This is a genomic window from Streptomyces mesophilus, from assembly GCF_011044995.1.
In the GTDB taxonomy this organism is placed as follows: Bacteria; Actinomycetota; Actinomycetes; order Streptomycetales; family Streptomycetaceae; genus Streptomyces; species Streptomyces mesophilus.
Genome location: NZ_JAAKZW010000007.1, coordinates 1 through 57671 on the forward strand (window position 1 = coordinate 1; position 57671 = coordinate 57671).

General features: G+C 70.7%; 53 protein-coding genes and 2 pseudogenes (1 of these 55 running past the window's edge). 44 read left to right on the forward strand and 11 right to left on the reverse strand.

The window, feature by feature from the left end; all coding sequences use genetic code 11:
• Positions 1 to 60: 60 nt before the first annotated feature.
• From G6045_RS04185 to G6045_RS04285, 21 genes and pseudogenes are all read left to right on the forward strand, one after another.
• Positions 61 to 1539: a sugar transferase gene (locus G6045_RS04185; protein ID WP_165330413.1), complete on the forward strand. Its 1479-nt coding sequence runs from the start codon at positions 61 to 63 to the stop codon at positions 1537 to 1539.
• 69 nt (positions 1540 to 1608) lie between these two features.
• The gene (locus G6045_RS04190; RefSeq protein ID WP_165330414.1) at positions 1609 to 2925 is read left to right on the forward strand and encodes a nucleotide sugar dehydrogenase; all 1317 of its coding nucleotides are present in this window, start codon (positions 1609 to 1611) and stop codon (positions 2923 to 2925) included.
• Positions 2915 to 4180 carry a glycosyltransferase family 4 protein gene (locus G6045_RS04195; protein WP_165330415.1) on the forward strand — a complete coding sequence of 422 codons (1266 nt, stop codon included), beginning with the start codon at positions 2915 to 2917 and terminating at the stop codon, positions 4178 to 4180. The genes G6045_RS04190 and G6045_RS04195 overlap by 11 nt, the downstream gene beginning before the upstream one ends.
• Positions 4177 to 5535 (forward strand): Wzz/FepE/Etk N-terminal domain-containing protein, encoded by a 1359-nt coding sequence (locus tag G6045_RS04200; protein WP_165330416.1) that lies wholly within the window; start codon positions 4177 to 4179, stop codon positions 5533 to 5535. Before G6045_RS04195 ends, G6045_RS04200 begins: the two co-directional genes overlap by 4 nt.
• A complete protein-coding gene (locus G6045_RS04205; protein ID WP_165330417.1) occupies positions 5532 to 7064 on the forward strand; it encodes a Wzz/FepE/Etk N-terminal domain-containing protein in 1533 nt (510 codons plus the stop codon). Before G6045_RS04200 ends, G6045_RS04205 begins: the two co-directional genes overlap by 4 nt.
• 3 nt (positions 7065 to 7067) lie before the next feature.
• Complete coding sequence (gene asnB, locus G6045_RS04210; RefSeq protein ID WP_165330418.1) at positions 7068 to 9032, forward strand: asparagine synthase (glutamine-hydrolyzing); 1965 nt, start codon at positions 7068 to 7070, stop codon at positions 9030 to 9032.
• Positions 9029 to 11200: a bi-domain-containing oxidoreductase gene (locus G6045_RS04215; RefSeq protein ID WP_165330419.1), complete on the forward strand. Its 2172-nt coding sequence runs from the start codon at positions 9029 to 9031 to the stop codon at positions 11198 to 11200. Before asnB ends, G6045_RS04215 begins: the two co-directional genes overlap by 4 nt.
• On the forward strand, positions 11197 to 13140 hold the full coding sequence (locus tag G6045_RS04220; RefSeq protein ID WP_165330420.1) for a heparinase II/III family protein: 1944 nt from the start codon (positions 11197 to 11199) through the stop codon (positions 13138 to 13140). The genes G6045_RS04215 and G6045_RS04220 overlap by 4 nt, the downstream gene beginning before the upstream one ends.
• Positions 13141 to 13152: 12 nt before the next feature.
• Positions 13153 to 14706 carry a right-handed parallel beta-helix repeat-containing protein gene (locus G6045_RS04225; protein WP_165330421.1) on the forward strand — a complete coding sequence of 518 codons (1554 nt, stop codon included), beginning with the start codon at positions 13153 to 13155 and terminating at the stop codon, positions 14704 to 14706.
• 1 nt (position 14707) lies between these two features.
• Positions 14708 to 15961, forward strand: coding sequence for an O-antigen ligase domain-containing protein (locus G6045_RS04230; RefSeq protein ID WP_165330422.1), 1254 nt, complete (start codon positions 14708 to 14710; stop codon positions 15959 to 15961).
• Positions 15962 to 15963: 2 nt separating this feature from the next.
• Complete coding sequence (locus tag G6045_RS04235; protein ID WP_165330423.1) at positions 15964 to 17166, forward strand: glycosyltransferase; 1203 nt, start codon at positions 15964 to 15966, stop codon at positions 17164 to 17166.
• 84 nt (positions 17167 to 17250) lie between these two features.
• Positions 17251 to 18486: a class I SAM-dependent methyltransferase gene (locus G6045_RS04240; protein ID WP_165330424.1), complete on the forward strand. Its 1236-nt coding sequence runs from the start codon at positions 17251 to 17253 to the stop codon at positions 18484 to 18486.
• Positions 18483 to 19277, forward strand: coding sequence for a glycosyltransferase family protein (locus G6045_RS41185; protein WP_165330425.1), 795 nt, complete (start codon positions 18483 to 18485; stop codon positions 19275 to 19277). Before G6045_RS04240 ends, G6045_RS41185 begins: the two co-directional genes overlap by 4 nt.
• Positions 19274 to 19921: pseudogene (locus G6045_RS04250) on the forward strand (PIG-L deacetylase family protein); the annotation flags it as partial. The gene G6045_RS41185 and the pseudogene G6045_RS04250, both read left to right, overlap by 4 nt.
• Before the next feature lie 126 nt (positions 19922 to 20047).
• Positions 20048 to 21073 carry an NAD-dependent epimerase/dehydratase family protein gene (locus tag G6045_RS04255; protein WP_165330427.1) on the forward strand — a complete coding sequence of 342 codons (1026 nt, stop codon included), beginning with the start codon at positions 20048 to 20050 and terminating at the stop codon, positions 21071 to 21073.
• 68 nt (positions 21074 to 21141) lie between these two features.
• Positions 21142 to 22422: a DUF4910 domain-containing protein gene (locus G6045_RS04260; protein WP_165330488.1), complete on the forward strand. Its 1281-nt coding sequence runs from the start codon at positions 21142 to 21144 to the stop codon at positions 22420 to 22422.
• Complete coding sequence (locus G6045_RS04265; protein ID WP_165330428.1) at positions 22419 to 23735, forward strand: MATE family efflux transporter; 1317 nt, start codon at positions 22419 to 22421, stop codon at positions 23733 to 23735. Before G6045_RS04260 ends, G6045_RS04265 begins: the two co-directional genes overlap by 4 nt.
• Positions 23732 to 24679 carry a glycosyltransferase family 2 protein gene (locus G6045_RS04270; protein WP_165330429.1) on the forward strand — a complete coding sequence of 316 codons (948 nt, stop codon included), beginning with the start codon at positions 23732 to 23734 and terminating at the stop codon, positions 24677 to 24679. Before G6045_RS04265 ends, G6045_RS04270 begins: the two co-directional genes overlap by 4 nt.
• Positions 24676 to 25887, forward strand: coding sequence for a polysaccharide pyruvyl transferase family protein (locus tag G6045_RS04275; RefSeq protein ID WP_165330430.1), 1212 nt, complete (start codon positions 24676 to 24678; stop codon positions 25885 to 25887). Before G6045_RS04270 ends, G6045_RS04275 begins: the two co-directional genes overlap by 4 nt.
• Positions 25884 to 26435: a dTDP-4-dehydrorhamnose 3,5-epimerase family protein gene (locus G6045_RS04280; protein WP_165330431.1), complete on the forward strand. Its 552-nt coding sequence runs from the start codon at positions 25884 to 25886 to the stop codon at positions 26433 to 26435. Before G6045_RS04275 ends, G6045_RS04280 begins: the two co-directional genes overlap by 4 nt.
• A 7-nt stretch (positions 26436 to 26442) precedes the next feature.
• Positions 26443 to 27774 carry a glutamate-1-semialdehyde 2,1-aminomutase gene (locus G6045_RS04285; RefSeq protein WP_165330432.1) on the forward strand — a complete coding sequence of 444 codons (1332 nt, stop codon included), beginning with the start codon at positions 26443 to 26445 and terminating at the stop codon, positions 27772 to 27774.
• Positions 27775 to 27828: 54 nt separating this feature from the next.
• On the opposite strand, the gene G6045_RS04290 is transcribed toward G6045_RS04285, so the two are convergent.
• From G6045_RS04290 to G6045_RS04310, 5 genes are all read right to left on the reverse strand, one after another.
• On the reverse strand, positions 27829 to 28473 hold the full coding sequence (locus G6045_RS04290) for a phosphatase PAP2 family protein (protein WP_408056294.1): 645 nt from the start codon (positions 28471 to 28473) through the stop codon (positions 27829 to 27831).
• A gap of 257 nt (positions 28474 to 28730) precedes the next feature.
• A complete protein-coding gene (locus tag G6045_RS04295; RefSeq protein ID WP_165330433.1) occupies positions 28731 to 29138 on the reverse strand; it encodes a DUF2795 domain-containing protein in 408 nt (135 codons plus the stop codon).
• A gap of 190 nt (positions 29139 to 29328) precedes the next feature.
• Positions 29329 to 30069: a GNAT family N-acetyltransferase gene (locus tag G6045_RS04300; RefSeq protein WP_165330434.1), complete on the reverse strand. Its 741-nt coding sequence runs from the start codon at positions 30067 to 30069 to the stop codon at positions 29329 to 29331.
• Between the two features lie 165 nt (positions 30070 to 30234).
• The gene (locus tag G6045_RS04305; protein WP_165330435.1) at positions 30235 to 30825 is read right to left on the reverse strand and encodes a DedA family protein; all 591 of its coding nucleotides are present in this window, start codon (positions 30823 to 30825) and stop codon (positions 30235 to 30237) included.
• The gene (locus G6045_RS04310; protein ID WP_165330436.1) at positions 30822 to 31325 is read right to left on the reverse strand and encodes a hypothetical protein; all 504 of its coding nucleotides are present in this window, start codon (positions 31323 to 31325) and stop codon (positions 30822 to 30824) included. Before G6045_RS04310 ends, G6045_RS04305 begins: the two co-directional genes overlap by 4 nt.
• A 273-nt stretch (positions 31326 to 31598) precedes the next feature.
• On the opposite strand from G6045_RS04310, the gene G6045_RS04315 reads away from it, so the two are divergent.
• On the forward strand, positions 31599 to 31934 hold the full coding sequence (locus G6045_RS04315; RefSeq protein WP_165330437.1) for a cupin domain-containing protein: 336 nt from the start codon (positions 31599 to 31601) through the stop codon (positions 31932 to 31934).
• Positions 31935 to 31955: 21 nt separating this feature from the next.
• Here G6045_RS04315 and G6045_RS04320 read toward each other — a convergent pair whose 3' ends face one another.
• The gene (locus tag G6045_RS04320; RefSeq protein ID WP_165330438.1) at positions 31956 to 32510 is read right to left on the reverse strand and encodes a DinB family protein; all 555 of its coding nucleotides are present in this window, start codon (positions 32508 to 32510) and stop codon (positions 31956 to 31958) included.
• Positions 32511 to 32716: 206 nt separating this feature from the next.
• On the opposite strand from G6045_RS04320, the gene G6045_RS04325 reads away from it, so the two are divergent.
• The 5 genes and pseudogenes from G6045_RS04325 (at position 32717) to G6045_RS04345 (ending at position 37446) form a co-directional block, all read left to right on the forward strand.
• Positions 32717 to 33295, forward strand: coding sequence for a PadR family transcriptional regulator (locus G6045_RS04325; protein ID WP_165330439.1), 579 nt, complete (start codon positions 32717 to 32719; stop codon positions 33293 to 33295).
• A 155-nt stretch (positions 33296 to 33450) separates the two neighbouring features.
• On the forward strand, positions 33451 to 35190 hold the full coding sequence (locus G6045_RS04330; RefSeq protein WP_165330440.1) for an acyl-CoA dehydrogenase family protein: 1740 nt from the start codon (positions 33451 to 33453) through the stop codon (positions 35188 to 35190).
• A gap of 74 nt (positions 35191 to 35264) precedes the next feature.
• Positions 35265 to 35516, forward strand: coding sequence for an EF-hand domain-containing protein (locus G6045_RS04335; protein ID WP_165330441.1), 252 nt, complete (start codon positions 35265 to 35267; stop codon positions 35514 to 35516).
• A gap of 154 nt (positions 35517 to 35670) precedes the next feature.
• Positions 35671 to 36500: pseudogene (locus tag G6045_RS04340) on the forward strand (IS5 family transposase).
• A 97-nt stretch (positions 36501 to 36597) separates the two neighbouring features.
• On the forward strand, positions 36598 to 37446 hold the full coding sequence (locus tag G6045_RS04345; RefSeq protein ID WP_165330442.1) for an NAD(P)H-binding protein: 849 nt from the start codon (positions 36598 to 36600) through the stop codon (positions 37444 to 37446).
• Positions 37447 to 37480: 34 nt separating this feature from the next.
• On the opposite strand, the gene G6045_RS04350 is transcribed toward G6045_RS04345, so the two are convergent.
• On the reverse strand, positions 37481 to 38683 hold the full coding sequence (locus G6045_RS04350) for a YihY/virulence factor BrkB family protein (RefSeq protein ID WP_165330443.1): 1203 nt from the start codon (positions 38681 to 38683) through the stop codon (positions 37481 to 37483).
• Between the two features lie 17 nt (positions 38684 to 38700).
• On the opposite strand from G6045_RS04350, the gene G6045_RS04355 reads away from it, so the two are divergent.
• The 16 genes from G6045_RS04355 to G6045_RS04425 all read left to right on the forward strand — a co-directional run bounded on the left by G6045_RS04355 (position 38701) and on the right by G6045_RS04425 (position 53689).
• Positions 38701 to 40335 carry an acyl-CoA dehydrogenase family protein gene (locus tag G6045_RS04355; protein ID WP_165330444.1) on the forward strand — a complete coding sequence of 545 codons (1635 nt, stop codon included), beginning with the start codon at positions 38701 to 38703 and terminating at the stop codon, positions 40333 to 40335.
• A gap of 318 nt (positions 40336 to 40653) precedes the next feature.
• Positions 40654 to 41907, forward strand: coding sequence for a GAF domain-containing protein (locus G6045_RS04360; RefSeq protein WP_165330490.1), 1254 nt, complete (start codon positions 40654 to 40656; stop codon positions 41905 to 41907).
• A gap of 68 nt (positions 41908 to 41975) precedes the next feature.
• Positions 41976 to 42524: a GNAT family N-acetyltransferase gene (locus tag G6045_RS04365; RefSeq protein ID WP_165330445.1), complete on the forward strand. Its 549-nt coding sequence runs from the start codon at positions 41976 to 41978 to the stop codon at positions 42522 to 42524.
• A 140-nt stretch (positions 42525 to 42664) separates the two neighbouring features.
• A complete protein-coding gene (locus G6045_RS42325; protein ID WP_352248988.1) occupies positions 42665 to 42748 on the forward strand; it encodes a putative leader peptide in 84 nt (27 codons plus the stop codon).
• A 143-nt stretch (positions 42749 to 42891) separates the two neighbouring features.
• On the forward strand, positions 42892 to 44586 hold the full coding sequence (locus G6045_RS04370) for a nitrite/sulfite reductase (protein ID WP_165330446.1): 1695 nt from the start codon (positions 42892 to 42894) through the stop codon (positions 44584 to 44586).
• The gene (locus tag G6045_RS04375; RefSeq protein ID WP_165330447.1) at positions 44583 to 44780 is read left to right on the forward strand and encodes a hypothetical protein; all 198 of its coding nucleotides are present in this window, start codon (positions 44583 to 44585) and stop codon (positions 44778 to 44780) included. Before G6045_RS04370 ends, G6045_RS04375 begins: the two co-directional genes overlap by 4 nt.
• On the forward strand, positions 44777 to 45487 hold the full coding sequence (locus G6045_RS04380; RefSeq protein ID WP_165330448.1) for a phosphoadenylyl-sulfate reductase: 711 nt from the start codon (positions 44777 to 44779) through the stop codon (positions 45485 to 45487). Before G6045_RS04375 ends, G6045_RS04380 begins: the two co-directional genes overlap by 4 nt.
• The gene (gene cysC / locus G6045_RS04385) at positions 45469 to 46041 is read left to right on the forward strand and encodes an adenylyl-sulfate kinase (RefSeq protein WP_408056295.1); all 573 of its coding nucleotides are present in this window, start codon (positions 45469 to 45471) and stop codon (positions 46039 to 46041) included. Before G6045_RS04380 ends, cysC begins: the two co-directional genes overlap by 19 nt.
• Positions 46038 to 46973, forward strand: a complete 936-nt coding sequence (cysD, locus tag G6045_RS04390) for a sulfate adenylyltransferase subunit CysD (RefSeq protein ID WP_165330450.1) — start codon at positions 46038 to 46040, stop codon at positions 46971 to 46973. The genes cysC and cysD overlap by 4 nt, the downstream gene beginning before the upstream one ends.
• Complete coding sequence (locus G6045_RS04395) at positions 46974 to 48335, forward strand: sulfate adenylyltransferase subunit 1 (protein WP_165330451.1); 1362 nt, start codon at positions 46974 to 46976, stop codon at positions 48333 to 48335.
• Positions 48336 to 48642: 307 nt separating this feature from the next.
• A complete protein-coding gene (locus G6045_RS04400) occupies positions 48643 to 49701 on the forward strand; it encodes an ABC transporter substrate-binding protein (RefSeq protein WP_165330491.1) in 1059 nt (352 codons plus the stop codon).
• A 67-nt stretch (positions 49702 to 49768) separates the two neighbouring features.
• A complete protein-coding gene (locus G6045_RS04405; protein WP_165330452.1) occupies positions 49769 to 50569 on the forward strand; it encodes an ABC transporter ATP-binding protein in 801 nt (266 codons plus the stop codon).
• Positions 50556 to 51467, forward strand: coding sequence for an ABC transporter permease (locus G6045_RS04410; RefSeq protein ID WP_165330453.1), 912 nt, complete (start codon positions 50556 to 50558; stop codon positions 51465 to 51467). The genes G6045_RS04405 and G6045_RS04410 overlap by 14 nt, the downstream gene beginning before the upstream one ends.
• A 21-nt stretch (positions 51468 to 51488) precedes the next feature.
• Positions 51489 to 52247, forward strand: coding sequence for a sirohydrochlorin chelatase (locus G6045_RS04415; protein WP_165330492.1), 759 nt, complete (start codon positions 51489 to 51491; stop codon positions 52245 to 52247).
• 57 nt (positions 52248 to 52304) lie between these two features.
• Positions 52305 to 52838 carry a GNAT family N-acetyltransferase gene (locus G6045_RS04420; RefSeq protein WP_165330454.1) on the forward strand — a complete coding sequence of 178 codons (534 nt, stop codon included), beginning with the start codon at positions 52305 to 52307 and terminating at the stop codon, positions 52836 to 52838.
• Positions 52835 to 53689 (forward strand): aldo/keto reductase, encoded by an 855-nt coding sequence (locus tag G6045_RS04425; protein WP_165330455.1) that lies wholly within the window; start codon positions 52835 to 52837, stop codon positions 53687 to 53689. The genes G6045_RS04420 and G6045_RS04425 overlap by 4 nt, the downstream gene beginning before the upstream one ends.
• Positions 53690 to 53725: 36 nt before the next feature.
• On the opposite strand, the gene G6045_RS04430 is transcribed toward G6045_RS04425, so the two are convergent.
• The 4 genes from G6045_RS04430 to G6045_RS04445 all read right to left on the reverse strand — a co-directional run bounded on the left by G6045_RS04430 (position 53726) and on the right by G6045_RS04445 (position 57472).
• Entirely contained in the window at positions 53726 to 54097 is a 372-nt protein-coding gene (locus G6045_RS04430; RefSeq protein ID WP_165330456.1) for a nuclear transport factor 2 family protein, read from the reverse strand.
• Entirely contained in the window at positions 54090 to 54638 is a 549-nt protein-coding gene (locus G6045_RS04435; protein WP_165330457.1) for a DUF1697 domain-containing protein, read from the reverse strand. The genes G6045_RS04430 and G6045_RS04435 overlap by 8 nt, the downstream gene beginning before the upstream one ends.
• 76 nt (positions 54639 to 54714) lie before the next feature.
• Entirely contained in the window at positions 54715 to 55911 is a 1197-nt protein-coding gene (mgt, locus tag G6045_RS04440; protein ID WP_165330458.1) for a macrolide-inactivating glycosyltransferase, read from the reverse strand.
• Positions 55912 to 55987: 76 nt separating this feature from the next.
• Positions 55988 to 57472 carry a serine-threonine protein kinase gene (locus tag G6045_RS04445; RefSeq protein WP_165330459.1) on the reverse strand — a complete coding sequence of 495 codons (1485 nt, stop codon included), beginning with the start codon at positions 57470 to 57472 and terminating at the stop codon, positions 55988 to 55990.
• A gap of 180 nt (positions 57473 to 57652) precedes the next feature.
• Between G6045_RS04445 and G6045_RS04450 the strand changes: the two genes are divergently transcribed.
• On the forward strand, positions 57653 to 57671 hold the beginning of the coding sequence (locus G6045_RS04450; protein ID WP_165330460.1) for a hypothetical protein. It continues 350 nt past the right edge of the window; only the first 19 of its 369 coding nucleotides appear in the window; the start codon lies at positions 57653 to 57655; its stop codon lies off the right edge, out of view.

Genomic DNA, 57671 nt, shown 5'->3' on the forward strand with positions numbered 1-57671 from the left:
CCGGGGGGAGGAACCGTGTTGGGTGAACACGTCGAACCCGCTGGCGACCTCGGCGGGACTGTGCGGCAGGAAGAGTTAGTCAGCCCGTTTCCACCGGTGCACGGGCGGTCGGTGGACGGGGCGACAAGTCAGCCCGAAATCGAATGGGAGCAGCGGTACCGCCGTGCCGTGATCACCGGCGACACCGCGGCCACGGCCTTTGTGATCGCCGCGATCGGCGGCTTCTTCGGCGTACGTGACGCGGCCAACTGGCACGAGAAGTGGACCATTCTCGCCTTCGGCACCGAACTGCTCGTCCTGGGCGCCCTGATGGCGAGCCGGGCCTGGGCCCCTCTCGTACTCGGCCAGGGAGCCGAGGAGTTCCGCCGGCTCGGACGCGCCCTGTGCACGGCGGCCGTCGTCCTCTCGCTCGGCGGGATCGCCGTCAGTTCGCGCAACATCAAACTCTGGATCTTCGTCGCCATACCGGCGATCGCCCTCGTCACCGTCACCGAGCGGTATCTGCTGCGGCGGTGGCTGCACCGCAGGCGTACGGAAGGACGATGTCTGCGACCGGTGCTCGCCGCCGGGAGCCCGGACACCGTACGCGACCTGATCTCACGGGCCCGCAAGTTCCCGCACCTCGGCTGGCGGGTGGACGCGGTGTGCACGGCGGACGGGCGCGGGGTCGACGGTGACAAGGTGGACGGCGTCCCGGTCGTGGGCCAGCTGACCGACGTCGCCAAGCATGTGCACGGCGACGGCTACCGGGTCGTGGCGGTCACCCCCGACCCGTACTGGTCGCCGGACCGACTGCAGCGCCTGGCCTGGAACCTCGAAGGCAGCGACGCCGAAATGGTGGTGGCTCCCGTACTGATGGAAGTGGCGGGACCGCGGCTGCATGTCGACGCCGTACTCGGGATACCGCTCCTGCGGGTCAGCATGCCGGCCTTCACCGGTGGCCGCCGGGTTGTCAAAGAGGTCGTCGACCGGCTGGGAGCGGCGGCTTTGCTGCTGCTGTTCGCCCCGTTGATGGTGCTCGTCGGAGTGATCGTCCTGGTGGACAGCCGCGGCGGGGTGGTCTACCGCCAGCGCAGGGTCGGCAAGGGCGGCCGTGAGTTCACCATCTTCAAGTTCCGCACCATGGTGCACGGAGCCCACCGGGCGCGGGCCACGCTGGCCGACGTCGACGAGGGGGCCGGGCTCCTGTTCAAGGTGCGCCGGGATCCGCGGGTGACGCGGGTGGGGGCGGTGCTGCGCCGGTACTCCGTCGATGAACTCCCGCAGCTGTTCAACGTGTTGACGGGTTCGATGTCGCTGGTCGGACCGAGGCCCCCGTTGCCGGAGGAGTCCGCCGAGTACGGCCCGGACATCCGGCGGCGGCTGCTCGTCAAGCCCGGGCTCACCGGCCTGTGGCAGATCAGCGGACGCAGTGATCTGCCGTGGGCGGAGGCGGTCCGCCTCGACCTGCGCTACGTGGAGGACTGGTCGCTCGCCCTGGACGCGGAGATCTTGTGGAAGACGCTGCGTGCGGTGGTCCAGGGGCAGGGGGCCTACTGACGCGCGGGGAGCGCGTCACCTGTGCCACGGACTGCGGGCCCAAGGGCCCGCCAGGGGGAGGAACTCGAGATGAGGGTCAGCGTCTTAGGGCTCGGCTATGTGGGCTGTGTATCGGCCGCGTGCCTGGCCGGCCGAGGCCGCGAGGTCATCGGCGTCGACGTCAACCAGGCGAAGGTCGACCTGGTCAACGCGGGCAAGGCCCCGGTGGTCGAGGAGCGGATCGGCGAGCTCACCGCCGAGGTCGTACGGACCGGTGCCTTGCGCGCCACCGACGACGTCCGCGAGGCGATCATGGGCAGCGAGGTGTCCCTGGTCTGCGTGGGCACACCGTCGGAGCCCAACGGCAGCCTGTGCACGACCTACTTGGAGCGGGTCACCGAGCAGATCGGTGCGGCGCTCGCCGAGAAGGGCGGGCGGCACACGGTCGTGTTCCGCAGCACCATGCTTCCCGGCACGTGTATGAACCTGCTGGTGCCGATCCTCGAGAAGTACGTCGGCGGCACGGCGGGCGTGGACTTCGGGGTCGCGGTCAACCCGGAGTTCCTGCGCGAGGGCACCAGCGTGCGGGACTTCTTCGACCCGCCGAAGACGGTCATCGGCGAACTCGACCCGGCGAGCGGCGAGGTGGTCGCGGCGCTGTACGAGGGTCTGCCGGGCGAGGTGTTCCGGGTCCCCGTACCGACGGCCGAGGCGATCAAGTACGCGGACAACGCGTTCCACGGTCTCAAGATCGGCTTCGCGAACGAACTGGGCGCGATATGCCAGGCACTCGGGGTGGACTCGCACCAGGTGATCGATGTGTTCCTCGCCGACCGCAAGCTGAACATCAGCCCCGCGTATCTGCGCCCCGGCTTCGCCTTCGGCGGCTCCTGCCTGCCCAAGGACCTGCGCAGTCTGGTCCACGCGGCCCGGCGGGCGGATGTCTCGGTGCCGATCCTGTCCCACGTACTGCCCTCCAACTCCGACCATCTGCAGCGCGCGGTGCAGCTGGTCGAGCGCACCGGCAAACGGCGCGCGGGCCTGTTCGGCCTGTCCTTCAAACCCGGCACCGACGATCTGCGCGAGAGCCCGCTCGTCGAACTGGCGGAGCGGCTCATCGGCAAGGGGTACGACCTGAAGATCTACGACGCCAACGTCAACCTCTCCCGGCTGCTCGGCGCGAACCGCGCGTACATCGAAACCCGCCTGCCGCATATCGCGCAGCTCCTGGTGGACTCCGTCGACGAGGTGATGGAGCACGCCGAGGTGTGTCTGGTCGGCACCAAGGACCCGGCGGTGCTCGCGGCGCTGCCCCATGGCGAAGGCCCCGTGCTGATCGACCTCGTCCGCCTACCCGACGCCGAGACGCGCAGGACCGAAACGGGGTACGTGGGCCTTGTCTGGTGAGATATCCGGCGGCGCCGGGCCGGCCCGGCGCGCGCTGATCCTGGTGGAGAACCTGTCGGTGCCGTTCGACCGGCGGGTGTGGCAGGAGTGCACGACGCTGCGCGAGGCCGGCTGGGACGTCCATGTGATCTGCCCCCGGGGCGAGAAGCGGGACACCGAGCCGGAGGCGTTGATCGACGGCGTGCGGATCCACCGCTACCCGTTACGCGCGGCCACCGGAGGACCGGCCGGCTATCTGCGGGAGTACGGCTCCGCCCTGTGGCACACGGTCCGCCTTGCCCGCAAGATCGGGCCGGTCGACGTGGTCCACGCCTGCAATCCACCCGATCTGCTGTTCCTGCCCGCGCTGTGGCTGAAGCGGCAAGGCGCACGGTTCGTGTTCGACCAGCACGACCTCGTACCCGAGCTGTACCTCTCCCGCTTCGACCGCGGCAAGGATCTGCTCTACCGCGGCGTCTGCGCCCTCGAGCGGCGGACCTACCGGGCCGCGGACATCGTGCTCTCCACGAACGAGAGCTACCGCGACGTCGCGCTCAGCCGCGGCGGGCAGCGGCCCGAGGACGTCTTCGTGGTGCGCAGCGCACCCGATGTCGGCCGCTTCCAACCCGTCCCGGCCGAACCGGAGTTGAAGCGCGGCAAGCCGCATCTGCTGTGCTACCTCGGTGTGATGGGCCCGCAGGACGGCGTGGACTACGCCCTGCGCGCCCTTGCGAAGCTGCGCGACGAGCTCGGACGGACCGACTGGCATGCGGTGTTCATCGGCGGCGGCGACACCTTCGACGCGATGGTGCGGCTGTCCCGCCGGCTCGGGCTCGCCGAGCAGGTCCAGTTCACCGGCCGCATCCCGGACGCCGACCTGGCGCGCTACCTGTCCACCGCGGACGTATGCCTGTCTCCCGACCCGCACAATCCGCTCAACGACGTGTCGACCATGAACAAGGTCCTCGAATACATGGTGATGGGACGGCCGATCGTCTCCTTCGACCTGAGGGAAGCGCGCGTCTCCGCCGGTGACGCGGCGGTCTACGCGCCCGCCAATGACGAGGCCGAGTTCGCCAAGGGCATCGCCCTGCTGCTCGACGATCCGGACCTGCGGGCCCGGATGGGCAAGACCGGCCAGGAGCGCATCGGCGGGGAGCTGGCCTGGCGCCACTCGCAGGCCTCGCTGCTCGCCGCGTACGAAGCCGCCTGCCGCGACCACACCCCGGTGGCGGCACGCGGCCCGGCACGAACACGGAGGAGGCCGCTCCGTTGAGCGACGACACGATCCGCCTGGCCACGATCGGGCGAGTGATCCAACGGCGGTGGCGTCTGCTGACCGTCCTCGCCGTGGTGGGCGCGCTCGTCGGCTTCGGTGTCTCGGTGGTCTTCCCGCCCCGCTACACGACCTCGGCGTCGGTGCTGCTTTCCGGTCAGTGGGAGGAGCGCGAGCTGCTCACCCAGGCGGAGATCGCGACCAGTTCGGTCGTGATCGACAAGGTGGCAGCCAAGCTCGGCGACAGCGGGCTGCGGGACCGGGTGAGCGCCAAGGCGACCGAGGGGAACATCATCAGCGTCTCGGGCACGGCCGACACCCCACAAGGCGCGCAGCGGATCGCCGACCAAGTGGCCCAGGAATACGTGGCCTTCGCCGCCCGCCTGTCGGGCGACACCACCGACTCGGACGTGGCGACGCGGCCCGAGGCGCTCAAGAAGCTGGTGGCGCAGACCAGCCGCCGTATCACCGAGCTGGCCAAGGCGGCCGATCCGGGAAAGAGCGTGGAGAGCGTGCAGGGCCGTACCGAACTGGAGAAGCTGCGCACCGCGCTGCAGGAGGCGGTGGAGAAGCTGGACGAGGTCGACCCCTCGCTCAACAAGGCCAACATGGTCGTCATGGGCCCGGCGACCCGGCCGGCCGGCGAAGCCCCACCGTCCCGGCTCCAACTCGTCGTCGGTGGCGCGCTGTTGTTTCTGCTGTGCGCGGTCATCGGGCATCTCGCCGCCGCACGGATGAGCCGGAGGCTGCGCGGCGAACAGGAGATCGCCGCGGCGCTGGGCGCCAGGCACCTCGGTTCCGTGGACGTACCCGGCGAACGGGCCGCGCGGCAGCCCCGGCAGGGCGGCAGCCCGCGGACCCGGATCGTCAGGTTCCTCGGCCTCGACACCCGGTGGGACACACCGGCCCTGCAGGCGTCCGGCGGCGAGAGCAGCAGGCAGATCCGCTACCGGCGGGTGCTGGCCCGCCTCGGCGACCAACTGCCGCTGCCCCGTGCAAAGTTGCTGGTGATCGTCCCGAACGGTGACGACATCGCCCGCCGGGCCGCCGAGCGTCTCGCCGCCGAGGCGGGAAGCGATCCGCAGCTGCGGCTTGCGGAGGTCTCGGCGGCGCGCCCGCTCGTCCCCGATCACGACACCGAGTCCGGCGCTCTGGTCGTGCTCAGTGCGGGCAGCAGGACCGCCGGGGAACTCGCAGGCCTCGCCGAGGCCTGTACGGACGCCGGGCACGAGGTCGTCGGCGTCGTCGTCGCCGGCACGGTCCGGGCCCGTACGACAGGACCGGCCGGCCACACCCCGGGCGGCCCCGTGCCCGCGATGGCCGGCGGCATCGACACGCGGGGAGGTGCGGCGTGACGACGAGTACGACGTCCGCATCGCCGGCCGCCACCCCGCTCCTCGACCTGCAGGCGCTCGTGGTGGCGGTCCGCAGGCGACGGCGCTTCTGGTGCTGCGTGGCGCTCCTCGGCCTGCTGGCCGGAGTGGCGGTGGCGGTCCTCATGCCGCCCCCGCCCACCGCGGTGAGCACGGTCCTTGTCGCGCACGAGGCCGATCAGCCCAACGACCCCGGCACGCTCATCCGTACCGACGCCGCCCTTTTGAAGACCACGCGGATCGCGGGCGAGGCCCTTGAGTCCCTCGACTCCGCCGAACGCCCGGAAGACTTCATGGAGGACTACCAGGGCACCGGGCTGACCAACAACCTGCTGCAGATCACGGTGGCGGGTGACAGTGACGCGGACGCGGTCGCGCGGGCCAGAGCGCTGTCCGAGGCCTTCGTCGCGGACCATGTGCGGCGCCTGAAGGAAGCGGCGGAGGCCGAAGCCAAAGCCCTCCTGGGCCAGCGCGACCAGATGCGCGACGAACTGGACAAGGTCAACGAGGAGATCGGCGACGGGCAGCCCGAGGTCGACCCGGAGACCGACCCCGGGGCGGCCGCGAACCTGGAGTCGCTCTTCGCCCGCCGGGCCGAACTCACCTCCCGTATCGCCGACTTCGACCAGCGCGCCGAAGAGGCCCGGATGGGCGCGCCCCGCCTCGTCGCGGGTACGCAGATCGTGGACGCCGCGCGCGCGGTCGAGCATTCCGTGCCCAAGGCCGCCGCCACCAACGCGGGGATCGGGCTCGTCCTCGGGCTCGTTCTCGGGCTCGCGCTGGCCGCGGTCGGCTCCGTGGTGGCGGACCGTCCGGTGCTGCGCCGGGTGATCGCGGCGAACCTCGGCGCGTCCGTCCTCGCGGAACTGCCCCGCCGCCAGGCCCTGTTGTGGCGCCGGCGCAGGGACCGGGCCGCGCGCGAACGGCTCGCGGCGTCCCTGGCCCGCACAGTACGGGGCTCCACGGAACCGTTCTCCCTGCTGGAACTGGGCTCCGTGCGCAGCACGAGCAGGATCGCCTTCGATCTCGCCGAGGTGCTCGCGGGGGAACGGCCGGTGGTCGTCGTCGACGGCCTGCCGCGTCTGCAACTCGTCAAACGCCGCCCCAAGTCGGGCGCCTTCACCGTGGTCGGCGACGCCGAGGTCCCGGCCGTATCGCCTCAGGAGCTGCGGTTCGGTGTCGGCTCGGTGGCGCCCGGCACCGCATGGACCGACCTCCAGTACCTCGGCACCCGGACCGTGCTCGTGGTGCGCGCCGGGCACGGCAGCGCCGCCTGGCTGCACACCGTGGCGCGACAGCTCGCGGACCAGCGGATCGCCGTGCTCGGTGTGGTCCTGATCGACCCCGACCCGCGCGACCGTACCGACGGCACGCTGTGGGACGGTCCGGCGGCCGCGTTACGCGGCCAGAGCGAGCGCCTCGCCCTGCAGAACGGCACGGGCCGGCTGCGCAAGGAATCGCTGCCGGTGCCGGCCCCGCGGGTCCCCGACAGCGACCAGGAGGTGCGCTAGCTCATGTGCGGCATAGCAGGCACGTACAGATGGCCCGACGGCAAAGCCGTGACCGACCGGCTCACCGAGATCCTCGCGCACCGCGGTCCGGACGGCGCCGGCCGCTACAGCCACCCCGTCGGCGACGGCGAAGTACAGCTGGGCCACCGCCGGTTGGCCATCATCGACCTGTCCGAGACAGGCGCCCAGCCGATGGCCAAGGACGGCCTCGTCCTCACGTACAACGGCGAGTTGTACAACGCGCCCCAGCTGCGCGCCGAGCTGGAGAGCGCGGGAGTGCGCTTTCGCGGCACCTCCGATACCGAGGTGCTCCTGGAGGCCTGGCGGCGCTGGGGTACGGACTGTCTGCCGCGGCTGCGCGGCATGTTCGCCTTCGGGATCTTCGACGAGCGCACAGGTGAACTGACCCTTGCCCGCGACCAGTTGGGCATCAAGCCGCTCTTCCTGCTCCGGCGCGGCGACGGCCTGGTGTTCGCCTCCGAACTCAAGGCGCTCGCCGCGGTCTCCGGCGCCAAGCTGGAGGTGGACCACGCGGCCCTGGTGGCGTCCCTCCTGTACTACTGGGTGCCCGACTCGCGCTGCGCGCTGCGCGAGGCGGAGAAGCTCCCGCCCGGGAGCTGGCTGCGCTGCCGGCCCGACGGCCAGGTGGAGCGCGGCCGTTACTGGAATCTGAAGGACATCGCCGCCGAGGCGCGCCACGGCGAGCAGCCGGACCTCGCCGCCGTCGTCGAGGAGTCGACCCGGCAGCACCTGCTCTCCGACGTCCCCGTCGCGACCTTCCTCTCCGGCGGTCTCGACTCCAGCTATCTGACCGCGCTCGCGGCCCGCCACCAGCCCGGCATCTCCGCGTACACCATCGGCTTCCGCGCCGATGACGCCAAGTTCGAGGCGATGCCCGACGACCTGCGCTACGCCCGGCAGGTGGCCGCGCGGTTCGGCGTCGATCTGCACGAGATCGAGATCGCCCCGAACGTCCTCGACCTTTTGCCGCAGATGACCTACCACCTGGACGAGCCGATCGGCGACCCCGCCGCGATCAACACGTATCTGATCTGCTCGGCGGCCCGCGAGGCCGGGGTCAAGGTGCTGCTCTCGGGGATGGGTGCCGACGAGCTCTTCGCCGGGTACCGCAAGCACCTCGCCAATGTGCTTGCCCTGCGCTACCAGCGCGTCCCGCGGCCGCTGCGGCGCGGTGTGCACGCGGTCGTGGACCGGCTGCCGGTGGCCACGGCCCGCCGCGGCTACCGTTCCGTGCGGTTCGCGAAGCGGTTCCTGTCCTTCGCCGAGCTGCCCGAGGAGACCGCGTTCCGGCGCAGCTACACCATGTACGACCAGGACGAACTGCTCGCCCTGATCGACCCGGACCTGGCCGGCACGGTCGACGACGTGCTCACCGAGCACGCCGACATCTACCAGGACAACGAGCTGGACGACTTCGTCAACCGTATGTGCCTGGGCGACGCCCGGATGTTCCTGCCGGGCCTGAACCTCGCCTACACGGACCGCTCCAGCATGGCCGCGTCGACCGAGGTACGGGTGCCGTACGTGGACGTCGAGGTCGTGAAGGCGGCGTTCGCCTTCCCCGGCAACCGCAAGATCGCGGGCCGGCAGGGGAAGGCCGTCCTCAAGGAGGCGGCTTCCTCGATCCTGCCCAGGGAGATCGTCCACCGGCCCAAGGGGCTGTTCAGCGCTCCGCTGCGGGCCTGGATGAGCCGGGACCTGGCGCCCCTGGTGCGCGAGGTGATCAACGACGGCGAGCTCGTCAACTCCGGTTTCCTGCGCCGTGACGCGCTGCGGCGGATGGTCGCCGAGGACGCCTCGGGGCAGCGGGACTTCTCCAAGCATCTGTGGCACGTACTGACCCTCGAGTACTGGTATCGCGGCGCGACCTCTGGGTCCGGTGAGAGCACTCGGTCAACGGCACAGGACGTCATGGGACTTCAGAGGAATGCAGAGGATCACAAGTGAAGCAGGTAGTGCAGAACTACAAGAGCGGCGAACTGGCGCTGCTCGACGTACCGGCACCGGGATGCAAGCCGGGCGGGGTCCTGGTCAGGACCGCGTACTCGCTGATCTCCACCGGTACCGAGCTCATGAAGGTCTCCGAGGCCGGTATGTCCATGGTGGGCAAGGCGCGTTCGCGCCCGGACCAGGTGGCCAAGGTTCTGCAGAGCGTGGCCACCAACGGGGTGCCCGCCACGTACCGCAAGGTGATGGGCAAGCTCGACTCGTACACGCCGCTGGGCTATTCGCTGTGCGGAGTGGTCGAGCAGGTCGGCGCCGGGATCGACGATGTGGCCGTCGGCGACGTGGTGGCCTGCGCAGGCAACGAGCACGCCCTGCACGCCGAGGTGAACTGGGTACCGAAGAACCTCTACGCCAAGGTGCCGGACCAACTCGCACCCCAGCACGCGGCCTTCGGCACTGTCGGGTCGATCGCGCTGCAGGGTGTGCGCCGCGGCGAGCCGCAACTCGGCGAGGTGGCCCTGGTCATCGGGCTCGGGCTGATCGGACAGCTGGTGGTGCAGCTGCTCACCGCGTCGGGTGTACGGGTCGTCGGCGCCGACCCCGACCCGGTGCGCTGTGCGCTCGCCGAGCAGCTGGGCGCGGTGGCCTGCGGCGATCCCGGATCCGCGGCCGTGGAGAGCGCCGTCGCCGAGCTCACCGAAGGCCACGGCGTGGACCAGGTGTATCTGGCCGCGGGCGGCGCCAGCAATCAACCGGTCGAGCTGGCGGCCCGGTTGAGCCGCGACCGCGGCCGGGTGGTCGACATCGGCAAGTGCAGCCTCGACCTGCCGTGGAACGCGTACTACGAGAAGGAGCTCGACGTCCGCTTCTCGCGCTCGTACGGCCCGGGGCGCTACGACCCCGAGTACGAACTCGAAGGCCGGGACTATCCGATCGGCTATGTCCGCTGGACCGAGCGCCGCAACCTCGCCTGCTTCCTCGATCTCGTCGCCCGAGGCCGGGTCGATGTGGAGCCGCTGGTCTCCCACATCGCCGATTTCGACGAAGCCGTCGAGACGTATCAGAACCTGAAGGACGGCGGTCTGAAGGCCGTGGCCGTCCTGTTCCGCTACCCCGGGCAGAAGAGGGAAGCGGAGACGCCTGCGGTGACCGTGCCCGCGGTCACCGCTCGGCCGCGTCCGGCCCGTGCGGTCAGGACGCCGGTGCGGCTCGCCTTCGTCGGCGCGGGCAACTACGCGACCTCGATGCTCCTTCCGCACCTGGCCGGGCGTGAGGGGGTGGAGCTGGCGACCGTCGTCACCACGACGGCACTGTCCGGGGCCAACGCCCAGAAGAAGTTCGGCTTCGCGCAGGCCAGCACCGATCTCGACGCGGTGCTCGGCGACAAGTCCGTCGACGCCGTGTTCGTGGTCACCCGGCACAGCTCGCACGCCGAACTGACCCGGCAGGCACTCCTGGCCGGCAAGTCCGTGTTCGTGGAGAAGCCCCTGGCCCTCACCGAGGACGACCTGTCGGGCGTGCTCGCGGCGGTGGACGAGTCCGGCAACGACCGGCTCCAGGTGGGCTTCAACCGCCGCTTCGCGCCCCTGCTCCAGGAAGCGAAGAAGCAGTTCGGCGTCCGGACAGGGCCGGCGAACCTGCGCTATCTCATCAACGCGGGCCGCCTCGACCACGGCAGCTGGTACCTGCGGCAAAGCACCGAGGGCACCCGGTTCGCAGGCGAGGGCGGGCACTTCATCGACACCGCGAGCTGGCTGCTCGGCGCCGACCCGGTCTCGGTGTACGCGGTCGGCACCTCGGGCAACGAGGACCTGCAGGTCGTGCTCCGCTACCCGGACGGGTCCACCGCCACCCTCAGCTACGTCACCACCGGCGCGTCCGGCTACCCCAAGGAAACCCTCGACCTGGTCGCGGACGGCAAGGTGCTGCGGCTCGACGACTTCGTGCGCGCCTCGGTCCACAGCCGCAAGCGGTGGGTGAGTTCCCGCTTGCCCAAGGCCCGTGACAAGGGCCAGAACGCCCAACTGGCGGCGTTCATCAGGGCCGTACGGACCGGCGGGCCGATGCCCGTACCGCTGGAGTCCCTGGTCGCGACCACGGCGGCCACCCTCGCCGTGCAGACCGCCGTGGCGGCCGGTGCGCCCGTGACGCTGGCGGGTGCGCGATGAGCATGGGCCCGGGCTGGTACCTGCGGCGCCTGTCCCGGATGGCGCCGCGGGAGATCGGCGGCCGGATCGGCGACACGGTCCGCAGACGGCGCTGGCGCTCGACACCGCCCGACTGTCCGGACGTCGCCGGCGCCCGGTTCACCGCGGTGCTGCCCGAGGGCGCGCTCGCCGCGGTCCCGCCGGACGCCGCCAAACGCCTCGTCGCGGAGGCGGACCGGCTGATGGCCGGGCATATCGAGTACTTCGGAGTGGTACGCGACGACCTGACCGATCCGGACTGGTGGTACGACCCGAAGACCGGCCGCCGGGCGCCGTGGGGCTATGCGTTCGGGCTGCCGTACCGCAACGAGGACGCGGTCGGCGACATCAAGCAGATCTGGGAGCTGTCCCGGCACCAGTACCTCACCGTCCTCGCCGCCGCCTACGCGCTCACCGGGGACGAGCGGTACGCCGAGCGCGTCGCCACGCACCTGCGGTCCTGGTGGGCGGCGAACGCGCCGTTGCGCGGAGTGCACTGGATCAGCGGGATCGAGCTGGGGATCCGGCTCCTGTCCTGGGTGTGGATCCGCCGGCTGCTCGACGGCTGGCCGGGCGCGGCCGGGCTGTTCGAGGACAACCCGGTGGCACGGCACCAGATCTGGCACCACCAGCGCTGGCTCGCCGCGTTCCCGAGCCGCGGATCCTCGGCGAACAACCACATCATCGCCGAGACCGCCGGGCAGTTCGCCGCGTCCTGCGCGTTCGACTGGTTCCCGCACTCGGCGCGCTGGAGAGCCGACTCCTTACGGTCCCTCGACCGGCACCTGCGCGCCAACACCTTCCTCTCCGGTCTCAACCGCGAACTGGCCAGCGAGTACCACGGCCTGGTCCTCGAACTCGGCCTGGCCGCCCTGGCCGAGGCGGACCGCGCCCGTGTCCCGGTCCCCGCTACGGTGCGCCTGGTGCTGCTGCGGATGACCGACGCGCTCGCGGCCGTCGTGGACAACCGGCTGCGGCCACCGCGCCAGGGCGACGCGGACGACGGACACGGCCTGATCGTCGACGGCACGGGCACCGACCGCTGGGGCTCGCTGCTCGCCACCGGGGAGGCCGTGTTCGGACGGCTCGACTGGTGGCCCCGGGTGACCGGCACCGATGTACGCACGCCGCTGCTCGCCGCGCTGATCGAGCCCACCGCACCGTCCGTGCCCCGGCCGGACGAGCGGCCCGCGCACTTCGCCGACGCCGGGCTCACCATCCTGCGCGGTCCCGGGGAGATCTGGTGCCGCTGCGACGGGGGTCCGCACGGGTTCCTGTCCATCGCCGCGCACGCCCACGCGGACGCGCTCTCCGTCGAGGTGCGGCAGGACGGCGTCGACATCCTCGCGGACCCGGGGACGTACTGCTATCACGGGCAGCCCGAGTGGCGCGCGTACTTCCGCTCGACCCTCGCCCACAACACCTTGCGCCTTGACGGCGCCGACCAGTCCGTCTCCGGCGGCCCGTTCCTGTGGACCCGGCACGCGACGAGCCGCGTCCTGGCCGTGGACACGGCGGACGGGGATGTGGCCCGCTGGTCCGCCGAACACGACGGCTACCAGCCCTCCGTGCACCGCCGCCGGGTCGAACTTGCCGCAGCCGGCCGTGAGTTGACGATGGTCGACGAGGTCGACGGCTCACGACGTGACGTGCACCTGGCATTCCACCTCGGCCCGGAGGTCTCCGCGCGGCTGACGGGCAGCCGGGCCGAGCTCACCTGGACCCGTGACGGCGAGCAGCGCTCCGCCGTGCTCGACCTGCCCGCCCGGCTGTCCTGGCAGGCGCACCGAGGCGAGAGCAACCCGCCGCTCGGCTGGTACTCCGCCGGCTTCGGCCGCAAGGAACCCGCCACCACGCTCGTCGGCACAGGAGCCGCCGACGGCGAGGCGGAGTTCGTCACCGTACTCAGGTTCCAGGGCTAGGGGGGAGGGCGCGTGGGGATCAAGTGGCGGCTTCGGACGTACGCGACGGCGGCACCGCTCGCGCTGGCTCTGCTGGCCGTGACCGGATGCACGGGCAGCCCGGACGCACCGGCGAAACCGGGCGACCGGGCACCGTCGACGGCAGGGTCGGGGAAGCCGTCCCCGGCCGTCGCGCGGGTGTGCGCGAAGCCCGCGGAAGGACCGGCGAAGGCGCCGAAGGGTGCGGTCACCGTCGACCCCGCGGTGGTGAACGACCTCGCCGCGAAGACCAAGAACAGCCCGCCGAACACCACCTTCTGGCTGCGGCCGGGCACCCACACGCTCGAGGCGGACCGCTACGCCCAGGTGCTGCCCAAGAAGGGGAACACCTACCTCGGTGCGCCGGGCGCGGTACTCGACGGCAGCGGGACCAACCAGTACGCGTTCAGCGGCAGCGCGCCCGACGTCACGCTGCGCCATCTGACCGTGCAGGGCTTCGTGGCGCCGCACGACCAGGGCGTGGTCAACCACGACTCGGCCGACGGCTGGGTGATCGAGCACAACACCGTCAAGGAGAACTCCGGCGCCGCTCTGATGGCCGGAGCACGCCAGAAAGTACGCGCCAACTGCCTGCGCGACAACGGCCAGTACGGCCTCAACGCCTACAAGGCCGGCGACTCCATCACCGGCCTCGTCGTCGAGGGCAACGAGATCACCGGCAACAACACCGGCGACTGGGAGCGCAAGAAGCCGGGCTGCGGCTGCACCGGAGGCATCAAGTTCTGGGCCGTCAACGGCGCCGACATCCGCGGCAACTGGGTGCACGACAATCGCGGAACCGGTCTGTGGGCGGACACCAACAACAACGACTTCCGTATCGAAGGCAATGTGATCGAAGCCAACGACGGCGCCGCGCTGATCTACGAGACCAGCTACAACGCGGTGATCACGAACAACACGATCCGGCGCAACAACTGGATCGAGGGGCGCAGAGGCGCCGACCGGGGCGACAGCTTCCCGTTCGCGACCGTCTACGTGTCCGAGTCCGGCGGCGAACCACGGGTCAAGGCCCGTACGGACAAGATCGAGATCTCCCGCAACGTCATGGAGAACAACTGGTCGGGGATCACCCTGTGGGAGAACGCCGACCGGTTCTGCAACAGCCCGGCCAACACCTCGACCGGCAGCTGCACCTTGCTGGTGCGCGACGCCGACCGCTGTGCACAGCCGGCGATCGCCAAGCCGCCGCTCCACGCAGACTGCCGCTGGAAGACCCAGCGGGTGGACATCCACGACAACGAGTTCGTCCTCGACCTGGCGGTCGTCAAGTGCAAGAAGGCGGAATGCGGCCGCATGGCGGTCCTCGCCAACTACGGAACGTACCCCGACTGGTCGCCGTACAAGGGCGACAAGGTGGCCGAAGCGGTCACGCGCGCACAGGACAACCGCTGGTACGACAACGTCTACCGCGGCCCCTGGAGCTTCGTCGCGCACGATCCGAGCGGGACGCTCGACGTCAAGCAGTGGCAGGGCGCCAAGTACGGGCAGGACGCGGGCAGCACGTTCCGGCCACGGGCAGGTGGTTGAGATGCCTGCCGAGACGGCCGGGGAGCACACACCGAAGCTCGTGGGGGTGGCCTGGGGGCTGCTGATCCTCAACACCCTCGGCTCCGCCGGGGCGCAGACCATCATTCCGCTGCCCCGCTCCCTCATCCAGATGGTGACCATGGGCTCGCTGGTCGCGGCGTTCGTGGTGGCCGTCGCGGTCAATCCCCGGCTGCGCTTGAGGCCCAGCGCGCTGCTGCTTCTGCTGACGCTGCTCCTGGTGCCGAGCGTGATCGCCAGCGCGAACCTGGAGGCCGGGTTCGGTGCGCTGTTCCGCTGCGGGCGCTTCGCTCTCTTCGTCGCCACGCTGTGGCTGCTCAGCCGCTGGTGGAACGGGGACCTGACGTTCGTCCGCAGCCATATCCGGATGTACTTCGCGGTGCTCGGGTCGGTGGCCGCCGGACTGCTCCTCTCGCCGGGCGCCGCCATGCCGGACCTCTACGGCGGTCGGCTCGTCGGCGCGCTGTGGCCGCTCACCCCGCCGCAGATCGGCCAGTACGCCGCGGTGATCATCGGGCTCACGGTGCTGCTCCTCCTGGGCCGCCGCACCGACCGGGCGAGCGCGGCGGTGATCATCGTGCCGTCCCTGTTCCTGCTCGCGCTGACCCACACACGGACCGCGACACTCGGTCTGCTCATCGGCCTGCTCGTGGCGATCGGTTCGCTGGTCATGACCAGCGCGGCGGCCCGCCGGTTCTTCGCCTGGGCGGTCCTGGTGGCCGCGGTGGCCGCGGTGGCGTTCGGCTCCCTGCTCCAGGCGTGGTTCCTGCGCGGCCAGACCCAGGAGTACTTCACCAGCCTCACCGGCCGGGCCAAGGTCTGGGACGCCCTGCTCGCGGCGCCGCGGACGGCCTCGGAGCAGCTGTTCGGCGTGGGGCTCGGCGACAAGTCGTACGGCGGCCTCCCGATCGACAACAGCTGGCTGGCCGTCTACCACGAGCAGGGACTGACCGGCATCGTCCTCGTCTCGGCGTTCATCGCCGTCCTCGGCGGCGTCGCGCTCCTTCGGCAACCGTCCCTGTCCAGGGCGTGCGCGCTCTTCCTGATCAGCTACTGCGCGATCGCGTCGTACACCGAGGCGGGGCTCGGCGACGCCTCGCCCTATCTGCTCCATCTGGCGCTGGCCGCCTCGCTGTTGGCGGCACCCGCCGTGCCGGCGCCCGCCGCGCCGTCCCCCCTGCCGTACGCCCCTCGACGGCGCGTACCGCGCTGGGCCCGTGGATCGGAGGTGAGCTGAGCATGCATGTCCTCGTGGTGCACAACCGCTACGCGTCGGCGCAGCCGAGTGGCGAGAACAAGGTCGTCGACCAGGAGATGGCGCTGCTGCGGGAGGCAGGCCACCGGGTCGAGCTGTTCGAGCGCCGCAGCGACGACATCGCCGCCCGGTCGCTGCTCGGGAAGGTCGCCGTGCCGCTCCAGGTGCCCTGGAACCCGGCGGTCCGACGGGAGTTGACCGCACGGCTCCGCAGCGACCGGCCGGACGTCGTCCATATCCACAACGTCTTTCCGCTCCTGTCGCCCGCGGTCCTCGCCGCCTGCGCCGACGCCGGTGTGCCGGCTGTCGCGACGCTGCACAACTACACGCAGGTCTGCGCGCCCGGCACGCTGCAGCGGGACGGCCGACCGTGCACCGAGTGCGTCGGCTCCTCGCCGCTGCCCGCCGTCCGGCACGGCTGCTACCGCGGCTCCCGGCTCGCGACGGTGCCGCTCGCGGTCGGCATGTCGGCCAACCGGCGCAGGTGGTGGTCCGGCGTGGTGCGCTTCCTGTGCATCTCCGAGGCGCAGCGCGACGTTCTCGTACGGGCCGGTCTGCCCTCCGAACTCGCTTCGGTGAAGCACAACTTCGTGCCCGACCCCGGGGTCGTCCGCACCGGCGACGGTGAGCATCTGCTCTATCTCGGGCGGCTCGCCGAGGCCAAGGGCGTACGGCTGCTCATGGCGGCCTGGGACGAGGTCGCGGAGGTCGGCGGGGTGGGCGTGCCGCTGGTGATCGCGGGCACGGGACCGCTGGAGCGCGAGGTGACCGCATGGGCGGCCGGCCGGGACGACGTGCGTTACGTCGGCCTGTACGACACGGACCAGTGCCGCCAGGCCCTCGCCCGGGCGGTCGCCGTGGTCGCGCCGTCGACCTGGCTCGAGGCGTTCGGCCTGGTGGTGGTGGAGGCGATGGCGGCGGGGGTGCCGGCCGTCGCCGCCGGACACGGGGCCTTCGCCGAACTCGTCGAGGACGGCGTGACCGGGCTGCTGCACCGGCCTGGCGATCCCGCCTCGCTCGCCTCCTGCCTGCGCCGGATCACGGCCGACCCGGCGCGGAACGGGGAGATGGGCCAAGCGGCCCGGCACCGCTACGAGAAGGACTTCAGCCCGGCCGTCGGGCTCGAACGCCTGGTGGACGAGTACCGCACCGCGGCAGACGGAAGAGGACCGCACGGCGACAACTGAACAGGTGGCGCACGGCACCAACTGGACAAGTGCGCACCGCAACAAGTGAACAAGTACCGCACTGTCATAAATGGGGGGCAGTAGATGACACGATGCCGACTCTGCGGCTCGGCGGCGCTGGCGAGCGTCGTCGATCTGGGGGCTACTCCGCCGTGCGAGAGCTTTCTCGCAGCGGACCGACTCGACCTGCCGGAGCCCGCGTTCCCGCTGCACCTGCGGGTCTGCACGGACTGCTGGCTGGCACAGATCCCACCGCTGATCACACCCGAGGAGACGTTCAAGGAGTACGCGTACTTCTCCTCGTACTCGACCTCATGGGTGGAGCACGCGCGCACCTTCGTCACCGACGCCGCCGGACGGGCGGGGCTCCGGCAGGACGCGTTCGTCGTCGAAGTCGCCAGCAACGACGGGTACTTGCTGCGTCACGTGGTGGACCGGGGGATCCGCTGCCTCGGCATCGAACCCTCCGTCAACGTCGGCGCGGCGGCGCGCGAGGCGGGGGTGCCGACCCTCACGGAGTTCCTGAGCCCGGCCGTGGGCTCCGCCGTCCGCGCCGAGCACGGACCGGCCGACCTGGTCGTGGCCAACAACGTGTACGCGCACATCCCGGACGTCGTCGGGTTCACCGAGGGGCTGCGCGCCTTGGTCGCGGACGACGGCTGGGTCTCCATCGAGGTGCAGCATCTGCTGACCCTGATCGAGGAGAACCAGTACGACACGATCTACCACGAGCACTTCCAGTACTACACGGTCGCCTCCGCGATCCGGGCCCTCGCGAGCGGCGGACTCGCCCTCGTGGACGTCGAGTTGCTGCCCACGCACGGCGGCTCCATCCGGCTGTGGGCCAGGCCGGCCGGGGCGGCCGGTGAACCGAGCGCGCGCGTGGCCGACGTACTGGCCCGCGAAAAAGCCGCGGGGCTACAGGAGTTGTCCGGGTACGCGGAGTTCTCCGCCCGGGTCGCGAAGGTCCGCCGTGACCTCCTCAAGTTCCTCATCGAGGCGGCCGAACGCGGCGAGACCGTCGTCGGCTACGGCGCCCCCGGCAAGGGCAACACCCTGCTCAACCACTGCGGCATCCGGCCCGACCTGCTCGCGTACACGGTCGACCGCAACCCGTACAAACACGGCAAGTTCACACCCGGCACGCGGATCCCGATCCTGCCGCCCGAGCAGATCGCCGCCGACCGGCCCGACTACGTCCTCGTCCTGCCGTGGAACCTGCGGGCCGAGCTCATCGAGCAGCTGTCCTTCGTCCATGAATGGGGCGGCCGCCTTGTCTTTCCCATCCCGGAACTGAGCATTGTCGAGGTCACGCCATGAAGGTCGTCCTGTTCTGCGGCGGTTACGGGATGCGGATGCGCAGCGGAGCCGCCGACGACATCCCCAAGCCCATGGCGATGGTCGGCCCCCGGCCGCTGATCTGGCACGTCATGCGCTACTACGCGCACTTCGGCCACACGGAGTTCATCCTCTGCCTCGGCTACGGAGCGCACCACATCAAGGACTTCTTCCTGCACTACGAGGAGACCACGTCCAACGACTTCGTGCTGCGCGGCGGACGGACCGAGCTCCTGTCCACCGACATCGCCGACTGGACCATCACGTTCGCGCAGACCGGCGTGGAGTCACCGATCGGGGAGCGGCTGCGGCGGGTGCGTCACCACCTGGACGGCGACGACATGTTCCTGGCCAACTACGCCGACGTCCTCACCGACGCCCCGCTGCCGCGGATGATCGACTCCTTCACCCGGCGCGACGCCGGCGCCTCCATGATGGTCGTGCCGCCGCAGTCCTCCTTCCACTGCGTCGATCTGGGCGAGGACGGACTGGTGGGCGGCATCACCGCGGTCAGCGAACTGCCGCTGTGGGAGAACGGCGGCTACTTCGTGCTCCGCCAGGAGGTCTTCGACCACATACCCGAAGGCGGCGACCTCGTCGCCGACGGATGCGCCCAACTGGCCAAGCGCGGACGCCTCGTGGCGCACCAGCACCGCGGGTTCTGGAAGCCGACCGATACGGTGAAGGAACGCGCCGCGCTCGACGCCGCCTACGCGCGCGGCGAGCGGCCGTGGGCGCTGTGGGAACGCGAAGACGCCGGGGTGGGCGCGTGATCCGGCTCGGCGTGGGGCGGCGCCTCGACCGTATCGTCGCCGTGGGCGCGCACTGCGACGACATCGCCATCGGAGCCGGCGGCACGCTCCTGACGCTGTGCAGCGCGCGGCCCGGCCTGCGCATCGACGCGCTGGTCCTCTCCGGCGGTGGCAGCGACCGCGAACAGGAGGAGCGGGCCGCGCTCTTGGCGTTCTGCCCGGGCGCCGAACTGCGCCTGACCGTGCTCAAGTTGCCGGACGGCCGGGTGCCCGCGCACTGGGAGGAGGCCAAGGCCGCGGTCGAGGAGCTGCGCGAGCAGACCGAGCCAGACGTGGTCCTCGCCCCGCGCACCGACGACGCGCACCAGGACCACCGCGGCCTGGCGCAGCTCGTCACCACCGCATTCCGCGACCACCTCGTCCTCGGCTACGAGATCGCCAAATGGGACGGCGACCTCGGCCGTCCCGTGGCGTACCAGCCGCTGGCGCCTGAACTCGCCGAGGAGAAGGTGCGGCTCCTCCACGAGCACTACCCCTCGCAGCGGCACCGGTCCTGGTTCGACCGCGAGGCGTTCCTCGGGCTCGCCCGCATCCGCGGCATCGAATGCCATACGCGCTACGCCGAGGCGTACGCCGTCACCAAACTCACGCTCGACCTGGGCGCCTTCACGCCGAGCGCTCCCACTCCGAGCGTTTCGGCACCGAGCGTTTCGCCACCGAGCGTTTCGGCACCGGACGCATTCGCACCGATCGATCTCACTCCGAGCGCACTCACCCTGGGGGACTGAACCTTGCGCGTACTCCTGACCGGACACCAGGGATACCTGGGCACCGTGATGGCCCCGGTGCTCACCGCCGCCGGACACCACGTCACCGGCCTCGACGCCGGCCTGTTCGCCGACTGCGTCCTCGGCCCGCCGCCCGCCGACCCGCAGGGGCACCGGGTGGACCTGCGCGACGTCACGGCCGAGCACCTGGCCGGGGTGGACGCCGTGATCCACCTGGCCGCGCTCTCCAACGACCCCCTGGGATCGCTCGCGCCCGAACTCACCTACGACATCAACCATCACGCGTCCGTACGCCTGGCCCGCCTCGCCCGCGACGCCGGAGTGCGGCGCTTCCTGTACGCGTCGACCTGCTCCGTCTACGGCGCCGCCGGCGGCGAGGACCTCGTGGGAGAGGACGCCCCGCTGCGCCCGGTGACCCCGTACGCGGAATCCAAGGTGCGCGTCGAGGACGACCTGCACGCCTTGGCCGACGCCGACTTCAGCCCGGTCTGCCTGCGCAACGCCACCGCCTTCGGCTACTCGCCTCGGCTGCGCGCGGACATCGTGCTCAACAACCTCGTGGGCCACGCCTTCCTCTCCGGCGAGGTGCTTGTGCTCTCCGACGGCACCCCCTGGCGCCCGCTGGTGCACGCCGCCGACATCGCACGCGCCTTCACCGCCGCGCTGACCGCACCACGGGAAGCGGTGCACGACCGGGCGTTCAACATCGGCAGCGAGATCAACAACGTCACGGTCGCCGAGATCGCCGAGCAGGTCGCCGCCGCGGTGGCCGGCTCCAAGGTGGTGATCACGGGTGAGAACGGCGCCGATCCGCGCTCCTACCGCGTGGACTTCTCCCGCTTCCGCACCGCGATCCCCGGCTTCGACTGCGAGTGGACCGTCAAGCAGGGCGCACTCGAACTCGCCGACGCCTACCGGCAGTTCGGCCTGACCCGCGAGGACTTCGACCGGCGCTTCACCCGCCTGGCCGTACTGAGCGCGGCCTCCGACGCCGGAACCGTCGACGACACCCTGCGGTGGCGCCGATGACCGAAGCCGGCGCACCGTCGATGACCAGGACCGGCGCACCGTCGACGACCGCGGCCGGCGGTCCGTCCATGACCCCGGCCGGCCCCGGCCGGCAGATGTACGCCCTGGTGGAGCGGCTGTACCCGCTCTGCCGGAGCATCACCGGGGACGGCGTGCGCGCCACCCTGGACATCGTCGGCGAGTACCTCCCGCTCCAGATCCACGAAGTGCCGACCGGGACGCAGGTGCTCGACTGGACGGTGCCGCAGGAGTGGAACATCCGCGACGCGTACATCGCCGACAGCACAGGCCGCCGGGTCGTCGACTTCGCCGCGTCCAGCCTGCACGTGCTCGGCTACAGCGTGCCCGTCTCGGCCACCATGCCCCTGGCCGAGCTCCGCCCACACCTGTACACCCTGCCCGACCAGCCCGACTTGGTTCCGTACCGCACCAGTTACTACAAACCGGACTGGGGATTCTGCCTGGCCCAGAACACCCTCGACGCCCTGCCGGACGGCGACTACGAGGTACGCATCGACTCCACCCTCGCCGACGGCCACCTCACATACGCCGAGCACGTGATCCCCGGCCAGGTACCCGACGAGGTGATCATCTCCTGCCACGTCTGCCACCCGTCCCTGGCCAACGACAACCTCGCCGGCATCGCGGTGGCCACCTACCTCGCCCGGGCCCTCGCCGAGCAGACGCCGTACTACACCTACCGGTTCATCTACGCCCCCGGCACCATCGGCGCGATCACCTGGCTCGCCCGCAACGCCGAACGCATCGAGCAGGTCGCGCACGGGCTGGTCCTGGCCTGCGCCGGCGACACAGGCCGGCTCACGTACAAACAGAGCCGGCGCGGCGACGCGGAGATCGACCAGGTGATGCGCCACGTCCTGGCCGCATCCGAACGCCCACATGAGATCACCGAGTTCACCCCGTACGGCTACGACGAGCGCCAGTACTGCTCACCCGGATTCAACCTCGGCGTGGGTTCGCTCAGCCGGACCCCGTACGCCGGATACCCCGAGTACCACACCTCGGCCGACAACCTGGACTTCGTCTCACCCGAGGCCATGGCCGACACCCTCGCCGCCTGCCGCGAGGCCTTCACCCTGCTCGACCGCAACCGGAGCTACCTCAACCTCAGCCCCTACGGAGAACCGCAGTTGGGCCGGCGCGGCCTGTACGACGCGCTCGGCGGCCGCAGCGACACCAAGCAGGCCCAGATGGCCATGCTCTGGGTGCTCAGCCTCTCCGACGGCGACCACAGTCTCCTCGACGTCGCCGAACGGGCAGGTCTGCCCTTCGACACCGTCGCCGCCGCTGCCGACGCCCTGCGCGGCGCCGGACTGATCAAGGCATGACGCCGATGACCACCGAGGGGGAGAAGGCGACGACCTCGGTGGTCCGGGCCCGGCACGCCCGGCCCACCGCCATGCGGGCCGTCGTCGGCAGGCTGTCCTGGGGCCTGGCCGACCAGGCGGCCTCCAGCCTGACCAACTTCGCGGTGGGCATCTATGTGGCCCGTTCGCTCGGGCTCGTCGCCTTCGGCGTGTTCGGCCTGGCCTGGGTGACGTACGGCGTCGTCCTCAACGTCTCCCGCGGACTCGCCACCGACCCGCTCGTGGTCCGCTTCAGCGGCGTCACGGACGCGTCCTGGCGCGGGGCCGTCGCCCGGTCCTCGGGTACGGCGCTCTGCGTCGGCGGTGCGATCGGCGCGCTGTGTCTGACCGTCGGGCTGTGCGTCGGCGGCCGGGTCGGACCCCCGTTCGCCTGCCTCGGCGTCATGCTGCCGGCGCTGCTGCTCCAGGACGCCTGGCGCTACTCGTTCTTCGCCGCGGGCAAGGGACGCAAGGCGTTCGTCAACGACCTCGTATGGGGCCTCGCCCTCATCCCGGGCATGGTGGTGGCGGCCCGCGTCGGCAGCGTCGCCGCGTTCGTGCTCGCCTGGGGCGCGTCCGCCGCCGTGGCCGCGGTCTACGGCTGCTTCCAGTCCGGCATCCTGCCCCGCCTGACCGGCGCACGCGGCTGGCTGCGCGAACAGCGCGACCTCGGCTACCGGTTCCTGGTCGAGAACGTCTCCCTCAGCGGCGCCGTCCAACTGCGGGCGTACGGACTCGGTGTGATCGTCGGGGTCGGCGCGGTGGGCGTGATCCGGGGCGCGGAGCTGCTCCTCGGCCCGTTCCTCGCCCTGCTGATGGGACTCTCCCTGGTCACCGTGGCGGAAGCGGCCCGGGTGCTGCGGGAGGCCTCCCACCGCCTCGCCAAATTCTGTCTGCTGCTCAGCGTCGGACAGGCCGCCGCCGCGCTGCTCTGGGGCGGTGCGCTGCTCCTGGTGCCCGACCGGCTCGGCGAGCTCGTGCTCGGTGACGTCTGGGCCGCCGCCTCGCAGCTCATCGTGCCGGTCACGCTCGGCGTCGTGGGCTCCGGTCTCGGCACCGGAGCCGCGGCCGGCCTGCGCGCGCTCGGCGCGGCCCGGCGCAGCCTGCGCTGCCAACTGTTCGCCTCCGCCTGCTACATCGGCGCCGGCCTCGGCGGAGCGGCCGTCGGCGGCACGGCCGGCTCGGCCTGGGGCGTCGCCGCCGCGACCGTCGGCAGCTCGGCCGTCTGGTGGCTCCAACTTCGTTCCGCTCTGAACGAGTACCACCAACCCCCCAATGAAGTGAGGACACCATGAACGACCATCCCCGGCTCAGCATCGGGCTGCCCGTGTACAACGGAGAGCAGTACCTTCCCGAGGCGCTCGACGCCCTGCTCGGCCAGACCTACGAGGACTTCGAGCTCGTCATCTCCGACAACGCCTCGAGCGACCGGACCCAGGAGATCTGCCACAAGTACGCCGCGCGCGACTCCCGTATCCGCTACATCCGGCTGCCTCGGAACATAGGTGCCGCGCCGAACCACAACTACGTGTTCACCGAGTGCCGCGGCGAGCTGTTCAAGTGGGCCTCGCACGACGACCTTTACGCCCGTGACCTGCTACAGCGCTGTGTGGAGGCCCTCGACGAGCGGCCCGACGTGGTCCTCGCCCACTCCGGCCAGGCGGTCATCGACGGCGACGGCAAGGTGACGGTTCCGTACGAGTACACGCTCGCCACCGACTCGCCGCACACGCCCGAACGCTTCCGCAGCATGCTGTTCGAGGCCGGTGGCGACGACTTCTACGGAGTGATGCGGGCCGATGTGCTGCGCCGGGTGAAGCCGCACGACAGCTACCACCACGCGGACCGCACCTTCGTCGCCGAGATCACCCTGCGCGGTGCCTTCCACCAGGTGCCGGAGCTGCTCTACTTCCGCCGTGACCACCCCACCCGCGCCGAACGCGCCAACCCCTCCAAGCGCTCCCGCTGCGTCAACCTCGACCCGCGCCGCGCCGGACCGCTGCACCCGACGCCCCGGCTGCTCGCCGAGTACGTGTGGGGCTTCGCCTCGGCGATCCGGCGGGCGCCGCTGTCGTCGGCCGAACGGCGCGCCTGCTACCGGCACTTGGTGACCTGGCTGGCCAGCAGGGCCAAGCCGGGAGCCGGTGAGCGGGTCGAGGACCGTACCCCGGTGGACCCGGCCCTGCTCACCGTTTCCGTCGACGACCTGGTCGCCGGCCGTGAGGGCAGGCAGGCGTGAGTGCCGTCCGCGTCGGGGTGTTCGGGCTGCTCGGCTCGGGGAACCTCGGCAACGACGGATCGCTCGAGGCCGTGCTCGGCTATCTGCGCACCGAGCATCCGGACGCCGTCGTGGACGCACTGTGCGGCGGTCCCGAGGTCGTCAAGGCCCGCTACGGGATCGAGGCGACGCGACTGCACTGGTACGGGGGTGAGTATCGCACCGCGTCCCGCGCGGGCGCGATCGCGGGCAAGGGCCTGGGCAAACTCGTCGACATCGTGCGCACCGCCTCCTGGGTGCGCCGCCACGACGTGGTGATCGTGCCGGGCATGGGCGTTCTGGAGGCCACGCTGCCGCTGCGGCCCTGGGGTTTCCCGTACGCGCTGTTCCTGCTCTGCGCGACCGGCCGGCTCTTCCGCACCCGGGTCGCGCTGGTCGGCGTCGGCGCGGACGCGATCAGGGAGCGGCCCACCCGGGCCCTGGTGCGCCGGTCGGCGCGGCTCGCCGCGTACCGCTCGTACCGCGACACCCTCTCCCGCGACGCCATGCGCGCGATGGGTGTGGACACCGCGCGGGACCGGGTCTATCCGGACCTCGCGTTCGCCCTGCCGACGCCCGCGGAAGGCGAGCGTCCGGCCTCGACCGGCCTGGTCTGCGTAGGCGTCATGGACTTCCATGGCGGCAACGACGACCGCGCCCGGGCCGAGGAGATCCACCGGCGGTATCTCGACGGCATGACCCGTTTCGTCCGCGCTCTCGTGGCGGACGGCCGCCCGGTCCGGCTGCTCACCGGCGACTCCTGCGACTCGCCGGTCGTGGCCGCGATCCTCGACGCGGTGGACTCACCGCTGGTCACCGCCGCCGAAGCGAGCTCCCTGGCCGACCTGACGAAGGAGATGGCGGGCGCCGACGCCGTGGTGGCGACCCGCTATCACAACCTCGTCTGCGCGTTGAAGGCCGGCACGCCGACCCTGGCCCTCAGCTACGCGGCCAAGAGTGACGCGCTCATGGAGCGGATGGGCCTGGGCGCCTACTGCCACCCGGCCCGCGAGGTCGACGTGGACCGGCTGCTCGAACAGTTCCGGGAGCTGGAGAAGCGGGCGGGGGAGCTGCGGCAGACGTTGGCCGAGCAGAACCTGATCGTCACCGGTCAACTCGACGAGCAGTTCCGCGAGTTGAACAGCGCCCTCTTCCCGGCAGCCGGCCGCGCCCACCAGGAGACCCGATGAAGGTGACCGAAGTACCGGCGATCGCGGGCGCGTTCCTCTTCGAACCCACGCCGCACGCCGACGAGCGCGGCTTCTTCAGCCGTACGTTCGACGCCGACGCGATCCGCTCGGCGGGCCTCGACCCGCACGCGTTCGTCCAGGACAGCCTGTCCCGCTCGGTCCGTGGCGTGCTGCGCGGTCTGCATCTGCGCTCCGGCGCCGGCGAGGCCAAGCTGGTGCGCTGCTCGTACGGCAGCATCTTCGACGTCGTCGTGGACCTGCGGCCGGACTCGCCCACGTATCTGGGCCAGGGTTTCTTCGAGCTGTCCGACGACGCGCAGACGACGCTGTACGTCCCGGCGGGGTGCGCGCACGGTTTCCAGGCGCTGACCGGGATCGCCGACGTCTCGTACCGGATCGACCGCGCGCACGATCCGGCCGAGGACGTGACGATCGCGTTCGACGATCCGGACCTCGCCATCCCCTGGCCGCTGCCGGTCACATCGATGTCCCCGCGGGACCGGCAGGCGCCGAGCCTGGCCGACGTCCTGAAGCACAAGGAGAGTTGAGGCCGTCGTGGACCACTCAGGCGAAGAGATCCGGCTGCCCCGATCGCGGCAGGCCAACGAACGGCTGCACGCCCTGATCCCCGGCGGCGCCCACACCTATGCCAAGGGCGACGACCAGTACCCCGAGGACCTGGCGCCGGTGATCAGCCACGGCCGCGGCGCCCATGTGTGGGACGTCGACGGCAACCGGTACATCGAGTACGGCTCCGGTCTGCGCTCGGTCAGCCTCGGTCACGCCCACCCGCGCGTGACCGAGGCGGCGCGGCGGGAACTGGACCGCGGCAGCAACTTCGTGCGGCCCTCCCTCCTGGAGGCCGAGGCCGCGGAGCGTTTCCTGGCCACCGTGCCGACCGCGGAGATGGTGAAGTTCGCGAAGAACGGCTCCGATGTCACCACCGCCGCCGTACGCCTCGCCCGCGCCGCCACCGGGCGTCCGCGGGTGGCCCTGTGCGGGGACCACCCCTTCTTCTCCGTCGACGACTGGTTCATCGGCACCACACCGATGTCGGCCGGTATTCCGGCGGCCATCACCGAGCTGACCGTGTCCTTCCCGTACGGCGATCTGGCGGCCACGGAGGAACTGCTGCTGCGGTACGAGGGCGAGATCGCCTGCCTGATCCTCGAACCCGCCGGCCACGCCGAACCCCCGCCCGGCTACCTTCATGCCCTGCGTGAACTGGCCGACCGGCACGGCTGCGTACTGATCTTCGATGAGATGATCACCGGCTTCCGCTGGTCCGAGGCGGGCGCCCAGGGCCTGTACGGCGTGGTGCCCGACCTGTCCACGTTCGGCAAGGCACTGGGCAACGGGTTCGCCGTGTCCGCGCTCGCCGGGCGCCGTGAGCTGATGGAGCGGGGCGGACTGCGGCACTCCGGTGACCGGGTGTTCCTGCTGTCCACCACGCACGGCGCGGAGACGCACTCCCTGGCCGCCGCGATGGCCGTACAGACCACGTACGTCGAGGAGGGCATCACCGAGCGACTGCACGCTCTGGGGGAGCGGTTGGCCGCCGGGGTGCGCGCGGCCGCGGACGGCATGGGTGTCGGCGAACACGTGGTCGTACGGGGCCGCGCCAGCAACCTCGTCTTCGCCACCCTGGACGAGAACGGACGGCCGTCACAGGAGTACCGCACCCTTTTCCTGCGCCGTCTCCTCGCGGGCGGGGTGCTGGCCCCGTCGTTCGTGGTCAGCAGCGCGCTCGGCGAGGACGACATCGACCGGACCGTGGACGTGGTGGCCCAGGCATGTGCCGTCTACCGCAAGGCACTTGACGCCGCCGACCCCACGCCCTGGATGGGCGGGCGGGCGGTGAAGCCGGTCTTCCGCCGCCTGGTGTGAAGCCGGTCTTCCCAGTGTGTGGCGCCGGCGTGTGCGGGTGAGACGGCTCGCGGGTCAGCGGCGGTCCGGGCGGCCGCCGCCGGCCTGCCGCCGCGCCACCCGGTCGATCACCCACGCGGTCGACAGGACCACCGCCAGCGCGGTGCACCAGCCGCCGAGGACATCGGTCGGATAGTGCGCCCCGAGGCCCACCTGCGCCCAGCCCATGGTGGCCCCGACCACCAGCGCGACGGTCAGGACGAGCGCGCTGCCGGCCGCCCGGCCGAGTCCGGTCCGCTCGGCCGCGACCAGCGCCATGACGAGCGCGACCGCGGTCACGTAGGCGGTGTGCCCACTCGGGTAGGACAGGAACTCGCCGTGAATGGTGCGCCCCACCACGGACTTGAGCACCGTCGTCGCCCCCACCGCGAGGGCGGCTCCGGCCACCACGAGCAGCGCGGCGCGAGGGCGCCGCAGCAGCAGACAGCCCGCGACGGCGGCCACGCCCAGGAGCGCCGCTCCGGCGGGCTCACCCCAGAAGTCGATGATCAGCGCGAGCCCGCGCCAGGGCGCCCGCACGCTGTCATCCGTCGGGTCGACGAACCACCGGTCCACCCGGCCCGGCTCACTGTGACCCGCGTACATGATCCCGACGGCGAACACCGTCAGCGCGGCGAGGACCGCGAGCAGCCCGAGGGCCGGGCGCAGCGGTGGGGGCAACAGTGCGGGCGCCGATCGGCGCCCGCCTTCCGTGCAGGGTCGACCTGCGGTGTCCAACACGAGCCCCCCGTCGCCCTGGAACGGCAGCCCCGAACGTGCCTGCGGCCGGGGCGAGTCGGCCAAGGGCGTCGGGTCGGTTCCCGACTTGTCACCCTAACCAATCCCGCGCGGCTTGAGGGGCGTTCCGTCCCCTCGGGCGGCCGGCTGTGCGTCGGGTCCGCGCATCGCCGTACGTCAGGTCTGAGCCCCTCCGTACGTCAGGTCTGAGCCCCGCCGCGGCCGAGGGCCTGGAGGATGTCGCGCACATTGCCGAACTCCCGCCCGGCGGGCAGGTCCGCCGTCACGTCGATGAGCCGGTCCGGCGCATGCGTCTCACGCAGTACGTCCAGGACCCTCCCGCGGTCCGCGGGAAAGAGGCTGCGTCCCAGGTGCTGGGCGAGTTCGGTGCGCAGTTCCACATCCGCGGGCGTCATGCCGGGCGGGGTGGAACCCCGGGTGTCCGTACTGGGTGTGCGGTCCGCGCGGGGCTGGTCCTCGCCGGACGGCTGCAGATCGAAATCCTCCTGCGCCCGCGTGGCGTGCCCTCCCTTCAGCTCACCCTGCATCCGCTTCTTGATCGCGTCGTCGCGCAGCGGTCCTGTCTTGTCACGTCCGTGCTGGGCCATGGTCCACCTCGGGAATCGGGAGTCGTTGGGGGCACCCGACGTACCCGGCAGGGCTTTCCGGACGTACGGCACGTCCGCTCTGCCTGCCCGGCCTTCGGGTCCGGCTCGGGTGCCCGGCGCCGACGCACCCGAAACAGCGTGCCCACCCGAAACAGCCGGCCCCCTGAAACCGGTGGCCCACCCAGCCGCGTCAGCCGGCGGCAGGCTCCGACCCGGTCTCCCGCAGGGCCTCGCGCAGCTCGTGCAGGGAACGCTTCTGCTTGCCGTCCTCGTGGAAGTTCTCCGGGGCGAGCCAGGCGCGGAACGCCGCACGGACCAGGGGCCATTCACCGTCGACGATCGCGTACCAGGCGGTGTCGCGGTTGCGGCCCTTGTAGACCAGGGCCTGGCGGAACACACCCTCGAACGTGAACCCGAGGCGCTCGGCCGCCTTGCGGGACGGTGCGTTGAGGGCGTCGCACTTCCACTCGTAGCGCCGGTAGCCGAGCTGGTCGAAGGCGTACGTCATGAGCAGGTACTGCGCCTCCGTCGAGATGGGAGTGCGCTGCAACAGCGGGGAGAACACCACGTAACCCACCTCGACGACACCGTTCTCCGGGTCGTGCCGCATCAGCGACAAGGTGCCGACCGCTCTGCCGGTCGCGCGGTCGATCACCGTGTAGTGCAGCGGATCGGCGCTGCGGGCGGCGGCTGTGGCCCAGCGGCGGTAGGCGTCGGCGCTCTCGAAGGGCTCGTCGGGTAGATAGGTCCAGTTCCGGCCGTCGGGCGCGCTCGCGTACGCGGCGTACAGCTCGTCCGCGTGACGCTCGGGGTCAAGCGGTTCGAGGCGGCAGTACAGGCCGTCCAGAGCGACCCTCGCGGGCGCGGGACGGGGCGTCCAGCCGGGGACCGGTTCGCCGACGGGCTGGCTGTATGCGTTCAGATCGACCACGTCATCCACCTGTGCCGGGTGCCTCTCGATGTGCGCTCGTCGTCCGCGGGGCCGGCAGCAACGGAACCACGGGCCGGCAGCTACGGAACATTGGGGCCGGCAGCTGCGGAAACGACGAGCAGTGCTTTCGCGTAAATCTACGCAGCAGCTCCCCGGCACGCCTGGTCAGCCCCTGGCTGCCTTTCTGCGCCGGTACGCCGAGACACCGGCCGTCAGGACGAGCAGCGCGCCCAGCGCCACCACAAGAGCTTCGCCGCCGGGCAGGACCGCGCCGAGGAAGTACCCGCCCAGCGTCAGCGCGGCAGCCCAGACAAGGCCGGCGGCCGACTGTGCCACAGTGAAGACCACCGCCGGAACCCCGAGCGCCCCGGCGACCCGGCCGGACAGCGTCCGCACGACCGGCACGAAGCGTGCCACGACCACCGCCACCACGGGGCCGTGCCGGTCGAGGAGCTCACGGGCGCCGGCCACCGCGGAGACGAGCCGGGGCCCCTTCAGCCGGGCGATCAGCGCGGGCCCGGTCCGGCGCCCGATCCAGTAGCTCGTCTCCATGCCCAGGACGGTGCCGCCCGCACCGGACAGGAGCACCCACACCGGGTTGAGGCCGTGTTCGCCGGCCGCACAGAGGACCCCGGCCGTGAACAGCACACCACCGCCCGGCAGCACCACCCCGAGGAGCGTGCCCGCCTCGAGGAAGAGCACGGCGAACACACCGAGCGTGCCGAACGTGGCGAGCAGCGCATGCGCGTCGATCAACGGGGACCACCCCCGGGCTCCTCGGGCGTGCGGTCGCGCGGGGTGACGATGCCGATCGGTCCGCGGTCGCGGCGGCGCGGGCCCGACCACAGGGCGGGAACGGCGTCGATCCGGCAGGCGAGCGCGTAGGCCACCGACTCGTAGTTGACCCGCCAGCCGCGAAAGTGCGGCCATGCCTGCTCGGGACTCCGCTCCATCGGCACACCCCGCTCACGCAGCCGTGCGACGGCCGCCACGAACTCCTCGTACGTCAGATGGATCGGGTCGTCGGGCATCGGGTCCGGGTCGTACGGGATCTTCTCCTCGTCGGCCAGCACGCGCAGGCAGGTGAAGCCGGCCCTCAGGGTGAGGCGCATCTGCGACTGGGGCACGGAGGGGTTCAGGGCGAGGTGGAGGGCGGCGGCGTCCAGGATGGCGAGCAGGCTGATCAGCCAGTTGCGGTCCCAGCTCGGGGAACGGAAGGAGATCAGGACCGGGTAGTTGGAGTGGCTCTCGCTCACGCACCAGCCGCCGTACCGCGCGGGGCAGTTGGGTGCGCATCGCACGTGGGGTGACCAGGGTCTGGGTGACCGACACGAAGGTCAGAAGCACCACGACGAGCCCTGCGACCCCGCTCAGCACGCGCACCGGCGACCTTCCCGCCAACCTCCCGTTTCCGATCAAGGAACGCACAGATCGACGGGCGCCGCCACCGGTCCCCGGACGGGCAGCGGTGGGACCCATGCCCCGGGCCGCACGTGCAACCGCCGCCCCGTACACCTACGGTGAAAGGCATGGACATCGTCTCCCTGGGCCCACTCGCCGACCAGCTCCTGGCCGCAGCGCCCGAGGCAACGGGCGACCGCAGCGCCAGAACCGTCTACGGAGGCCACGGACGCGCGCTCGGCCAGACCCTGATCGCCCTCCGTGCGGGATCGGCCCTCGCCGAGCACCAGAACCCCGGCGACGCGACGGTCCTCGTCGTCCGCGGCCGGATCCGCCTGACGGCGGGGGACCGGTCGTGGGAGGGCAGCCCGTACGACCTGCTGCCCGTCCCGGACGCGGTGCACGGCCTGGAAGCCATGGAGGACTCGGTCATCCTGCTCACGGTGGCGCGCCAGCTCGGCTGACCGCTGCGCGGAAAGGGCGCGTCAGCGGCCCGTCGCGCCGTCGATCAGTTCGCGGACGATGTCCGCGTGCCCGGCATGGCGGCCGGTCTCCTCGATCATGTGGGTCAGCGCCCAACGCGCACTGGGAGCAGACCTGTTCGGCTCGGGACGCGGCACCGGCGCGGCGAGGTCGGCGCACTCGTCCAGTACCGCGTCCGCCTCCGCCACCGCGGCCCGGTAGCGCGCCACCACCTCGGCGACGCTGTCCGCCGAGGGCGCGTGGAATGTGGCCGGCCAGTCGGCGACCTTGACTCCGAGGAACGTCGCCCGCTCGACATGCGTGAGGTGGTGGAGCAGGCCGAGCAGGTTCGTGCCCGAGGGCACGGCGGCGGTGCGCACCTCCGGTTCGGGGGCGCCCTCCACCTTCGCGGCGACCGAGTGGCGCAGATAGTCGAGGAATCCGCGCAGCACCTCGGTCTCGCTGTTCCCGGTCCGCGGCGGCGGGGCGTCACGCCGGCGCCGGCGGCGTGCCGGGGAGGCCGTTGCCTTCCGTGCCGTTCCCGCCTGGTCCCGTCCCACCGCGTCCGCGCTGCTCATCAGGGGGCTCCTTCTGTCGGGTCTGCGTCCGAGTGTCACCCCCGGTCACCGTGAAGGGCGCGGCTTGTTGCCGTTCCGGCAAAGCGCCGAGTGGACGGTGGTGACCGGCGCGGGACGATGTCCGGGCCCCGTGGCCGAGGTGAGCCGTGTCTCACCGAGGCGTACCGGGGTTGCTATGCAACGAGGTGCATAGCAGGATCGAGGACATGGCGCTCGACCACGCGATCCTCGTGTCCCTGCTCGAGAAGCCCGGGTCCGGCTATGAACTGGCCCGGCGCTTCGAGCGGTCCATCGGATACTTCTGGACGGCCACCCACCAGCAGATCTACCGCGTACTCAAGCGCATGGAGGGCGACGGCTGGGTCGACGTCCGCGACGTGCCGCAGCACGGGCGCCCGGACAAGAAGGAGTACTCCGTGGCCGACGCGGGGCGGGCCGCGCTCTCCGCGTGGCTGGCCGCGCCGATCGAGCCCGAGAGCGTACGGCACGATCTCGCCGTGAAGATCCGGGGCGCCGCGTTCGACGATCCCGCGGCCCTGGTCGGCGAGGTCGAGCGGCACCGGCAGGTGCACACGGACCGCCTGGCCCACTATCTCGCCGGCGAGGCCCGCGACTTCGGCGAGCCGCCGGCCGAGGGCGGGCCCTCGGCAGCAGACGGGCCGCTCGACGCCGAACGGGAGCTCCAGCACGTCGTGCTGCGGGGCGGCATCGCGTACGAGCGGATGATGATCGTCTGGCTCGACGACGTCCTCGCCACCCTCGGCCGGTTCGAGACCGCGCGCTGAATCCGCGCGCTGAACTCGGCCGCACCACCGACCACTTGCTCCTGGCGCAGGCCGATCGCTCCCTCCTGCCCCGGCACCGATCTCGCCCTCCTGCCCCACCACCGATCTCTTCCTCCTGCCCCACCACCCCCATCCGATCCGGAAAGGCGGACGTCATGGCCGACGCGCTGCTGTTCAACCCGCACACCTACGACCCCGCGCACTTCGACCCGGAGACGCGCCGGCTGCTGCGCGCCACCGTCGACTGGTTCGAGGCGCGCGGCAAGCGCAGGCTCATCGAGGACTACCGCAGCCGGGCCTGGCTCGGCGACTTCCTCGCCTTCGCCGCAGAGGAGGGTCTCTTCGCGACCTTCCTCACCCCGACCTCCGCCGCCGAGGCCGAAGGCACGGGCGAAGGCGTGGGCGACAAGCGCTGGGACACGGCCCGCATCGCCGCCCTCAACGAGATCCTCGGCTTCTACGGCCTCGACTACTGGTACGCCTGGCAGGTCACCATCCTCGGCCTGGGCCCGGTCTGGCAGAGCGAGAACCCCGACGCCCGCGCCCGCGCCGCCGAACTCCTCGCCCAGGGCGAGGTGTTCGCCTTCGGCCTCTCCGAGAAGGCGCACGGCGCCGACATCTACTCCACCGACATGCTCCTGGAGCCGGACGGCCAGGGCGGCTTCCGCGCCACGGGCTCCAAGTACTACATCGGCAACGGCAACGCCGCCGGACTCGTCTCCGTCTTCGGCCGCCGCACCGACGTCGAGGGCCCCGACGGCTACGTCTTCTTCGCCGCCGACAGCAGCCACGCGAACTACCACCTGGTCAAGAACGTCGTCGACTCCTCCAAGTACGTCAGCGAGTTCCGGCTCGAGGACTATCCGGTGACCGCGCAGGACGTGCTGCACACCGGCCGCGCCGCCTTCGACGCCGCCCTGAACACCGTCAACGTCGGCAAGTTCAACCTGTGCACCGCCTCCATCGGCATCTGCGAGCACGCGATGTACGAGGCCGTCACCCACGCGCAGAACCGCATCCTGTACGGCCGGCCCGTCACCGCCTTCCCGCACGTGCGGCGCGAGTTGGCCGACGCGTACGTGCGGCTCGTCGGCATGAAACTCTTCAGCGACCGCGCCGTCGACTACTTCCGCACCGCGGGCCCCGACGACCGCCGCTACCTCCTCTTCAACCCGATGACGAAGATGAAGGTGACCACGGAGGGCGAGAAGGTCATCGACCTGATGTGGGACGTCATCGCCGCCAAGGGCTTCGAGAAGGACAACTACTTCGCCCAGGCCGCCGTGGAGATCCGCGGACTGCCCAAGCTGGAGGGCACGGTCCACGTCAACCTGGCCCTGATCCTCAAGTTCATGCGCAACCACCTCCTCGACCCGGTCGCGTACGAGCCCGTCCCGACCCGCCTCGACGCGGCCGACGACACGTTCCTCTTCGCGCAGGGACCGGCCCGCGGCCTCGGCTCGGTGCGCTTCCACGACTGGCGGCCCGCCTACGACGCGTACACCCACCTGCCCAACGTCGCCCGCTTCCGCGAACAGGCCGACGCCCTCTGCGAGTTCGTGCGCACCGCCGCCCCCGACGAACGGCAGAGCCGCGACCTCGACCTGCTGCTCGCCGTCGGCCAGCTCTTCGCGCTCGTCGTGCACGGACAGCTGGTCCTCGAACAGGCCGCCCTCACCGGCCTCGACGAGGACGTCCTCGACGAGCTGTTCGCCGTCCTCGTCCGCGACTTCTCCGCGCACGCCGTCGAACTCCACGGCAAGGACTCCGCCACCGAGCAGCAGCAGCGCTGGGCGCTCGGCGCGGTCCGCCGCCCGGTGGTCGACGAGGCACGTTCGGGGCGCGTCTGGCAGCGCGTCGAGGCGCTCTCGGGCACGTACGAGATGAAGCCCTGACTCCTTACGGCCGCCCCACGGGGCCGCACATAGGATGCGAGGCCGAAGTGTCACGACGTAACGGGGACTGTGTGATGAGCGAGAAGGCTCGCAAACTCTTTGACGCACTCGACCTCAACGGCGACGGTCAGCTGACCCGGCTCGAGGTGATCACCGCGCTCCGGGACAAGGGCCCCACCCTCGCCGCCCGCGGGGATCTGCCGTTCTGGGGAGTCCAGGACGCCGAGGCGTCCTCGGCGCTCTTCGACGCCGCGGACAAGAACGGTGACGCGGTGCTGTCCTTCGAGGAGTTCGCCGACGAGGTGAACCGGAAGTTCGGCTGGTAGCAACCACCACGAAGGGCGCCTGCCGGACCGATGTCCGGCGGGCGCCCTTCGCGTGCTCCTAGTGCTGCTCCTAGTGCTGCTCCTCGTGCTGCTCCTCGTGCGCAGAGGCGCTAGGCCGTGTCCGCAAAGTGGTTGGCGCGTTGGTTTGTTCGTGGTGCGTCGTCATGAGTTGACTGATCAGGCGTGGGTGGTCATCGAGCCGTTGCTGGCTCCGTCGCGGATGGGCCGTCCTGTTCGCGATCGGCGGCAGGTGCTGAACGGGATCCTGTGGAAGTTGTCCACCGGGGCCGCCTGGCGGGACCTGCCCGAACGCTATGGGCCGTAGAAGACGGTCTATGAACGCTTTCGCCGCTGGTCAGCCGACGGCACCTGGGACCGCCTGCTGGCCCACGTCCAGCAGCACTCGGATGCCATCGGCGCGGTCGACTGGACGGTGGTGTCGGTCGACTCCACAACCGTGCGGGCCCACCAGCATGCTGCCGGGGCGCGAAAAGGGGGCTCTGGCCGGGCGAGGCAATCGGCCGCTCCCGCGGCGGACTGACCACCAAGATCCACCTTGCCTGCGACGGCGCAGGCAGATCCCTGGCCTTCACCCTGACCGCTGGAAACGTCAACGACTGCACCCAGTTCGAGGCGGTGATGGCCCGCATCCGCATCCAACGATGCGGGCCCGGCCGACCCCGCAGCCGCCCCGACCTGGTCGCCGCGGACAAGGGGTACTCGTCCGCCAAGATCCGCACCTACCTGCGCAGGCGAGGCATCAAAGCCGCCATCCCGGAACGGATCGACCAGATCAACGGCCGTATCCGACGCGGCGAGAGCCTCTGCCGGCTCGACCGGGCGGCCTACCGGCGCCGCAACACCGTCGAGCGCTGCTTCAACAAGCTCAAGCACAACAAAGCCCTGGCCACCCGCTACGACAAACGCGCCCGCCACTACCAAGCCATGATCACCATCGCCTGCCTACAACTCTGGCTCCCCTGACTTTGCGGACACGACCTAGGCGAGTTGAGACTCCTGCTTATGGTGCTGAGGCTTTCGGCGATGGCCGGGCACCCCCTCGCGGCCGTTCACTTGAGTCATGACAGAGACGAAGAAGAACCTCAGTAACCAGACCGTTTTGGTGACCCAGGCGACCGGCAGGACCGGACGCGTCGTGGCGGAGGCCGCCGAGCAGGCGGGCCTGAAGGTACGGCGCGGATCGCGGTCGGCGCCGACTCCGTTCGACTGGGCGGACCGTTCGACCTGGGACGCGGCGCTCGACGGCGTGGACGCCGTCTACCTCGCGCACTACGTCGACATCGGCGCACCGGGTACGGCCGAGGACATCGCGGCCATCACGAACAAGGCACTCGAGAAGGGGGTACGACGGATCGTCCTGCTCTCCGCACGCGGCGAGCCGCAGGCCGAGCCGGCCGAGCGGGCGCTGCGGGAGTCGGCGGCGGACTGGACGATCGTGCAGGCCGCGTGGTTCATGCAGATGTTCAGTGAGGGGGATCTGTACGAGGGCATGCAGGCGACCGGGGAGCTGGCCTTCCCGGCGGGCGAGACGCTCGAACCGTTCATCGACGTACGGGACATCGCCGATGTGGTGGTGGCCGCCCTGACCGACGACGTGCACATCGGCAAGGCGTACGACGTCACCGGGCCGCGGCTGCACTCGTTCCGTACGGCCGTGGCGGAGATCAACGCGGCGACGGGACGGGAGATCCCGTACATCCCGGTGCCGGGACGCGCCTTCGGCGAGATCCTCGTCGAGATGGGGCTGCCCGAACCGGAGGTGGCGTTCCTGGTGGAGCTCTTCGACACCATGCTCGACGGGCACAACGCGGGGACCAACGACGGGATCCGGCAGGTGCTCGGACGCGAGCCGCGCACCTTCGAGGACTTCGTACGGGAGCACGCGGCGGCCGGGACGTGGAAGGCCTGACCACGGCAGAACTCAGGCCTGACCGCAGCAGTGCTCAGGGCCGGCCGCGCTCCCCCGGCGGCTGCTTCGTGGAGGAATCCTTCGCGGGCGGCTGCTTGGGGGAGCGCTGCTCGTTGTGCCGTTTGGCGTGGGTGCGCAGCCGCGAGGAGAGATCGTCCGGCGGCAGGAACTGGGCCCAGCGCTCGGGGAATTCCGAGGGCATATCGGGATCGTCCGGATCGTCGTCCTCCTGAGCGGCCCGCGCGGCGGCCGCCCGCGCCACCATCTCGGCGGCCTTGGCCTCCCTTATGCGCTCATTGGCCTCGCGGGCCGCGGCGGTCGCGATGGACGGCCAGACGCGGTCGATCGCCGCGTTGACGGCGGCGCCGACGAGGACCGCGAACGCGGACACACCGATCCACAGGAGCACCGCGACGGGGGCCGCGAGCGAGCCGTAGATCGTGGGCCCCTCCACGGTGTTGGTGAGGTAGATCCGCAGCAGGAAGCTGCCGAGCACCCACATCCCGAGGGCCACCAGGGCGCCGGGCACGTCCTCGATCCAGGGCGAACGCACCGGCACCGACACGTGGTAGAGCGTGGTCAGGAAGACGATGCCGAGCACGATGACCACGGGCCAGTACAGGACCTGCACCACGGTGTCGCGCATCGGCAGGATCTGCAGGATGGCGTCGGGGCCCGCCACCATCAACGGCAGCGCCACCGAACCGATCACCAGGGCCACGACGAACAGCAGGAACGCGAGCAGCCGTGTCTTCACGATCCCGCGCACACCGTCCAGGCCGTACATCACGGTGATGGTGTCGATGAACACGGTCACCGCCCGCGAGCCCGACCACAGCGCGAAGATGAAGCCGAGCGAGATCACATCGGGCCGGCCGCCGTGCAGCACATCGTCGAGGATCGGCTCGGCGATGTCGGTGACGCCCTTGTCGGAGAGCACGGTGCGGGCGGCTTCGAGAATGTTGTCGCGGACCGACTGGATGGTCTCGGCGCCGGTCCAGGCGTCCACGTAACCGAGCAGACCGACGAGGCTGAGCAGCAGCGGCGGCACGGAGAGCAGCGTGAAGAACGCGGCCTCGGCGGCCAGGCCCAGAATGCGGTACTCGATACAGGAGTTGACCGTGTCCTTCAGGAGCAGCCAGGCGGTCCTGCGCTTGGACACGTTCCGGTACACGGCGCGGGCCCGGTGGAGGAGCCGCCCCGACGGCCGCTCAGGTGTTTCTTTTGCCTGGTGCACGTCCTTACCGTATCCGCATGAACGCACCCATCCACACCGTCACCAACCAGGCCGAGCCGCTGGTCGGATACGACGTGTTCGCCGCCGACCGCGCTCTGGCGGAGGGGGTCGAACGGCACCTCCCCGAGGGGCTCCGCACATCCGTACGGGAGGAGCTGAGCGAGCTCGGCCGTGCGGCCGGTTCGACGCAGGCCCAGGAGTGGGGCGTTCAGGCCGACCGGAACCCGCCGCGACTGCATACGCACGACCGCTACGGGTACCGGATCGACGAGGTGGAGTTCCATCCGGCCTGGCACCGGCTGCTGGCGAAAGGGGTCGGGGCCGGTCTGACCGAGGCCTGGGCGCGTGAGCACGGTCACGTGCGGCGGGCCGCCGGTTTCCTGGTGTGGACGCAGGTCGAACCGGGGCACGGGTGTCCGCTGTCGATGACGCACGCGGCCGTTCCGGCGCTGCGCACCGACCCCGCGCTCGCGGCCGAGTGGGAGCCGAAGCTCACCTCGCTCGTGTACGACCAGGGGCTCAGGCCCGTGGCGCAGAAGGCCGGTGCGCTCGTCGGGATGGGCATGACGGAGAAGCAGGGCGGCAGCGACGTACGCGCCAACACGACCCGGGCAAAGGCGCTCGCGGAGGACGGGACGTATGCGCTGACCGGGCACAAGTGGTTCTGCTCGGCGCCGATGTCGGACGCTTTTCTGGTCCTTGCCCAGGCTCCCGGGGGGCTCACGTGCTTTCTGGTGCCCCGGGTGCTCGAGGACGGCACGCGCAATCCGTTCGCGATCCAGCGGCTCAAGGACAAGCTGGGCAATCGGGCCAATGCGTCCGCCGAGGTCGAATTCGCCGGGACGTGGGCGCGCAGGGTCGGTGAGGAGGGGCGCGGGGTGCGGACCATCATCGGGATGGTCGCGGCGACCCGGCTCGACTGTGTGACCGGCTCGGCGGCGCTGATGCGGCAGGCCGTGGCGCAGGCGGTGCAGCACACCTCGTATCGCAGCGCGTTCGGCGGGGTGCTGATCGAGAAGCCGTTGATGCGCAATGTCCTCGCCGATCTCGCGGTCGAGTCGGAGGCGGCGACCACGCTCGCGCTGCGGCTCGCCGCGGCCTATGACGACGGCGGCGAGCGGGAGCGGGCCTTTCTGCGGATCGCGGTGCCCGTCGCCAAGTACTGGGTGACCAAGCGGTGTACGCCCCTGGTGGCCGAGGCGCTGGAGTGTCTGGGCGGCAACGGGTACGTCGAGGAGTCCGGAATGCCCCGGCTGCTGCGGGAATCGCCGCTCAACTCGATCTGGGAGGGCGCCGGCAATGTCCAGGCGCTCGACGTGCTGCGGGTGTTGCAGCGTGAACCGGCGGCGTTCGACGCGTTCCTGCGCGAGGTCGGCCTTGCGCGCGGGGCCGATCACCGGCTCGACGCGGCGATCAAGGCGCTGCTCACCGAACTCGCCGATCTGAGCGGGATGGAGGCACGGGCACGCCGGCTCGTGGAACGGATGGCCGTCGTGCTCCAGGGTTCGCTGCTCGTCCGGTTCGCGCCGTCGTACGTGGAGGAGGCGTTCTGCGCGTCGCGGCTCGGCGGTGACTGGGGATCGACGTTCGGGACCTTGCCGCACACGCTGGATCTGCGGGCGGTCGTCGAGCGGGCGCGGCCTGTCGCCTAGGACCGGCCCGGGCCCCTGACCTGGTACGGGTCGTTCAGTTGACGGGGGTGGTGCTGCGCCGACACGGCACCACCCCCGCCCTCATAGCCCCGTAAGTCAGGAGGGCCTGAACGCCGCAGAAGCGGCGGCCAGTTCATTTTCGGTCAACCGCGCGCTTGCTCGCGAGAGTTGCAAGGGGTTGCATCGTCCCGGTAGCCCTCCTTCTGTTCCCCTCGTTCGGGGGGAACAGGAGGACGATGGGTCCAGGCACGATGCGCACTGGCGTTGTGGGAGGCTCCGGTGACGAAGGCAACGATCGACCTGGTCGGACTGGCGGCGATGGATTCCGTCAAGGCGGCGCGGGTGCTCAAGGGAGTACGTGACGCCGCGCTCACGGGGCAGCGGCCCGCGGTCGGGCCGCGGCCGGTGATCGAGGCGTCCTGGGGCCGGGTGCTGCGCCGTGGTCTGGATCCGGACCGCGATGTGCGCGCGAGGCTGCTGACCCTGGAGGAGCTGGAGGAGCGGCGCCGCTCCTCCGCGCTCGCCGAGGTGCTGCCGGAGCTGCGGCGCGCTCTGGTGTCCATCGCGGACGCGGCGCAGCACATCATGGTGGTCGCGGACACGGAGGGCCGGATCCTGTGGCGCGAGGGCGCGTCGGCCGTGCTGCGCATGGCGGACGGCCATGGCTTCGAACTGGGTGCGGACTGGCGGGAGTCCACCGTCGGCACCAACGGCGTCGGTACGCCGCTGGTCGCGCGCCGTCCTGTCCAGGTCTTCTCGGCCGAGCATTTCGTCCGTACCCACCACAGCTGGACCTGCGCGGGCTCCCCGGTGACCGACCCCCGGGACGGGCGTCTCATCGGCGTGGTCGATGTCAGCGGACCGCTCGACACCATGCACCCGGCGACGCTCGCCCTGGTCCACTCGGTGACCCGGCTCGCCGAGGCCGAGCTGCGCACGCGGCACCTGAGCACGCTCGACCGGCTGCGCACCACCGCCCTGCCGCTGCTCGCCGGGATCAAGGGGCAGGCCGTCGTCGTGGACCCCAACGGCTGGACCGCCGCCGTCACGGGCATGGCCCCGACGGACCGCCTCGCCCTGCCCAAGTCGTTCGGGCCCGGCCGCGCCTGGCTGCCGTCGCTGGGCGAGTGCCGGGTCGAGCCGCTGCCGGGCGGCTGGCTGCTGCGGCCGGACGACTCCGGCGGGACGGCCTTCGAAGCGTCCGCCGTCGTGGTGCTCGACCTGAGCAGTCCGCGCCGCTGGACGGTCTCCGTGACCGGTGAGACAGGTGGCTGGACCCATGAACTGACCCCGCGCCACGCCGAGTTGCTCTATCTGCTCGCCGCGGCGCCGCAGGGGCGCACGGCGTCCGCCCTTGCCGGGGAACTGTTCGGCGACCCGGGCCGCGCGGTGACCGTGCGCGCCGAGCTGTCACGGGTGCGGCGCTATCTGGCGGGGCTGCTGGAAGGGCGGCCGTATCGTTTCCGCGAAGGCACCGACGTACGCGTGATCCTGCCGCAGGACCCCGCGGATCTGCTGCCGCAGTCGACGGCGAAGTCCGTGGTGCGGGCGCGCCGGGGAGAAGGGGACTGAGTGTCCGCCTGGCGGACCGGGCGTCCTCCTTTTGGGACGGCGACCCGGCCCATGATTCGCTGTGCGCCATGAGCATCACTGTGACCACCTGGTCCCTGGAACAGACCTCCCCGGCCGATCTGCGCCCGGCGCACGAGCCCGAGGGCGATGTGCGGATCGTGCGCGCCGAGGTGCCGTCCGCCGAGTTCAGCCGGTTCCTCTACTCCTCGGTCGGCGGCGACATCGCATGGACCGACCGCCTGCGGCTCGACCGCGCCGAGTGGCAGCGGTATCTGGAGCGGCCGGCGGTCGAGACCTGGGTCGTGTACGAGAAGGGGACGCCGGCCGGTTACGTGGAACTCGACCCGCAGGACGAGGGGGTCGTGGAGATCGTCTACTTCGGTCTGCTCCCGGCCTTCCGCGGCCGGCGCATCGGCGGCCATCTGCTGTCGTACGGGACCGCGCGTGCCTGGGACCTGGCGGACCGCTGGCCGGAGCGCACCCCCACGAAGCGGGTGTGGCTGCACACCTGCAGCCTGGACGGCGAGCACGCCATGGACAACTACACGCGACGCGGCTTCCGCCTGTTCGACACGAAGGTCGCCGAGGAGGCCGAGCGCCCGTCGCAAGAGTGGTGATCTGCGCCGATGTGGCCCGGGTGACCTGCGCAGATGCCCTGCGCGTGACCCGGGCCACACTGTCTCACCATCCAGGACAACCATGTCCATATAGCGGACGATGCTGGACTGGGTCCAAAGTCCCGTGCCACGCTTCCGTCATGTCTCGAGCTGGAATTGCCTTGGTGAGTCGGCGTCACGTCGACCTCGGCCGCGTGTCCAGCGCCATCTGTCCGGCGCGCTGACGCTCTCAGCACGACGCCGCGATTCCCCACGCTCCACCTCTTCTTGATGACCTGGCGCAATGACGCGCGCGTACTTCCGTACGCCTGAAAGCCCGCGATTGCGCAGGTCAGAGCCGCTCACCCTGTACTGAAGGACGACACCCATGGCCGCCACCCCCGAGAAGCCCGCACCAGCACCTCGCCGCCGGCCGGGACGCCACCGCGGCGAGGGACAGTGGGCCGTCGGTCACTTCACACCGCTCAACGGGAACGAGCAGTTCAAGAAGGACGACGACGGTCTCAATGTGCGGACACGTATTGAGACGATCTACTCCAAGACCGGTTTCGACTCGATCGACCCCAACGACCTGCGCGGCCGGATGCGCTGGTGGGGCCTGTACACCCAGCGCAAGCCCGGGATCGATGGCGGAAAGACGGCCATCCTCGAACCGGAGGAGCTGGACGACAAGTACTTCATGCTGCGCGTCCGGATCGACGGCGGCCGGCTGACCACCGAGCAGCTGCGGGTGATCGGTGAGATCTCGCAGGAGTTCGCGCGCGGCACCGCCGACATCACGGACCGGCAGAACATCCAGTACCACTGGATCCGGATCGAGGACGTGCCCGAGATCTGGCGCCGGCTCGAAGAGGTCGGTCTGTCCACCACCGAGGCCTGCGGTGACACCCCGCGTGTGATCCTCGGTTCGCCCGTCGCGGGGATCGCCGCCGACGAGATCATCGACGGCACGCCGGCCATCGACGAGATCCAGCGCCGCTTCATCGGCAACCCGGACTTCTCCAACCTGCCGCGCAAGTTCAAGTCCGCGGTCTCCGGCTCGCCCCAGCTCGATGTCGCGCACGAGATCAACGACATCGCCTTCGTCGGCGTGAACCACCCCGAGCACGGACCCGGCTTCGACCTCTGGGTCGGCGGCGGTCTGTCCACCAACCCCAAGTTGGGCCAGCGCCTTGGCGCTTGGGTGCCGCTCGACGAGGTGCCGGATGTGTACGGCGGTGTCATCGGGATCTTCCGTGACTACGGCTACCGGCGCCTGCGCACCCGTGCCCGCCTGAAGTTCCTGCTCGCCGACTGGGGTCCGGAGAAGTTCCGCCAGATCCTGGAAAACGAGTACCTGCAGCGGAAGCTGATCGACGGGCCCGCCCCTGAGCAGCCCTCCGGCACCTGGCGTGACCACCTCGGTGTGCACAAGCAGAAGGACGGCCGCTTCTACGTGGGGTTCGCACCGCGCGTCGGACGTGTGGACGGCACCACCCTGACGAAGATCGCCGAGGTCGCCGCGGCCCATGGCTCGGGGCGTCTGCGGACCACCGCCGAGCAGAAGATGATCGTGCTCGACATCGAGGAGCCGCAGGTCGCGTCGCTGGTGTCGGCCCTGGAGGCGCTCGATCTGAAGGTCAACGCCTCGCCGTTCCGGCGCGGCACGATGGCCTGCACCGGAATCGAGTTCTGCAAGCTGGCGATCGTCGAGACCAAGGCGCGCGGCGCCTCCCTGATCGATGAACTCGAGCGCCGCATCCCTGAGTTCGACGAGCCGATCACCATCAACATCAACGGCTGCCCCAACGCCTGCGCCCGTATCCAGGTCGCGGACATCGGTCTCAAGGGCCAGCTGGTCCTCGACGACCAGGGCGAGCAGGTCGAGGGCTACCAGGTGCACCTCGGTGGCGCGCTGGGCCTGGAGGCCGGCTTCGGCCGCAAGGTCCGTGGCCTGAAGGTCACTTCGCAGGAGCTGCCGGACTACGTGGAGCGCGTGCTGACCCGTTTCCAGGAGCAGCGCGAGGACGGCGAGCGGTTCGCCACCTGGGCGGGCCGTGCCTCGGAAGCGGACCTCTCATGAGCGAGCGAGCGGCGCCCTTCCACTGCCCGTACTGCGGCGACGAGGACCTGCGTCCCAACGAGACCGGCCACGGTGCTTGGGAATGCGCGTCCTGCAACCGCGCCTTTCAGCTGAAGTTCCTCGGGCTGCTCGCCCGAGGAGTTCGGCGACCCGCCGACCAGGCAGTCAACTCCGGTGGAGGGGACGAGATATGACCACGGCTCAGAAGGAACGGACGACCGACGAGCTCAAGGAGCTCGCCGAGCAGGCGGGGCGCGACCTGGAGGACGCGACCCCGCTGGAGATCCTCAAGTGGGCGGCCGGCACCTTCGGTTCGCGCTTCTGCGTCACCTCGTCCATGGAGGACGCGGTGGTCGCGCACCTCGCGTCCCGCGCCATGCCCGGTGTGGACGTGGTGTTCCTGGACACCGGCTACCACTTCCCCGAGACCCTCGGCACCGCGGACGCGGTGGGCGCGGTGATGGACGTCAACCTCATCACGCTCACCCCGGTACAGACCGTGGCCGAGCAGGACGCCGAGCACGGGCCGAAGCTGCACGACCGCAACCCCGACCTGTGCTGCGCGCTGCGCAAGGTCAAGCCCCTCGAACAGGGCCTGACCTCGTACCAGGCCTGGGCGACCGGACTGCGCCGCGACGAGTCCCCGACCCGGGCGAACACCCCGGTCGTCGGCTGGGACGCCAAGCGGCAGAAGGTCAAGATCTCGCCGATCGCCCGGTGGACCCAGGCCGATGTGGACGCGTACATCGCCGAGCACGGCGTACTGACCAATCCGCTTCTGATGGACGGCTATCCGTCGATCGGCTGCGCCCCCTGCACCTTCCGGGTCGCCGAGGGCGAAGACGCGCGCTCGGGCCGCTGGGCCGGCCGGAACAAGACGGAATGCGGGCTGCACGGATGACGACTTCAGAGGTGAACGACGTGACAGGGGCCACCGTTTGGCTCACCGGTCTGCCGAGCGCCGGCAAGACCACGCTCGCCTACGAGCTGGCCGGGCTGCTGCGCCCTGAGGGCCACCGGGTCGAGGTGCTCGACGGGGACGAGATCCGCGAGTTCCTCTCCGCGGGCCTCGGCTTCAGCCGCGAGGACCGCGACACCAATGTGCAGCGGATCGGCTTCGTGGCCGAACTGCTTGCCTCGCAGGGCGTGTTGGTGCTCGTCCCGGTGATCGCCCCGTACGCGGAGAGCCGTGACGCGGTGCGCCGGCGCCACCAGAAGGAGGGCACGGCGTATCTCGAGGTGCATGTCGCCACGCCCGTCGAGGTGTGCTCGGAGCGCGATGTGAAGGGGCTCTACGCCAAGCAGGCGGCCGGTGAGATCGCCGGTCTGACCGGCGTCGACGACCCGTACGAGGAGCCGGAGTCGCCCGATCTGCGGATCGAGGCGCATGAGCAGTCGGTGGCGGAGTCGGCGGCGGCCCTTTTGGGGCTGCTGCGGGAAAGGGGCCTGGCGTGACGACAGTTGCTTCCGTGAGCGAGGAGACCGACAGCCCGTACGCGCTGTCGCATCTGGACGCGCTCGAGTCCGAGGCGGTGCACATCTTCCGTGAGGTGGCGGGTGAGTTCGAGCGGCCGGTGATCCTGTTCTCCGGCGGCAAGGACTCGATCGTCATGCTGCATCTGGCGCTGAAGGCCTTCGCGCCGGCCGCGGTGCCGTTCTCGCTGCTCCACGTGGACACGGGGCACAACTTCCCCGAGGTCATCGAGTACCGCGACCGCGTGGTGGCCGAGCATGGGCTGCGGCTGCATGTCGCCTCCGTGCAGGAGTACATCGACGCGGGCAAGCTGCGCGAACGCCCCGACGGGACGCGTAATCCGCTCCAGACCGTGCCGCTCACGGAGAAGATCCAGGCGGAGAAGTTCGACGCGGTCTTCGGCGGCGGGCGCCGCGACGAGGAGAAGGCGCGCGCGAAGGAGCGGGTGTTCTCGCTGCGCGACGAGTTCTCGCAGTGGGACCCGCGCCGCCAGCGCCCCGAGCTGTGGAACCTGTACAACGGCCGGCACGCGGCCGGCGAACACGTGCGCGTCTTCCCGCTGTCCAACTGGACCGAGCTGGACGTGTGGCAGTACATCGCCCGCGAGGGCATCGAGCTGCCGGAGATCTACTTCGCGCACGAGCGTGAGGTGTTCTCCCGCTCCGGCATGTGGCTGACCGCCGGCGAGTGGGGCGGCCCGAGGGACACCGAGCCGGTCGTCACGCGCCTCGTGCGCTACCGCACCGTCGGCGACATGTCCTGCACCGGCGCCGTCGACTCGGACGCCACCACGCTCGAAGCCGTGATCACCGAGATCGCCGCGTCGAGGCTCACCGAACGAGGGGCGACCCGCGCCGACGACAAGCTGTCCGAGGCCGCGATGGAAGACCGTAAGCGCGAGGGGTACTTCTAAATGTCCAGCACTACCGAGCAGTTGACGGATATCGAAGGTCTCTCGGCCACGACCCTGCTGCGGTTCGCCACGGCGGGGAGCGTCGACGACGGCAAGTCCACCCTCGTGGGGCGCCTCCTGCACGACTCCAAGTCGATCCTCACCGACCAGCTGGAGGCCGTCGAGCGGGTCTCCGCGAGCCGTGGCCAGGACGCTCCCGACCTGGCGCTGCTCACCGACGGGCTGCGCGCGGAGCGCGAGCAGGGCATCACCATCGATGTCGCCTACCGCTACTTCGCCACCGCACAGCGCCGTTTCATCCTCGCGGACACTCCCGGGCACGTGCAGTACACCCGGAACATGGTCACCGGCGCCTCGACCGCCGAGCTGACGGTGATCCTGGTCGACGCCCGCAACGGGGTCGTCGAGCAGACCCGCCGCCATGCCGCGATCGCCGCGCTCCTTCGTGTGCCGCACGTGGTGCTCGCGGTGAACAAGATGGACCTCGTCGGCTACGAGGAGTCCGTCTTCGCCGCGATCGCCACCGAGTTCACCACGTACGCAAAGGAGTTGGGCGTTCCGGAGATCACCGCGATCCCGATCTCCGCGCTCGCCGGCGACAACGTGGTGGAGCCGTCCGCGCACATGGACTGGTACCCGGGCCCCACGTTCCTGGAGCACCTGGAGACCGTCCCGGTCAGCCACGACCTCGCCACCTGCCACGCCCGCTTCCCGGTCCAGGTCGTCATCCGGCCGCAGACCGCCGAGCACCCCGACTACCGCGGGTACGCGGGACAGATCGCCGCCGGTACGTTCCGGGTCGGCGAGGAGGTCAAGGTCCTGCCCTCCGGGCGGAGTTCGAAGATCTCCGGGATCGACCTGCTCGGCAAGAGTGTGGATGTGGCCTGGACGCCGCAGTCGGTGACGCTGCTGCTCGAGGACGACATCGACATCTCGCGCGGCGACCTGATCGTGCCCGCCCATGACGCCCCGGCCACCAGCCAGGACATCGAGGCCACGGTCTGCCACGTGGCCGACCGGCCGCTGACCGTCGGCCAGCGCGTGCTGCTCAAGCACACCACCCGTACGGTCAAGGCGATCGTCAAGGAGATCCCGTCGCGCCTCACGCTCGACGACCTCTCCCAGCACCCGGAGCCCGGGCAGCTGGTCGCCAACGACATCGGCCGTGTGAAGGTCCGCACCGCCGAACCTCTCGCTCTCGACTCGTACGCCGATTCGCGGCGCACCGGGTCCTTCCTCCTGATCGACCCGGCGGACGGGACGACGCTCGCGGCCGGCATGTCCGGCGAGGCGTTCGCACAGCCCGACGAGCCCGGCTCCGAGACCAAGTCCGCCCCTGACGAAGAGGGTTGGGATTTCTGATGGCCATCGACGTGTACGCGACCTTCGCGAAGGAGGGCGGCCGAGTCGGCAGCGGCGCCCTGGGCTCCGGTACCGGGGGTGTCGCGCGATGTGTGCGCTGACCCGCACGAGCGCCCTGCGCGCCGACGCCCTCGCCGTAAGACGACATCGAAGACCTGCCGAACTCCCGGCCGCGTACCCGCACTTCAGGGGGACGTAAGAACCGGGCCTCCGAGAGGAAACACCTCCCGTGCCTGCCATCAGTTCATCCCGTTCCACCCGTAACACCGCACGCCAGCGCCTCGCCGTCGCGGCGATCACGCTGCCGATGCTCGCCCTCACCGCCTGCGGATACGGCTCCAACGCCGAGGACAAGGGCGGCGACAAGGCCTCCCCCGTCGCCCAGGGGAAGGCGATCGACGGCCTCTCCGAAGTCAAGATCGGCTACTTCGCCAACGTCACCCACGGCACCGCCCTGGTCGGCCTCGGCGAGAACGGCCTGATCCAGAAGGAGCTGGGCGGCACCAAGGTCAAGTCCCAGGTCTTCAACGCGGGCCCCGCCGAGATCGAGGCGCTGAACTCCGGCGCCATCGACATCGGGTGGATCGGCCCCTCGCCGGCCATCAACGGCTACACCAAGTCCCAGGGCAAGAGCCTGCGCATCGTCTCGGGCTCCGCGTCCGGCGGTGTCTCGCTCGTGGTGAACCCGAAGAAGATCAAGTCGCTCGACGACCTCAAGGGCAAGACGATCGCGACCCCGCAGCTGGGCAACACCCAGGACGTCGCGCTCCTCAACTACCTGGCCGAGAAGGGCCACAAGGTCGACGCGACCAGCGGCAAGGGCGACGTCAACATCGCCCGTACGGACAACAAGGTCACGCCGATCGCCTTCAAGAGCGGCGACATCGACGGCGCCTGGGTGCCCGAGCCGACCGCGTCCAAGCTGGTCGCCGAAGGCGGCAAGGTGCTGCTCGACGAGAAGGAGCTGTGGGACGACGGAAAGTTCGTGATCACGAACATCATCGTCCGCCAGGAGTTCCTGGAGAAGCACCCGAAGGTCGTCGAGGCCGTCCTGCGCGGCTCGGTGAACACCAACGTGTGGATCAGCAAGAACCCGGACGAGGCCAAGAAGGCTATCAACGCGGTGCTCAAGGAGGAGACCGGCAAGCCGTTGCCGGCCGACATCCTCGACCCGGCGTTCAAGAACGTCGAGTTCCTCGACGACCCGCTGGCCTCGACCCTGCGTGACGAGGCCCAGCACGCGGTGAAGGCCGGACTGCTCAAGGACCCGCTGCTCGACGGCATCTACGACCTGCGTCCGCTCAACAAGGTCCTGAGCGCCGCGGGCAAGCCCTCGGTCGACGACGCCGGTCTCGGCGCCAAGTAAGCCCAGTCCCTGTAGCCCCAGTCCTTGTAAGCCAGTCCCTTTCACGAGACCCCAGGAGGTGACGGTCATGGCAGCCACGCTCACCGAGGCCGCAGTGGACAAGTCGACGTCTGTTGACGGCTCGTACGCCGCTCGGCTCTCGCACGTCTCCAAGTCCTTCGGCCGGCCGGGCGCCCAGCAGTTGGTGCTCGACGACATCACCCTCGATGTCGCGCCGGGCGAGTTCGTCACGCTCCTGGGGGCCTCGGGCTGCGGTAAGTCCACGCTGCTCAACCTGGTCGCGGGCCTCGACAAGCCGAGCGCCGGCGAGATCGACGTGCCGGGCGGACGTCCGGCCCTGATGTTCCAGGAGCACGCCCTTTTCCCGTGGCTCACCGCGGGCAAGAACATCGAACTCGCCCTGAAGATGCGCGGTCTCGCCAAGACCGAGCGGCGCGACGAGGCCGAGCGGCTGCTCGAGATCGTTCGCCTCAAGGGCGCCTACGGCAAGCGGGTGCACGAGCTGTCCGGCGGTATGCGCCAGCGGGTCGCGCTGGCCCGTGCCATCGCGCAGGACAGCCAACTGCTCCTGATGGACGAGCCGTTCGCCGCGCTCGACGCCATCACGCGTGATGTGCTGCACGACGAGCTGACCCGCATCTGGCGCGAGACGCAGCTCTCCGTCCTGTTCGTCACGCACAACGTGCGCGAGGCGGTGCGGCTCGCCGAGCGCGTCGTGCTGCTCTCCTCGCGCCCCGGGCGCATCGCCCGTGAGTGGGAGGTCGGGATCCCGCAGCCGCGCCGGATCGAGGACAGCGCGGTCGCCGACCTCTCCATCGAGATCACCGAACAACTGCGGGGGGAGATCCGCCGACATGGCCAGCACTGAGACCACTTCCGATACGCCGGATACGAAGAGCGGCAAGGACTCCTCCGACCTCGCCGGTCTGGAGGCGGGCCTCGACGCCCTGGAGACGCAGACCGCCCAGCGCACCGCGTGGGGCCGCAAGTTCCTCTCCAAGGCACTGCCTCCGCTGGTGGCCATCGGGCTCGTCCTCGCCCTGTGGCAGCTCGCGTACCACTTCAAGGTCAAGGAGCACTATCTGCTCCCGAGCCCCGCGGACGTGGGCCGCACACTTCAGGAGAAGTGGCTCGAAGGCACCCTGCTCGACTACGTGTGGACCTCGCTGTCGCGTGGTGCGCTCGGCTTCCTGATCTCGGTCGCGATCGGTACGCCGCTGGGTCTGATCGTGGCCCGCGTCAAGGTCGTACGGGCCGCGATCGGGCCGATCCTGTCCGGTCTGCAGTCGCTGCCGTCGGTGGCGTGGGTGCCGGCCGCGATCATCTGGTTCGGCCTGAGCGACGCCACCATCTACGCGGTGGTGCTGCTCGGCGCGGTCCCGTCGATCGCCAACGGCCTGGTGGCCGGTGTCGACCAGGTGCCGCCGCTGTATCTGCGGGCGGGCCGGGTGATCGGCGCGACGGGGCTCAACGGCGTACGCCATGTCCTGCTTCCCGCCGCGCTGCCCGGCTACATCGCGGGCCTCAAGCAGGGCTGGGCCTTCTCCTGGCGCTCCCTGATGGCGGCCGAACTGATCGTGAACGCCGCCGATCTGGGCGTCGGGCTCGGCCAGCTCCTCGAACAGGGCCGTGAACTGCAGGACATGTCCTGGGTGCTCAGCGCGATCCTGCTGATCCTGATCGTGGGCATCGGCATCGAGCTGCTGCTCTTCGCCCCCATCGAGCGCCGCGTCCTGCGCAGCCGCGGCCTGCTGACCAAGAGCTGATCCGCCATGCGCCCGACGGCCATTTCAGGCCCCACCCTCCTCGTCATCGCCCACGGCAGCCGCGACCCGCGCCATGCCCGCACCGTGCACGCCCTGGTGCGGCGGGTGCGGGCGCAGCGGCCCGGGCTGCGGGTGGAGACGGGGTTCCTGGACTTCAACGCCCCTGCTGTTCCCCGGGTGTTGGAGCGCCTGGCCGCCGAGGGCGCACGGGAGGTCGTGGCGCTTCCGCTGCTGCTCACGCACGCGTTCCACGCGAAGGCGGACATACCCGCCGTGCTGCACGAGGCGGCCGTCAGGCTGCCGGGGCTCCGGGTGCGGCAGGCGCCGGTGCTCGGCCCGTCGCCGCTGCTGATCAACGCTCTTGAGCGGCGGTTGTACGAAGCCGGGGTGCGCCCCGGTGAACGCGGCTCGACCGGGGTCGTCCTGGCCTCGGCGGGCTCTTCGGACCCGGAGGCGATCGCAGTGATCGCAGAAATCGCGCGGGAGTGGCGGCGCACCGGTTGGTGTGCCGTGCGGCCTGCGTTCGCCTCCGCATCTCTGCCTCGTACACAAGACGCCGTACGGGAACTGCGCGCCGAGGGCGTACGGAACATCGCGGTCGCTCCGTACGTCCTCGCGCCGGGCTTTCTGCCGGACCGGATCGCGCGGGGTGCGCGGGAAGCGGGCGCGGACGTCCTGGCCGATGTGCTCGGCCCGGCGCCCGAGGTGGCGCGGCTGCTGCTCGCCCGGTACGACGAGTGCCGGATGGCCCTGCCCCTTCAGCCGGCGCTCACCGCGTGACGGCTCTTGTCCGGAACCTGGTTGCCGAGACGCGACGGTTTGCCTAGCGTCGGCCAGGTGACTCCTGAACTGCGGACCGAACGCCTGGTTCTGACCCCGTATGTCCCGGCGGACGAAGAGGACTTCGTGGGCCTCTTCCAGGACGCGGCGTCCGGCCAGTGGTTCTGGGACGGGCCCGAACGGCGTCCCGCCGCCGAGGACCGCGCCCTGTTCGGCCGGATCTTCAGCATGATCTACGCCGAGGACCGCTTCCCCGTGTGGGCGGTGCGCCATGAGGGCCGCTTCATCGGCCACGCGGAGATCAAGCCCTCACCCGAGTCCTGGCTGAACGGCCACGAGATCGTCTACGGCCTCACGGCGAACAGCTGGGGCCATGGCTTCGGCACCGAACTGGCCGCCGCGCTCACGGCGTACGGCCATGACGCGCTCCACCTCACCGAGGTGCACGCGACCGTGAACGCGGAGAACGCGCGCTCGCTCAAGGTCCTGAAGAAGATCGGCTTCGTGCACACCAAGGACGTCCGCGAGGACGACGGCAGCACGACCCAGCTGCTCACGCACCGGACGGGGTCCGATAGCGTCCGCATATGATCGATCATTTTTCGCTCGGCGGTGACCTGGACATACGGCGGCTCGGATACGGCACGGCCCAGCTGGCCGGGCAGCCCGGCTACTGGGGCCCGCGCGGTCCGGCCGCGGATGCGGTGGCGGTACTGCGGCGGGCGGTCGAGCGGGGTGTGACGCTGATCGACACGGCGGACAACTACGGTCCGTCGGTCGCCGAGGAGCTGGTCGCCGAGGCCCTCCACCCGTATCCCGCGCACCTGGTGATCGCCACCAAGGGTGGTGTGGTGCGGACCAGTTCGAGCGCGTGGCACATCGACGGCCGCCCCGCGAGCCTGCGCGCGATGTGCGAGGCGAGTCTGCGGCGGCTGCGGGTCGACCGTATCGACCTCTACCAGCTGCACCGGCTCGACCCGCAGGTCCCGCTCGCCGACCAGCTCGGCACGCTGGCGGAGCTGCGGTCCGAGGGCAAGGTGCGCCATGTCGGCCTGGACACGATCACGGCCGAGGACCTGACGCGGGCGCTCGACCTGGACATCGTCCCGATCGCCTCGGTCCAGAACCTCTACAACCTCCTCGACCGCACCTCCGACCCGCTCCTGAAGCTGTGCGAGCAGCACGGCATCGCGTTCCTGCCGTGGTTCCCGCTGGGCAACGGGGCGTTGACCGAGGATCCGGTGTGCGCCTCGGTGGCGCGCGCCCATGACGCGACGCCCGGTCAGATCGCGCTGGCCTGGCTGCTGCACCACTCCCCCGTGCTGTGTCCGACTCCGGGCACGGGCTCGCTCGCGCACCTGGAGGAGAACCTGGACGCGGGAGCCGTGCGCCTGACCGCCGAGGAGCTGGCGCGGCTGGACGGGCTCACGCCTCAGGGGTGACTGCCCCTCTCGCGCCTCAGAGGTGGTTCGCCCCTCTCACGCCTCCGGCGTGAACCGCGTGGCCTGGTGGAACCAGAGCCGCCAGCCCTCGGGGGTGCGGCGCCACAGCGAGCTGCGGTGGGCGCAGCGTCCGCCGTTGTCCGTGTCGAAGGTGAGCTGGACCAGATCGTCGGCGAGCTGGACGCCGCGCATCCGGGACGCGACGATCGGTGAGCCCGCGTCGAGGCCGCTCTCCTCCAGGGCCGCGATCATCGACGCACGGTCCCAGAAGCGACCGGAGGCACCGAACTCGGTGAACTCCTCGTGCAGCAGCTCCCCCACCGCCTTCGCGTCCCGGCGTACCTCCGGGTCGAGCAGCCGCAGTTCGCCTTCGATGGCCGCGGTGACGGCGGGGGTCTGCTCAGCCATGGGTCAGCTCCACAAGCTTGGTGACGGTGTTCCAGTTGCGTGTGGTCGCGATCATGCCCTTGGCCATCCGGGGCCGCGACAGGATTTCGGCGAGCTTGGAACGGCCCAGACCATCGGGTGCGTAGAGGTAGACGCAGCGGTCGCCGAGGCGGAACTCCTCGGGCAGGAAGGCCGGCTGGTCGAGTTCCGTGTACCGGGCGGGATCAGGCTGCTCGGAGAGATACGTGATGTGGAGCTGTTTCGGCTCCAGGTCCCCGGCCGGGAAGGGACAGGCCTCGGCGACGTTCCGTAGATACGTGTGATCACGGACGAGGCAGTCCACGGGGAAGCCGAAGTGCTGCTCGATGGCGGCCGTGAGGTCGGCCGCGAGGCTCTGCTCGTCCCCCTCGGCGGCACTGAAGAACGCATTGCCGCTCTGCAGATGGGTGCGGACCTCTCCGTATCCGAGGCCGGTGAGCAGGGTGCGCAGCTCGGCCATGGGGACCTTGGCGCGGCCGCCGACATTGATACCGGGAAGGAGCGCCGCATACGTCTTCGTCATGCGGCAGACGATAGGCCCCCGCACCGACAACACCCGGTGCGGCCACCGGGCGACCCGGCGACCGCACACGCGGGGGTCAGTGGCCGGGCAGCTCGGCCTCGATCAGATCGGCCGCCCGCTTGGTGCCACCCTCGGCCGCGGTCTGCGTCTGCAAGTCGGCCAGCCTGCGGGCGACTTCCGGGTCCGCGCTGATCGTGAGCACGGCCTCGCGCAGCACCTCGGCGGTCGCCTCCTCGGTCGGGATGTGGCGGGCGACGCCGAGCGCCTGGAGCATGTCCGCGTTGCCGAACTGGTCGACCGCCTGCGGCACCGCGATCATCGGGGTCGCGGTGGCGAGGCCCTCCTGGCTGCCGCCGGCGCCTGCGTGCGTGATGAACGCGTCCGCCTGACGGAGGATGGCGAGCTGCGGCACCCAGTTGTGCACCTCGATATTGGCCGGGATCTCACCGAGTTCGGCCACCTCGACGTGCTTGCCGATCTGCAGGACCACATGCCAGTCCGGCAGATCGCCGAAGGCCTTGACGCACTCGCGGTAGAAGCCGGGCTGCTTGGTGAAGGTCGAGCCGAGCGAGACGAGCAGCACCTTCCCGGCGCCTTCGGGCCGGGCCCACTCCCCTTCGGCACGCTCCCCCTGACAGGCGCCGACGAAGGTGTAGACGGACTCGTCGACGCGGTCGGCGTTCGGCTGGAGCGCCTTGGGGATCACCACGAGGCAGCGGTCGGGGCGGCCCATGAAGTTCTCGACCGAGAGGTCCATGCCGTTCTCGGCGATCCACCCGGCGAACGTGTCGAAGAAGGCCTTGCCGCGCTCCGTCTCCTTCAGCGGATCGAAGAGCGGCTTGCCGACCTCCTCCTCGTATCCCTTCCAGGCGACGAGGTTCGGCGAGAACTGGACGATCGGCACGCCCCAGCGGTGCGCGAGTACACGGGCCGGGTACGCAGTGATGTCGTAGAGGACGAGGTCCGGCTCATCGCCCTCGTAGAGCTTCTCGAGCTGGGGCAGCGCCTGGAGGGCGTCGGTCAGGAAGGGCTCGATGTTGTCGATCAGTTCCGTGCCCCAGGCGTCCGGGTCGTCGTCCGTGGGCAGCGTCGAGGTCCAGATCTTGGGCTCGGCGCCGGCCGCGGCGACCTTGTCGGCGAAGGATTCGGGGATCGCGTACGTGACGCGGTGGCCGCGGGCGACGAGCTCGCGGATCACCTCCAGGCTGGGGTTCACATGCCCGGAAGCGGCGATGGAGAACATGGCGATGTGCGCGGGCCTGTGAGCTGTCATGCGCTCACCTTAGACGAGACGAGACGTCTCGTGCAAGACGTATCGTCTCGTCAGGCAGGGGTGCGCACCGTCGGGCTCAGTCCTCCCGGCCGATCCCGGCGACCTGGACGACGAGCCGGGCGAGGTCCGGATGGAATACGTCGTTGTGCGCGCCGGCCGGCGGGTCTCCTTCGCGTACGACCTCGCTGACGTCGACGTTGACGCACTGCCTCTCGCCCATGCCGGAGCGCAGCATCTCGGCGAGGTCGATCGCCGTGAACGACGCCGAGGCCTGGGCTCCGTCATGGCCGAGGGCGCCCCATTTGCGGTCGATGCCCGACAGCGAGGCCGAGTCGCCGATCATGCGGGTGGCGAGCGGGTGCATCAGGCCGAGCTCGAGATCGTTGTGCGAGTAGCAGCACACGAGCGGACCGGCCAGACGCTCCAGGCAACCGGCCAGCGCGCCGCCGCCGCGCATCTGGTGCGGCATGTGGTCGGCGAACGCGAAGTGGGACAGGGCCGGCTGCAACAGCACCATCGAGGCCACGGCCCGGGAGTCCTCGGCCTGGTTCCGTACCGCATAGGCGACCAGGCGCGCCCCGAAGCCATGACCCACCAGGTGGATACGGACCCCGGGCACGTTCCGGGCCAGCAGCGCCAGAACGGGCCCGAGGCCGTACGTGCCCACGACGCCGGCGCGACGGCGGAAGGTGTGTCCGGCGACCTGGCGCAGCAGTTCGTGCGCCCCGCGCCACAACTCGTCGTGCCCAGTGGCGAAGCGCTCGTCGCCGAACCCGCCGGCCGTCTGCACCGGCCCCTTCTGGTCCAGGAGGGAACTGAGGGCATCCGGCGCGCGGGGACCGAGGACCGCGGACTCCGCATGGGTGCCGTGGTGCGAGACGTCGGCATCGCCCTCGCTGTGCCGCTCTATGCGTTCCGGCCGGTGGTGGGTGGCCTCGACGGCCTCGCGCGCCTCATCGAGGGCGGCGGCGAACTCCCCGCACACACCGGCGGTGTCGTCGAAGAGCATCACCGGATCGTGCTGCGGCAGCAGATCGTCCTCGGCGTCCGAGGCGAACTCGGCGCGGGCGTCGGTCAGCCGCAGCTCGACGAGGCGGCGCAGGAGCGTGCCGAAGTCGTCGAGCGCCAAGCCGCCGGCGGGCCGCCGCGCCAGCAGGTCGCACAGCTCGTGCACCACGTCGCCGCTGGCCGGGAAGGCGTCCACCAGCGCGCGGGCCGTCGCCGCGTCCAGCGCGGGCAGCGCGTCGAGGGCGGCCCGGCGCTGCTCCTCGGGCACATGCGGAGCGGACTCGTCCAGAAACCGCATCGCGGGCCAGCGCACGCCCACCCGCGCCATGCGTGCCTCGGGTGCGGCCTCCCGTAGAAGGGCGAAGAAGCGCGCGTCGAACTCTCCTGCCACGCCGGGGTCGTTGTTCCAGCCGTGCGCGAGCACGACCACATCACGCGCGCCGCTGTGCCCGATGTCACTGATCACCCGGTCGCGGGCCCCCGGATCGACGGCTCCCTGCGGGTCGAACTCCCACACACCCTCCGCCACGGCCCCTCGCGCCGGATCCGTCATCGCCTGCCTCCTCGGCCGCCGTGCGCCGTGGGCCCAGCACCCGACGACCGCCCCTGGCGAGTGCCCCTCGGGCGGGTCCTCATGTCCTGGCGGCACCTGCCGCACACCCCTCGGGCACCTGGGCTCCACGGCGGGACCACACCGCGTTTGCCCCGCGAAGATCGGGTCAACCGCAACGGCATGACGAACCAACACAGCA

Bases quoted from the DNA above. Each gene is read 5' to 3' on its own strand.
- G6045_RS04320 (WP_165330438.1), bottom strand. From the start codon at position 32,510: ATGAGCAGCGCGGACGCGGTGGGACGGGACCAGGCGGGAACGGCACGG.
- G6045_RS04240 (WP_165330424.1), top strand. From the start codon at position 17,251: ATGACACGATGCCGACTCTGCGGCTCGGCGGCGCTGGCGAGCGTCGTC.
- mgt (WP_165330458.1), bottom strand. From the start codon at position 55,911: ATGACAGCTCACAGGCCCGCGCACATCGCCATGTTCTCCATCGCCGCT.
- G6045_RS04425 (WP_165330455.1), top strand. From the start codon at position 52,835: ATGATCGATCATTTTTCGCTCGGCGGTGACCTGGACATACGGCGGCTC.
- G6045_RS04190 (WP_165330414.1), top strand. From the start codon at position 1,609: ATGAGGGTCAGCGTCTTAGGGCTCGGCTATGTGGGCTGTGTATCGGCC.
- asnB (WP_165330418.1), top strand. From the start codon at position 7,068: ATGTGCGGCATAGCAGGCACGTACAGATGGCCCGACGGCAAAGCCGTG.
- G6045_RS04335 (WP_165330441.1), top strand. From the start codon at position 35,265: ATGAGCGAGAAGGCTCGCAAACTCTTTGACGCACTCGACCTCAACGGC.
- G6045_RS04295 (WP_165330433.1), bottom strand. From the start codon at position 29,138: ATGGCCCAGCACGGACGTGACAAGACAGGACCGCTGCGCGACGACGCG.
- G6045_RS04430 (WP_165330456.1), bottom strand. From the start codon at position 54,097: ATGGCTGAGCAGACCCCCGCCGTCACCGCGGCCATCGAAGGCGAACTG.
- cysC (WP_408056295.1), top strand. From the start codon at position 45,469: ATGCGGGCTGCACGGATGACGACTTCAGAGGTGAACGACGTGACAGGG.
- G6045_RS04270 (WP_165330429.1), top strand. From the start codon at position 23,732: ATGAACGACCATCCCCGGCTCAGCATCGGGCTGCCCGTGTACAACGGA.
- G6045_RS04260 (WP_165330488.1), top strand. From the start codon at position 21,142: ATGACCCCGGCCGGCCCCGGCCGGCAGATGTACGCCCTGGTGGAGCGG.
- G6045_RS04220 (WP_165330420.1), top strand. From the start codon at position 11,197: ATGAGCATGGGCCCGGGCTGGTACCTGCGGCGCCTGTCCCGGATGGCG.
- G6045_RS42325 (WP_352248988.1), top strand. From the start codon at position 42,665: ATGTCTCGAGCTGGAATTGCCTTGGTGAGTCGGCGTCACGTCGACCTC.
- G6045_RS04435 (WP_165330457.1), bottom strand. From the start codon at position 54,638: ATGACGAAGACGTATGCGGCGCTCCTTCCCGGTATCAATGTCGGCGGC.
- G6045_RS04360 (WP_165330490.1), top strand. From the start codon at position 40,654: ATGGATTCCGTCAAGGCGGCGCGGGTGCTCAAGGGAGTACGTGACGCC.
- G6045_RS04410 (WP_165330453.1), top strand. From the start codon at position 50,556: ATGGCCAGCACTGAGACCACTTCCGATACGCCGGATACGAAGAGCGGC.
- G6045_RS04315 (WP_165330437.1), top strand. From the start codon at position 31,599: ATGGACATCGTCTCCCTGGGCCCACTCGCCGACCAGCTCCTGGCCGCA.
- G6045_RS04325 (WP_165330439.1), top strand. From the start codon at position 32,717: ATGGCGCTCGACCACGCGATCCTCGTGTCCCTGCTCGAGAAGCCCGGG.
- G6045_RS04365 (WP_165330445.1), top strand. From the start codon at position 41,976: ATGAGCATCACTGTGACCACCTGGTCCCTGGAACAGACCTCCCCGGCC.
- G6045_RS04230 (WP_165330422.1), top strand. From the start codon at position 14,708: ATGCCTGCCGAGACGGCCGGGGAGCACACACCGAAGCTCGTGGGGGTG.
- G6045_RS41185 (WP_165330425.1), top strand. From the start codon at position 18,483: ATGAAGGTCGTCCTGTTCTGCGGCGGTTACGGGATGCGGATGCGCAGC.
- G6045_RS04265 (WP_165330428.1), top strand. From the start codon at position 22,419: ATGACGCCGATGACCACCGAGGGGGAGAAGGCGACGACCTCGGTGGTC.
- G6045_RS04395 (WP_165330451.1), top strand. From the start codon at position 46,974: ATGTCCAGCACTACCGAGCAGTTGACGGATATCGAAGGTCTCTCGGCC.
- G6045_RS04330 (WP_165330440.1), top strand. From the start codon at position 33,451: ATGGCCGACGCGCTGCTGTTCAACCCGCACACCTACGACCCCGCGCAC.
- G6045_RS04380 (WP_165330448.1), top strand. From the start codon at position 44,777: ATGACCACGGCTCAGAAGGAACGGACGACCGACGAGCTCAAGGAGCTC.
- G6045_RS04405 (WP_165330452.1), top strand. From the start codon at position 49,769: ATGGCAGCCACGCTCACCGAGGCCGCAGTGGACAAGTCGACGTCTGTT.
- G6045_RS04345 (WP_165330442.1), top strand. From the start codon at position 36,598: ATGACAGAGACGAAGAAGAACCTCAGTAACCAGACCGTTTTGGTGACC.
- G6045_RS04400 (WP_165330491.1), top strand. From the start codon at position 48,643: ATGCTCGCCCTCACCGCCTGCGGATACGGCTCCAACGCCGAGGACAAG.
- G6045_RS04445 (WP_165330459.1), bottom strand. From the start codon at position 57,472: ATGACGGATCCGGCGCGAGGGGCCGTGGCGGAGGGTGTGTGGGAGTTC.
- G6045_RS04355 (WP_165330444.1), top strand. From the start codon at position 38,701: ATGAACGCACCCATCCACACCGTCACCAACCAGGCCGAGCCGCTGGTC.
- G6045_RS04370 (WP_165330446.1), top strand. From the start codon at position 42,892: ATGGCCGCCACCCCCGAGAAGCCCGCACCAGCACCTCGCCGCCGGCCG.
- G6045_RS04235 (WP_165330423.1), top strand. From the start codon at position 15,964: ATGCATGTCCTCGTGGTGCACAACCGCTACGCGTCGGCGCAGCCGAGT.
- G6045_RS04280 (WP_165330431.1), top strand. From the start codon at position 25,884: ATGAAGGTGACCGAAGTACCGGCGATCGCGGGCGCGTTCCTCTTCGAA.
- G6045_RS04375 (WP_165330447.1), top strand. From the start codon at position 44,583: ATGAGCGAGCGAGCGGCGCCCTTCCACTGCCCGTACTGCGGCGACGAG.